This is a genomic window from Phocaeicola sartorii JCM 17136 = DSM 21941 (assembly GCF_054653615.1).
Genome location: NZ_BAAIFW010000006.1, coordinates 922,075 through 978,365 on the forward strand (window position 1 = coordinate 922,075; position 56,291 = coordinate 978,365).

General features: G+C 47.9%; 63 protein-coding genes and 2 pseudogenes (1 of these 65 running past the window's edge). 36 read left to right on the forward strand and 29 right to left on the reverse strand.

The genetic code is table 11. The features are described from left to right. Positions 1 to 61, forward strand: the 3' portion of a protein-coding gene (locus ACYQ0C_RS20835) for a hypothetical protein (RefSeq protein WP_016274756.1). It extends 305 nt beyond the left edge of the window; the window shows 61 of its 366 coding nt (coding positions 306-366); its start codon lies beyond the left edge, outside the window; its stop codon occupies positions 59 to 61. Positions 62 to 253: 192 nt separating this feature from the next. Further along, complete coding sequence (locus ACYQ0C_RS20840; RefSeq protein ID WP_016274757.1) at positions 254 to 553, forward strand: cupin domain-containing protein; 300 nt, start codon at positions 254 to 256, stop codon at positions 551 to 553. 58 nt (positions 554 to 611) lie between these two features. Here ACYQ0C_RS20840 and ACYQ0C_RS20845 read toward each other — a convergent pair whose 3' ends face one another. The 7 genes from ACYQ0C_RS20845 to ACYQ0C_RS20875 all read right to left on the reverse strand — a co-directional run bounded on the left by ACYQ0C_RS20845 (position 612) and on the right by ACYQ0C_RS20875 (position 6,275). Continuing rightward, positions 612 to 902 (reverse strand): nitrous oxide-stimulated promoter family protein, encoded by a 291-nt coding sequence (locus ACYQ0C_RS20845; protein ID WP_025076936.1) that lies wholly within the window; start codon positions 900 to 902, stop codon positions 612 to 614. Then, positions 903 to 1,385: a pyridoxamine 5'-phosphate oxidase family protein gene (locus tag ACYQ0C_RS20850; protein WP_016274758.1), complete on the reverse strand. Its 483-nt coding sequence runs from the start codon at positions 1,383 to 1,385 to the stop codon at positions 903 to 905. A 150-nt stretch (positions 1,386 to 1,535) separates the two neighbouring features. After that, on the reverse strand, positions 1,536 to 1,736 hold the full coding sequence (locus ACYQ0C_RS20855) for a hypothetical protein (RefSeq protein ID WP_301395890.1): 201 nt from the start codon (positions 1,734 to 1,736) through the stop codon (positions 1,536 to 1,538). A gap of 48 nt (positions 1,737 to 1,784) precedes the next feature. Next, positions 1,785 to 1,970, reverse strand: coding sequence for a hypothetical protein (locus ACYQ0C_RS20860; protein WP_128811927.1), 186 nt, complete (start codon positions 1,968 to 1,970; stop codon positions 1,785 to 1,787). A gap of 8 nt (positions 1,971 to 1,978) precedes the next feature. Then, positions 1,979 to 4,075: a type IA DNA topoisomerase gene (locus ACYQ0C_RS20865; protein ID WP_016274760.1), complete on the reverse strand. Its 2,097-nt coding sequence runs from the start codon at positions 4,073 to 4,075 to the stop codon at positions 1,979 to 1,981. A gap of 82 nt (positions 4,076 to 4,157) precedes the next feature. Then, complete coding sequence (locus tag ACYQ0C_RS20870; protein ID WP_025076935.1) at positions 4,158 to 4,418, reverse strand: DUF4099 domain-containing protein; 261 nt, start codon at positions 4,416 to 4,418, stop codon at positions 4,158 to 4,160. A 30-nt stretch (positions 4,419 to 4,448) separates the two neighbouring features. Beyond that, complete coding sequence (locus ACYQ0C_RS20875) at positions 4,449 to 6,275, reverse strand: DUF3945 domain-containing protein (RefSeq protein ID WP_016274762.1); 1,827 nt, start codon at positions 6,273 to 6,275, stop codon at positions 4,449 to 4,451. Between the two features lie 691 nt (positions 6,276 to 6,966). On the opposite strand from ACYQ0C_RS20875, the gene ACYQ0C_RS20880 reads away from it, so the two are divergent. Beyond that, positions 6,967 to 7,770, forward strand: a complete 804-nt coding sequence (locus ACYQ0C_RS20880; protein ID WP_016274764.1) for a type IV toxin-antitoxin system AbiEi family antitoxin domain-containing protein — start codon at positions 6,967 to 6,969, stop codon at positions 7,768 to 7,770. Beyond that, entirely contained in the window at positions 7,767 to 8,561 is a 795-nt protein-coding gene (locus tag ACYQ0C_RS20885; protein WP_016274765.1) for a nucleotidyl transferase AbiEii/AbiGii toxin family protein, read from the forward strand. The genes ACYQ0C_RS20880 and ACYQ0C_RS20885 overlap by 4 nt, the downstream gene beginning before the upstream one ends. Positions 8,562 to 8,975: 414 nt before the next feature. On the opposite strand, the gene ACYQ0C_RS20890 is transcribed toward ACYQ0C_RS20885, so the two are convergent. The 6 genes from ACYQ0C_RS20890 to mobA all read right to left on the reverse strand — a co-directional run bounded on the left by ACYQ0C_RS20890 (position 8,976) and on the right by mobA (position 14,205). Then, on the reverse strand, positions 8,976 to 9,296 hold the full coding sequence (locus ACYQ0C_RS20890; RefSeq protein ID WP_016274766.1) for a hypothetical protein: 321 nt from the start codon (positions 9,294 to 9,296) through the stop codon (positions 8,976 to 8,978). 6 nt (positions 9,297 to 9,302) lie between these two features. Beyond that, on the reverse strand, positions 9,303 to 9,752 hold the full coding sequence (locus ACYQ0C_RS20895) for a hypothetical protein (protein ID WP_016274767.1): 450 nt from the start codon (positions 9,750 to 9,752) through the stop codon (positions 9,303 to 9,305). 22 nt (positions 9,753 to 9,774) lie between these two features. After that, positions 9,775 to 10,215 (reverse strand): hypothetical protein, encoded by a 441-nt coding sequence (locus ACYQ0C_RS20900; RefSeq protein WP_016274768.1) that lies wholly within the window; start codon positions 10,213 to 10,215, stop codon positions 9,775 to 9,777. 221 nt (positions 10,216 to 10,436) lie between these two features. Beyond that, positions 10,437 to 12,467, reverse strand: a complete 2,031-nt coding sequence (gene mobC / locus ACYQ0C_RS20905; RefSeq protein ID WP_016274769.1) for a conjugal transfer protein MobC — start codon at positions 12,465 to 12,467, stop codon at positions 10,437 to 10,439. A gap of 36 nt (positions 12,468 to 12,503) precedes the next feature. Then, positions 12,504 to 13,763 (reverse strand): conjugal transfer protein MobB, encoded by a 1,260-nt coding sequence (gene mobB / locus ACYQ0C_RS20910; protein WP_016274770.1) that lies wholly within the window; start codon positions 13,761 to 13,763, stop codon positions 12,504 to 12,506. Between the two features lies 1 nt (position 13,764). Next, entirely contained in the window at positions 13,765 to 14,205 is a 441-nt protein-coding gene (gene mobA, locus ACYQ0C_RS20915; RefSeq protein ID WP_016274771.1) for a conjugal transfer protein MobA, read from the reverse strand. 630 nt (positions 14,206 to 14,835) lie between these two features. Here mobA and ACYQ0C_RS20920 point away from each other — a divergent pair. From ACYQ0C_RS20920 to ACYQ0C_RS20940, 5 genes are read left to right on the forward strand one after another with little or no spacing between them, the layout of a single operon-like run. After that, positions 14,836 to 15,609, forward strand: coding sequence for a ParA family protein (locus ACYQ0C_RS20920; protein ID WP_016274772.1), 774 nt, complete (start codon positions 14,836 to 14,838; stop codon positions 15,607 to 15,609). Next, positions 15,596 to 16,039, forward strand: coding sequence for a DUF3408 domain-containing protein (locus tag ACYQ0C_RS20925; RefSeq protein WP_016274773.1), 444 nt, complete (start codon positions 15,596 to 15,598; stop codon positions 16,037 to 16,039). The genes ACYQ0C_RS20920 and ACYQ0C_RS20925 overlap by 14 nt, the downstream gene beginning before the upstream one ends. Position 16,040: 1 nt before the next feature. Beyond that, complete coding sequence (locus tag ACYQ0C_RS20930; protein WP_016274774.1) at positions 16,041 to 16,325, forward strand: DUF3408 domain-containing protein; 285 nt, start codon at positions 16,041 to 16,043, stop codon at positions 16,323 to 16,325. 2 nt (positions 16,326 to 16,327) lie between these two features. Beyond that, complete coding sequence (locus ACYQ0C_RS20935) at positions 16,328 to 16,657, forward strand: DUF3408 domain-containing protein (RefSeq protein ID WP_016274775.1); 330 nt, start codon at positions 16,328 to 16,330, stop codon at positions 16,655 to 16,657. A 1-nt stretch (position 16,658) separates the two neighbouring features. Next, complete coding sequence (locus ACYQ0C_RS20940) at positions 16,659 to 17,396, forward strand: DUF4122 family protein (protein WP_016274776.1); 738 nt, start codon at positions 16,659 to 16,661, stop codon at positions 17,394 to 17,396. A 77-nt stretch (positions 17,397 to 17,473) separates the two neighbouring features. On the opposite strand, the gene ACYQ0C_RS20945 is transcribed toward ACYQ0C_RS20940, so the two are convergent. Together ACYQ0C_RS20945 and ACYQ0C_RS20950 are read right to left on the reverse strand one after the other, a co-directional pair. Then, entirely contained in the window at positions 17,474 to 18,349 is an 876-nt protein-coding gene (locus tag ACYQ0C_RS20945) for a hypothetical protein (RefSeq protein ID WP_016274777.1), read from the reverse strand. Between the two features lie 8 nt (positions 18,350 to 18,357). Further along, the gene (locus tag ACYQ0C_RS20950; protein WP_016274778.1) at positions 18,358 to 19,581 is read right to left on the reverse strand and encodes a hypothetical protein; all 1,224 of its coding nucleotides are present in this window, start codon (positions 19,579 to 19,581) and stop codon (positions 18,358 to 18,360) included. Between the two features lie 396 nt (positions 19,582 to 19,977). Here ACYQ0C_RS20950 and ACYQ0C_RS20955 point away from each other — a divergent pair, with 396 nt between their 5' ends. The 11 genes and pseudogenes from ACYQ0C_RS20955 to ACYQ0C_RS21005 all read left to right on the forward strand — a co-directional run bounded on the left by ACYQ0C_RS20955 (position 19,978) and on the right by ACYQ0C_RS21005 (position 28,675). Then, entirely contained in the window at positions 19,978 to 20,274 is a 297-nt protein-coding gene (locus tag ACYQ0C_RS20955; protein WP_016274779.1) for a DUF4134 domain-containing protein, read from the forward strand. 2 nt (positions 20,275 to 20,276) lie between these two features. Next, a complete protein-coding gene (locus ACYQ0C_RS20960; RefSeq protein WP_025076933.1) occupies positions 20,277 to 20,609 on the forward strand; it encodes a DUF4133 domain-containing protein in 333 nt (110 codons plus the stop codon). Then, a pseudogene (locus ACYQ0C_RS20965) lies at positions 20,606 to 21,925 on the forward strand (TraG family conjugative transposon ATPase); the annotation flags it as partial. The gene ACYQ0C_RS20960 and the pseudogene ACYQ0C_RS20965, both read left to right, overlap by 4 nt. A 176-nt stretch (positions 21,926 to 22,101) precedes the next feature. Continuing rightward, on the forward strand, positions 22,102 to 23,331 hold the full coding sequence (locus ACYQ0C_RS20970) for a site-specific integrase (RefSeq protein WP_007656426.1): 1,230 nt from the start codon (positions 22,102 to 22,104) through the stop codon (positions 23,329 to 23,331). Between the two features lie 3 nt (positions 23,332 to 23,334). Then, positions 23,335 to 23,739 carry a MerR family transcriptional regulator gene (locus tag ACYQ0C_RS20975; protein WP_007656427.1) on the forward strand — a complete coding sequence of 135 codons (405 nt, stop codon included), beginning with the start codon at positions 23,335 to 23,337 and terminating at the stop codon, positions 23,737 to 23,739. Positions 23,740 to 23,991: 252 nt separating this feature from the next. After that, positions 23,992 to 24,345: a helix-turn-helix domain-containing protein gene (locus tag ACYQ0C_RS20980; protein ID WP_025077263.1), complete on the forward strand. Its 354-nt coding sequence runs from the start codon at positions 23,992 to 23,994 to the stop codon at positions 24,343 to 24,345. Further along, positions 24,335 to 25,408 (forward strand): AAA family ATPase, encoded by a 1,074-nt coding sequence (locus ACYQ0C_RS20985; RefSeq protein ID WP_007656440.1) that lies wholly within the window; start codon positions 24,335 to 24,337, stop codon positions 25,406 to 25,408. The genes ACYQ0C_RS20980 and ACYQ0C_RS20985 overlap by 11 nt, the downstream gene beginning before the upstream one ends. 162 nt (positions 25,409 to 25,570) lie before the next feature. Then, entirely contained in the window at positions 25,571 to 26,536 is a 966-nt protein-coding gene (locus tag ACYQ0C_RS20990) for a toprim domain-containing protein (RefSeq protein WP_007656447.1), read from the forward strand. Between the two features lie 145 nt (positions 26,537 to 26,681). Continuing rightward, a complete protein-coding gene (locus ACYQ0C_RS20995; RefSeq protein ID WP_004315361.1) occupies positions 26,682 to 27,065 on the forward strand; it encodes a MobC family plasmid mobilization relaxosome protein in 384 nt (127 codons plus the stop codon). Beyond that, positions 27,031 to 27,951: a relaxase/mobilization nuclease domain-containing protein gene (locus ACYQ0C_RS21000; protein ID WP_025077264.1), complete on the forward strand. Its 921-nt coding sequence runs from the start codon at positions 27,031 to 27,033 to the stop codon at positions 27,949 to 27,951. Before ACYQ0C_RS20995 ends, ACYQ0C_RS21000 begins: the two co-directional genes overlap by 35 nt. A gap of 4 nt (positions 27,952 to 27,955) precedes the next feature. After that, complete coding sequence (locus ACYQ0C_RS21005; protein ID WP_025077265.1) at positions 27,956 to 28,675, forward strand: hypothetical protein; 720 nt, start codon at positions 27,956 to 27,958, stop codon at positions 28,673 to 28,675. Between the two features lie 782 nt (positions 28,676 to 29,457). On the opposite strand, the gene ACYQ0C_RS21010 is transcribed toward ACYQ0C_RS21005, so the two are convergent. Both ACYQ0C_RS21010 and ACYQ0C_RS21015 read right to left on the reverse strand, forming a co-directional pair. Then, a complete protein-coding gene (locus ACYQ0C_RS21010) occupies positions 29,458 to 29,868 on the reverse strand; it encodes a hypothetical protein (RefSeq protein ID WP_007656455.1) in 411 nt (136 codons plus the stop codon). Positions 29,869 to 30,022: 154 nt separating this feature from the next. Next, complete coding sequence (locus ACYQ0C_RS21015) at positions 30,023 to 30,604, reverse strand: Crp/Fnr family transcriptional regulator (RefSeq protein ID WP_008645841.1); 582 nt, start codon at positions 30,602 to 30,604, stop codon at positions 30,023 to 30,025. 459 nt (positions 30,605 to 31,063) lie between these two features. Between ACYQ0C_RS21015 and ACYQ0C_RS21020 the strand changes: the two are divergent. From ACYQ0C_RS21020 to ACYQ0C_RS21095, 16 genes and pseudogenes are all read left to right on the forward strand, one after another. Further along, positions 31,064 to 32,260 (forward strand): annotated as a pseudogene (locus ACYQ0C_RS21020) (TraG family conjugative transposon ATPase); the annotation flags it as partial. Positions 32,261 to 32,278: 18 nt separating this feature from the next. Continuing rightward, positions 32,279 to 33,319, forward strand: coding sequence for a hypothetical protein (locus ACYQ0C_RS21025; protein ID WP_016274782.1), 1,041 nt, complete (start codon positions 32,279 to 32,281; stop codon positions 33,317 to 33,319). 41 nt (positions 33,320 to 33,360) lie between these two features. Continuing rightward, on the forward strand, positions 33,361 to 33,990 hold the full coding sequence (locus ACYQ0C_RS21030) for a DUF4141 domain-containing protein (protein WP_016274783.1): 630 nt from the start codon (positions 33,361 to 33,363) through the stop codon (positions 33,988 to 33,990). An 18-nt stretch (positions 33,991 to 34,008) separates the two neighbouring features. After that, positions 34,009 to 35,013 (forward strand): conjugative transposon protein TraJ, encoded by a 1,005-nt coding sequence (gene traJ / locus ACYQ0C_RS21035; protein ID WP_016274784.1) that lies wholly within the window; start codon positions 34,009 to 34,011, stop codon positions 35,011 to 35,013. A gap of 22 nt (positions 35,014 to 35,035) precedes the next feature. Further along, positions 35,036 to 35,659: a conjugative transposon protein TraK gene (gene traK, locus ACYQ0C_RS21040; RefSeq protein WP_016274785.1), complete on the forward strand. Its 624-nt coding sequence runs from the start codon at positions 35,036 to 35,038 to the stop codon at positions 35,657 to 35,659. A 13-nt stretch (positions 35,660 to 35,672) separates the two neighbouring features. Continuing rightward, positions 35,673 to 35,981, forward strand: a complete 309-nt coding sequence (locus ACYQ0C_RS21045; RefSeq protein ID WP_016274786.1) for a TraL conjugative transposon family protein — start codon at positions 35,673 to 35,675, stop codon at positions 35,979 to 35,981. Further along, positions 35,974 to 37,272 (forward strand): conjugative transposon protein TraM, encoded by a 1,299-nt coding sequence (traM, locus tag ACYQ0C_RS21050; RefSeq protein WP_016274787.1) that lies wholly within the window; start codon positions 35,974 to 35,976, stop codon positions 37,270 to 37,272. The genes ACYQ0C_RS21045 and traM overlap by 8 nt, the downstream gene beginning before the upstream one ends. Before the next feature lie 36 nt (positions 37,273 to 37,308). Beyond that, positions 37,309 to 38,223: a conjugative transposon protein TraN gene (gene traN, locus ACYQ0C_RS21055; RefSeq protein ID WP_016274788.1), complete on the forward strand. Its 915-nt coding sequence runs from the start codon at positions 37,309 to 37,311 to the stop codon at positions 38,221 to 38,223. Positions 38,224 to 38,225: 2 nt separating this feature from the next. After that, positions 38,226 to 38,792: a conjugal transfer protein TraO gene (locus ACYQ0C_RS21060; protein WP_025077083.1), complete on the forward strand. Its 567-nt coding sequence runs from the start codon at positions 38,226 to 38,228 to the stop codon at positions 38,790 to 38,792. 14 nt (positions 38,793 to 38,806) lie between these two features. After that, positions 38,807 to 39,349 (forward strand): DUF3872 domain-containing protein, encoded by a 543-nt coding sequence (locus ACYQ0C_RS21065; RefSeq protein ID WP_016274790.1) that lies wholly within the window; start codon positions 38,807 to 38,809, stop codon positions 39,347 to 39,349. Between the two features lie 9 nt (positions 39,350 to 39,358). Then, positions 39,359 to 39,880, forward strand: a complete 522-nt coding sequence (locus tag ACYQ0C_RS21070; RefSeq protein WP_081642352.1) for a glycoside hydrolase family protein — start codon at positions 39,359 to 39,361, stop codon at positions 39,878 to 39,880. A gap of 241 nt (positions 39,881 to 40,121) precedes the next feature. Then, positions 40,122 to 41,246, forward strand: coding sequence for an anti-phage 6A-MBL system MBL-fold protein (gene mblB, locus ACYQ0C_RS21075; RefSeq protein ID WP_016274792.1), 1,125 nt, complete (start codon positions 40,122 to 40,124; stop codon positions 41,244 to 41,246). Positions 41,247 to 41,248: 2 nt separating this feature from the next. Beyond that, positions 41,249 to 43,384, forward strand: coding sequence for an anti-phage 6A-MBL system cap2_3 protein (cap2-3, locus tag ACYQ0C_RS21080; RefSeq protein WP_016274793.1), 2,136 nt, complete (start codon positions 41,249 to 41,251; stop codon positions 43,382 to 43,384). 1 nt (position 43,385) lies between these two features. Then, positions 43,386 to 43,994, forward strand: coding sequence for a hypothetical protein (locus tag ACYQ0C_RS21085; RefSeq protein ID WP_016274794.1), 609 nt, complete (start codon positions 43,386 to 43,388; stop codon positions 43,992 to 43,994). 400 nt (positions 43,995 to 44,394) lie between these two features. Further along, positions 44,395 to 44,958, forward strand: coding sequence for a DUF6088 family protein (locus ACYQ0C_RS21090; protein ID WP_050582518.1), 564 nt, complete (start codon positions 44,395 to 44,397; stop codon positions 44,956 to 44,958). A 1-nt stretch (position 44,959) separates the two neighbouring features. Next, entirely contained in the window at positions 44,960 to 45,958 is a 999-nt protein-coding gene (locus tag ACYQ0C_RS21095) for a nucleotidyl transferase AbiEii/AbiGii toxin family protein (protein WP_016274796.1), read from the forward strand. Positions 45,959 to 46,292: 334 nt separating this feature from the next. Here ACYQ0C_RS21095 and ACYQ0C_RS21100 read toward each other — a convergent pair whose 3' ends face one another. The 12 genes from ACYQ0C_RS21100 to ACYQ0C_RS21155 form a co-directional block, all read right to left on the reverse strand. Next, entirely contained in the window at positions 46,293 to 46,820 is a 528-nt protein-coding gene (locus ACYQ0C_RS21100) for a hypothetical protein (protein ID WP_016274798.1), read from the reverse strand. 56 nt (positions 46,821 to 46,876) lie between these two features. Next, the gene (locus tag ACYQ0C_RS21105) at positions 46,877 to 47,911 is read right to left on the reverse strand and encodes an LPD29 domain-containing protein (RefSeq protein WP_016274799.1); all 1,035 of its coding nucleotides are present in this window, start codon (positions 47,909 to 47,911) and stop codon (positions 46,877 to 46,879) included. Between the two features lie 18 nt (positions 47,912 to 47,929). Further along, complete coding sequence (locus tag ACYQ0C_RS21110; RefSeq protein WP_016274065.1) at positions 47,930 to 48,133, reverse strand: hypothetical protein; 204 nt, start codon at positions 48,131 to 48,133, stop codon at positions 47,930 to 47,932. A 7-nt stretch (positions 48,134 to 48,140) separates the two neighbouring features. Next, a complete protein-coding gene (locus ACYQ0C_RS21115; protein ID WP_016274800.1) occupies positions 48,141 to 48,365 on the reverse strand; it encodes a hypothetical protein in 225 nt (74 codons plus the stop codon). A gap of 5 nt (positions 48,366 to 48,370) precedes the next feature. Then, entirely contained in the window at positions 48,371 to 48,736 is a 366-nt protein-coding gene (locus ACYQ0C_RS21120) for a hypothetical protein (RefSeq protein WP_016274801.1), read from the reverse strand. A gap of 15 nt (positions 48,737 to 48,751) precedes the next feature. Then, positions 48,752 to 49,759 (reverse strand): hypothetical protein, encoded by a 1,008-nt coding sequence (locus ACYQ0C_RS21125; protein WP_016274802.1) that lies wholly within the window; start codon positions 49,757 to 49,759, stop codon positions 48,752 to 48,754. A 106-nt stretch (positions 49,760 to 49,865) separates the two neighbouring features. Continuing rightward, positions 49,866 to 50,234, reverse strand: a complete 369-nt coding sequence (locus tag ACYQ0C_RS21130; protein ID WP_016274803.1) for a hypothetical protein — start codon at positions 50,232 to 50,234, stop codon at positions 49,866 to 49,868. 11 nt (positions 50,235 to 50,245) lie between these two features. Continuing rightward, positions 50,246 to 50,560 carry a hypothetical protein gene (locus ACYQ0C_RS21135; RefSeq protein WP_016274804.1) on the reverse strand — a complete coding sequence of 105 codons (315 nt, stop codon included), beginning with the start codon at positions 50,558 to 50,560 and terminating at the stop codon, positions 50,246 to 50,248. A 12-nt stretch (positions 50,561 to 50,572) separates the two neighbouring features. After that, a complete protein-coding gene (locus ACYQ0C_RS21140; RefSeq protein WP_016274805.1) occupies positions 50,573 to 51,070 on the reverse strand; it encodes a hypothetical protein in 498 nt (165 codons plus the stop codon). Between the two features lie 236 nt (positions 51,071 to 51,306). Next, a complete protein-coding gene (locus ACYQ0C_RS21145; protein WP_016274806.1) occupies positions 51,307 to 54,306 on the reverse strand; it encodes an N-6 DNA methylase in 3,000 nt (999 codons plus the stop codon). A 90-nt stretch (positions 54,307 to 54,396) separates the two neighbouring features. Further along, positions 54,397 to 55,332 (reverse strand): hypothetical protein, encoded by a 936-nt coding sequence (locus ACYQ0C_RS21150; protein WP_016274807.1) that lies wholly within the window; start codon positions 55,330 to 55,332, stop codon positions 54,397 to 54,399. Positions 55,333 to 55,343: 11 nt separating this feature from the next. Beyond that, positions 55,344 to 56,165 (reverse strand): DUF4121 family protein, encoded by an 822-nt coding sequence (locus ACYQ0C_RS21155; RefSeq protein ID WP_016274808.1) that lies wholly within the window; start codon positions 56,163 to 56,165, stop codon positions 55,344 to 55,346. Positions 56,166 to 56,291 lie beyond the last annotated feature (126 nt).

Here is a 56,291-nt window from a genome sequence, read left to right on the forward strand (position 1 = left end):
GAAATACCCCGAATGGTGGATATTGCTCCTCATCATACTTAACGCCGGATGGCAGAAATAAAATATATGAACGGGCGAATACCCCCGCGTTTGCAGGGAACCTTCCAGTCTGTAAAGCTATGAAAATATCATCCGAACTGTTCCTCTGCCTCGGGCTTGTCTTTGCCGCTTTATATTTTCTGATATTCGGCATCGGCTTTGTCATCACTATGAAGATTCGCAAAAAAAGAAACCTCTAAAATAAATTTACGACATGTTCAGATTAAAAGACAGAATTCCATACGCTGACGGCTCCATAGCGAAGGAGATTGTCATGCAGAACCATAGCGGGCTTTCGCTCCTTATGGCAGTTGACAAGGGACTTGAGATTCCCACACATACGGCTAATGCCGACGTGCTCGTCCAGGTAATAGATGGGAGCATGGAGTTCAACATTGAGGATAAAGTACTTGAGTTGAAAGAGGGTGATGCGCTCACTATGACACCGGGTGTGAAACATTCCTTAAAGGCTACGGAACGGTTCAAGGTTCTTGTCACAAAGCTAAACGCATGAGCACGGCATCGTTCGGTCTTCAGGCATCCTGAGGGTATGGACTCCCCGAATGCCTTTATTATTTCCCGATTAGATGTCGGATAGCCATTATCGGGTGATAAATGAGCATCCTCGGGCCGGAAAAGCGCATGACCGTCTTTATTTTTTCTTTCATATCCGGACGGTAACAATGTATCCTGCATTTGCGGCAACTTCCTTTCGAATCGCTGAAAGGACAATGGCGCAGACGGCTTTCGGCATACCTCGCCAAATTCTCACACCCGGGACAAGTATCTCTATTTCCCTCTTTCAGGCGGCAATATAGACGGATCATCTCTTTTACGATCCTGATTTCGTATTCTATCTTCATTTATGGTTTGGATTTGCCGACCGGCGGTTCTGTGAGTGTTATTTTGACAACGGTTGTGCGGTCGAGGCTACGCTTGATCGCTTCATCAAAATTCCCCATGTAATTAGGTAAAAAGCGTTGGCAGAGCAGACGCAAAGCCATAATCTTTTCCGCGTTATCAGTCACAATCTCCGCCTCCCCTAAAGCGACGGCAGAGTCATAATACATAGTAAAATTCTTTTTCCCGGTCTCAAATTTCGGGGAGCATCGGCTGACGGCACTCAGACTGACAATGGGATTGGCCCTTATGCAATCCATCTTCTCCCCCTCGTCGGCGCAATGGAAATAAAACGTGTGCCCCTCCCCCCGTATCAACGACAGCGGGAGTCCGTATGGCGTTCCGTCCGGTCGTATCATCGACATCGTTACAAAGGGAGCACGGTCAAACACATTAAGCGCCCAGTCCTCATCTTTCTGCCTTGCTGCTTTTCTCATCTGCTTCATATCGCAAATTTAAGAAAAAATAAAGGAATAACAATCTGATTGTTCCTGAAGCATCAAGAAGCATCCAGTCATATCGGATAGAGAGACAGCATTATCTATCCGATAAAATATTGTGATTAATATTTATAGGACATATGGCATTGTGACATTTCAGAAAATCAGACCGCTGATTATGGCGAACAGCAGAGCCGCCGCCACTATGATGCAGGCAATCTTATAGAGGAATCGGAGGAATCCTCTGAAAAACACTATTGCCAACGCCGCCCATACAGGTGACACGCCCCTTGTATAGAGGTATCCGAACACGGCGGCCAAAGCGAGTATCAGGATTGCTTTCCACAGCCAACTCATGCCTGTGATTCTTGTGATAAGTGCAGATGCTTTCATAACTGTAAATATTTACCGGGGGTGACACGGTGTCATCCGGCTTTCGGAGGCTCCCCCGTGGCGCGCCTCCACAGGCAAGGCTACGGGTAAAAATACCGGAGCGCAGCGAGGATGATTTTTGCCCGTACCGCGAGGCCCGGCCTTGACGGAGGAAACAGGCGTGCCACGAACTTCGCCTCCGAATCCGAGTGACGGCATTCACTGTCCTATCTCTTTCTTGAAGATTTCCTGTCAGGGAAAGCGAGCGTGACATTGTAGCCGCTGTCGAAAACAAGCATGGCATCGAATGAATTTCCCTTCTTCCCCTTGAACCCCTTTATCAGCTTAGTCCTGCCGGATGACAGCAACTGCTCGATATGGCTGTCCGTTAGTTCCTTGTTCAAGAAACGTCTGAACACCAGCAGGCCGCAGGATGTATTGTCGCACCGGGCGGTCTTGGCCCGTATCACGACATTCCCTTTGCCGCATTTGGGACATGGGCGGGAATGCACCGGGGTGACAGGCACTGTGATTCCGAGTATCTCAGTGGTGGCCTTGCGCGTATAGCCGACGATGGCGTTTATGAATGTCGATGGTTCAAGGGTATGCCGTTCGATCTGCAACAGTGTGTTTTCCCAGCTGCCTGTCATGCCTACATCCGCCACGAGCATATCCTTCACGGCATCGTACAGTGCCAGTCCCTTGTCGGTCGGCACGATGCACTTACCGGCACGACGTATATAGTCACGTTTAACCAGAGTGGCGATAATGGCCGCACGGGTGGCGGGTGTGCCGATGCCTATGTCGCGGACAGCCTCGCGCGCCTTCTCATCGGCGATATCCTTGCCGCACGATTCCATTGCGGCAAGGAGGGTGGCCTCGGTGTACAAAGGGCGCGGCATGGTCTTCCTCTGCGCCAGCCCGTGTCCCGAAACCGGCGCGGTGTCACCAACTGAAAAGGCTGGGCAAGCCGCATTGTCATCGGATTCATCCTCGCCACGGTCCTCCTTGCGGTCGAACACGGCACGCCAGCCTGGTATTACGACGGACGAGGACTTGGAACGGAACGGCATCCCGCAGATTTCGGCTTCGGTCAGGTGTGTTTCGGTGACACACGGGGGCGAGAATGCTTCGAGCATACGCCCTGCAATCATCAGATAGACGGCACGTTCGTCACCGGAAATGCCCGAAGGTGCGACACCGGTGACAATCAGAGCGTGATGGTCGGTCACTTTGGAGTCGTTTACGCTTGGGTTGTTGAGCACCAATAGGTCAAAAGTGGCGCCGTAGGCGTGGAATTCCTGCATGGCGCACACCTTTTGCAGAAGTTCCTGCATGGTTCGCATGACATCCTGCGGTATGTAACGGCTCCCGGTTCGCGGATAGGATATCAGTTTCTTCTCGTAGAGCGACTGCGCCACGGCCAGAGTCTTCTCGGCGGTCATGTCGTGGTACACGTTGCAGTCCTTCTGGAGCGTCGTGAGGTCGTACAAAAGCGGCGGCTGGCGGTCGGAGCGCCTGCATTCCGCCTTGGTGATACGCCCTGTGGCACCGGGGACGATGCGGGAAAAGGCGGCGTCAGCCTGTGTCTTCTCCCTGAAATCCTCCTTGTGGAAGAAACGGCACAGCCTGCCGTCCTTGGAGAGAGTCACATGTAGCTGCCAGTAAGGGACGGACACGAAATCACGGTTCTCACGGAAACGGGCGCATACCATAGACAGCGTGGGTGTCTGCACACGCCCTATCGAGCTGTTGGAATCCCCCGACACGCAGGCGAGGGCGCGACTGGCGTTCATTCCCACAAGCCAGTCGGCTTTCGCGCGACAGTCTGCGGCGGCATGAAGGCTGTCGTACTCACGACCGTCGCGCAGGTTCGCCATGCCGATACGGATTGCCTCGTCTGTGAGCGACGATATCCACAGCCTGCGGAAAGGCTTGGTGTAGCCGAGGTATTCATAGATATATCGGAAAATGAGTTCCCCTTCGCGTCCGGCATCGGTCGCCACGATGATGTTGTCGCATTTCGAGAACACATCGTCGATGATCTTGAGCTGTTTTGCGGCGACGATGTCCGTCACCATGCCACGGTCGGTACGGATCTGGCGCACCACCAGCCGGAATGGGTCGGGAATCATGGGAAGACTTTCGGTAGATGTCCGGTCGTAACCGTATGCGCCCGGCATGGCGAGCGACACGAGGTGTCCGAGCGCCCATGTCACCATATAGCCGTTGCCGGCAGAGTAACCCTCTTTGCGTATGTTTGCGCCGACGACACGGGCTATGTCCTGCCCGACACTCGGCTTTTCAGTTATGATTGCTATCATATTGGTGAAAATTTAGCCGTTCCCCGCCATAGTCAGGGAGGCAGGGAACGGCGGTTTGACATTGGGTTATATAAGAACTCTGTTATGCGGGCTTGATGCCGATAATCTCAAGGAGAGGTTCACCGTTTTCCCTGTGTACAAGCTGCAAGGTGGCGTCAAGGACGACATCCACACCGAGGAGCACAAGACTGAGGGATATCACACCGGTTTTCCCTCCTTGCAGGAGCGTGTCGAGTTCGCCGGCCATCTCCAGCTCGTCACGGAGTATGCCGATGGATTCCAGTTCGCCCCAGTCCACATCTTCGGCATTGAAAGGAGTTATGTTTTCCTGATTCATTGTCATGGTCTTTTACGTTACACATTATTTATATCGTCAGCCGACACTCTGGCCTTTCGGCTTGCGGTTCTGCTGTCCTTGTCCCTGCGACTGACGTCGTTCCTGGGCCTGGGCAACGACATTACGCTGCGAGGCATCGCGCTTGCGGGTGGGATCCTCGTTGTAGTAATCCAGACGGCCGGTATTGAAGTTGGCCTTAACATATTGGGCGAATGGTTTCTTGTCAAAGCCTATCATCCCTTCGATGAGCACGGCCTTGCCGTCCTGAAGCTGGGCGCGCTCGGTAGCGGTCAGAGTCCTGCCCCACAGTTCTGCGGGAATTTTGAACTGCTCCCGCTGCTCGAAGCCGTCCATAGTTTTTGCATAACTGAGGCGCCCGGTCTCAAGATCTGCCCGGATATAGGATGAAAATTCCTCACCCCTGCGTGTAACCATGTCGTTCAGGAAGATAGTACGGCCTTCCCGTAACGCGTCACGTTCCTCACCGGTGAGCTTCACACCGTTGATTTCCTTGGGGATATATATTTCACGGTCTCCTTCGGGAGAATCCGGATTGTAGCGCGTGTATGCGGGACGTCCGCTTTGCGGGTCGAGCTTGACAAACGATGAGAAGTATTCACCGTCCTTGCGCTTCATATCCTCCACGAAGATAGCTTTGCCGAGGTTAAGGTCCTCTACCTGCTGCTTGGTGAGCTTCACGCCACCGAGTTCCTGACGGTTGAACACTCGGTCATTCTCAAAGATGTATTCTATTCCGCGACGCTCGGCACTGATCTGCACCTTGGCATCGAAATCGTTGCCGGCCTGCGACTTCATACCTTCGAGGAATACAGCCTTCCCTTCTATCAGGTCGTTCTTCTCCTGTTCGGTAAGCTTCACGCCCTTGATTTCATCGGGTATGAATACGTTCTCGGCCTTCATAGCCACGACCTCGTTGGTGAGCTTGTCGATACTGATGAAAGTGGGAATCATCTCGCCGCTTCGTGACTTGAGTTCCACCACACGTCCCATGTTTCCGGTCTCCAACAGGTTCTTCTTGTCCTCGTCAGAGAATATATGCCCGAAATACGGGCGATCGAGATCCGGTTTCTGACGCATACCGTGGATGGCGAGCACCACGGGGCCGTTAGGCGACTGCTGGAACGACAGGCGTGCGTCCGTGCGGAGCACGGCTGAGCCGAAGTTCATGGTTATAGGCACCATCTGGTTGGTCTTGTAGCCACGGAGCATCTGGTCGAGCAGTCCGCGCTCGGCGAGATAGTCGCGCGAGATGCCGAACAAATTGAGTTGTTCCCAGTCGATCATTGACTCGTTGTAACGCAGGGCGCGCTGTTCCGGCTGTTGTCCGGCGGCTGCGGTCTGCTGTGCATGTACCTCACGGGGTGACATCCGCACTTCTTCATTGTCTTTTTGTTTCTTTGCCATTTCTTCTACATTTTGATTATAGGTATTGTTTTGCTGCTTCCCCTTTGGGGTAATCTCGTATTTCTTGAGGAATTCCTCCACCGCGTCGGTTTTCTTCCCAGCTGCGATATCCTCTATCGCCTGCCTTACATCGGGGTCGTCAAGGTGCTTGTCCTTTACCGACAGGATGCCGAAGCGTGTGGGGTCTTTGAGCTGGCTCCAGAAATTCTTGAGGAAATTCTCGAACATGTCCGCATAGCGGTCGATTTTCAGGAACGAGTTTCGGTGTTTCGTATCTGCCGGGACAGCTTCATGTCGCCCGTTCTTGTCAAGTTTTGACACCGCCTGCAATATCAGCTCCATCTTGTCAAGGATGAACACGATGTCGCTCATCTGCTCGTTCTCGGTGATTTTGGGTGTCGGTAGATCTGGTTCCGCCCTTGCTGATTTTTTTGCCATACATTGAAGTATTTAGAGTGAATAAATAAGTGTTTCCACTGCAAATATAGGCTCTAAAATCATACAAAATACTGATTTGCAAATACTTGACAATTCATTGCATCGTATGTCATCACGTTGCACCGCAGGGTGTCACACAAAAGGCCGCAATGAGCCAATTACGAGGCGAAAAAGACAGGTACGGAGGGAAACGGAAAGGAGAACAGACTGGGCGAAGAAAACGACCGTAATATGCAGAATTGAGAGGCGGAGCTGCTTTTGTCCCCGCTTATATCCGTCAGTAAAAAACAGGCGGCACGATTATGTGTGTTCTCGTAATATGGCATCGTCTGTGGCACCGTCAATATTCCATAATGCCGGCACCACAGTTTTTCAGTTGACCGTTTTATGCGTCATCGGTCGGCATCGCTTGCTAAGTCCCGGCCGACACTACAACTCGGAGGGGCGAAACCGGAGCGTTTTTTCCAAGAAAAATTACCGCAGGGAATTTTTTGCAGGAAAACCCGGAGGGCCTGAACGTGAGGATTTCGGTCTCCGAGTTACCTTGATAAAGGGACTTAGCCGGCGATGCCGACTGAAGCTGAATTTATGATGGTAATTCATGGAATAATACATCATAAGCACCAAATATGCGCTAAAAAAGTGCGTTGATACTCAAATTTTGATTACCTTTGCACCAAAATCAGTCATCATGACAATTAGAGAATGGATCAGAGATAGAGAAATCAGCGGCTTCCCAACCTTTTCGGTTGATGATGTGAGGTCGGCCTTTACTAATTATTCGGAACAATCCATCAAGAATGATTTGTTCCGGTTATCATCACAAGGTATATTGTATCCTGTATACAGAGGATTTTATGTTATAATGCCCCCACATTACGCGGCAAAAAGAATGATACCGCCTATATATTATATAGATCAGCTGATGGCATATCTGAACAAACCATACTATATCAGCCTGCTGAGCGCGGCAGAAATTTTAGGGGCAGCCCATCAACGGCCGCAAAAATTTTCAGTAATGACTGTATTCCCAAAATCCACAGTGTCTTCGGCAAAAAACGACTCGCTTGTATGGGAATATCGAAAGGAGATTCCATCGGATTTTCTACTATCCCGCAATTCTGAAACAGGTACGATTCTTTACTCAAATTCCGAATTGACAGCCATTGATATTGTACAGTATGAACAATATATAGGAGGTCTTTCAAGAGCGGCTACCATTCTTGAAGAACTGACTGAGAACCTTGATTTTCATGGAGTGTCCGACAGTTTGTTGGACTATACATCAATAGCGACCATACAACGTCTTGGATATATGCTTGAAGATGTTTTGGGGCAGACGGAAATTGCAGACGTGCTATATACGGAATTGAGGTCATACGCAAAACGTTTCAGGTATGTTCCTCTCAATACGCGAAAAACCGTTGAGAATGCAGAAAAGAATTCCCGTTGGAAAGTCTATATAAACTCGATAATAGAAACAGACGAAATATGATAAACAGAACAGCCATTACCCAATGGAACAGAATTGTTCCCTGGAATGACAATGCACAGGTTGAACAGGACCTTATCATCTCCCGTGCGCTGGTTGCTATTTTCAGTGATGAATTCCTTGCCTCCCAGTTGGCATTCAGAGGTGGAACCGCCCTGCATAAGTTATATCTGTCGCCCCAGCCCAGATACAGCGAGGATATTGATCTGGTACAGATTGCGTCGGGACCAATAAAACCAATCATGTACAGATTGGGGGAAGTCCTTGATTTCCTACCTGACCGGGTTACGAAACAAAAGAGATACAACAACACGATGTTGTTTCGTATGGAATCGGAAATCCCGCCTACAATTCCCCTGCGATTGAAAATAGAGATAAACTGTTTTGAACACTTCAGTGAACTCGGACTTGTCAAGGTGCCATTTGAGATGGAAAACAGCTGGTTTTCCGGCAAATGCGAGATTACTACATATAGTCTGAACGAGTTATTAGGAACAAAGCTAAGAGCTTTATACCAAAGAAAAAAAGGACGGGACCTTTTCGATTTATATATTGCATTATCAGAGGCATCTGTTGATGTCGATGAAATCATGCGTTGTTACAACCGTTATATGACGTTTGCCGTGCAGCAACCACCTACATACAAACAGTTTATCAACAATATGGAGGAAAAGATGTCGGATCTGGATTTCTTAGGCGACACAAAAAGCCTTATCCGTCCTGACAGAGAATTTGATCCACTATCGGGTTACGAACTTGTCCGCTCGCAATTGATAAGTCGGTTACAAAAGTAGAGCATGAATTTTTACAATAGTTCGTTTAGATCTTTCCGAGTGGGTTATCCATTTTGTTCGTAATAGAAAGCCGGATGATGATCCTACCGCATTGGCTGATATTGCGCAAATGTAAGGATATGCAAGAAGTATAAGAAGTCGGTATTATTGCTCCCAAAATATGAAAATTAGACTTTTAAAACTCATTTTTTGCAGATATTCCGCAAGATTTTAGTTTTGATTGTCTTTTTGGAGTGCTTTGGAACAAATTATTGCAGACTATTCGTCCGGTGCTTTTAAAAATGGCGATATAGATGGCATAATAAAATTATGGATGGCGTGATAAATGACGTGATAAAATTTGAACCGACTACCACAGGACATAAAAGACAGCGGAACCTGCTATAATGTGGATTCCGCTGTTTTCTTGCGTTTTTATTGTGTAATCACATTTGGCATTTTTGGCAGCGTAGGAATTCTCATATCATCACAGGCGTCCTTCAATGCCGCCCAATAGCCGCCATACTCGGTATGGTCTTCGTGCATACTTTCCGCAATCCGGTCAAGGGCTTCATCACTGACAGCACCGGCAACATATCCTGCGGATATTATATCCTCACGCGACACGGTTAAGACAACAGCATATCCGTCATTGCGTGACAGTTCCAGCTGTATTTTATCAAGGAGCTTTTCTGACGGCCCATTATCCGGATGCGTGCGGATATACTCCGCACATTCTTTCAGCAACGTTATCATAAGCAATCATTTATTATTTGAAAGTTCTTCTTCTGTCCATCTGCCGAATCTGTAGCATCCGACCAGTATGAAATCCTCACAGCCATATTCTGCCAGAGATTTGAAATCGGAAAGGCAGTCGCAGTAATAGAATATGCTCTCTTCCATTGCTGCGGATTTGTCATCCGCCTTCAATGATATTTTTATATCATGCTCATTGCCGTCATCCTTGTACACTATCCGGCAGTCGGCATAGTCCGGTTCCGTGTCCGAATAAGACTTGAATTCCCGGTACAGTCTGTCGATGTCCAGTTTTACTTCATCGGGGTCTGTCAGTTCCGGACAGGTATCACAATTCTCGCACTGTCCGTATAGGAAAGACTCATCCGTATAACGCTTGAACACATTACCGTTGGGATTTACTATCGCCTCGCAAGCGACATTGGTGCTTCCGCACCTTGTACATATGACACTCATATTTTCTATTTTATGTTGGTTCTCAATCATAATCATGGAGGAATTTCGGTGTATTATCTCCAGCCCAATTGTCAAACTGGTAGCACTGTACCATTATGAAATCCTCACCGCCATATTCAGCCAGAGATTTCAAATCGGAAATGCTGTCGCAATGATAAAATATGCGTTCATCCGCCTTCAATGAGATTTTTACATTCAAGTCGTTCCCGTCATTCTTGTACACTATCCGGCAGTTGGCATAATCCGGCTCCGTGTCCGAATAAGACTTGAATTCCTGATACAATCTGTCAATATCCATTTTGACTTCATCGGGATCGGTCAGTTCCGGATATGTACCGCAATCCTCGCACTGTCCGTACAGGAAAGACTCATCCGTATAACGCTTGAACACATTGCTGTTGGGATTTACTATCGCTTCACAAGCGACATTGGTGCTTCCACACCTTGTACATATAACATTCATATATCTTCTATTTAATTTATTATAAATTCTTATCGGACACAGCAGCCTGTGTCCTATTCTTGCCGCCATGACAGCCACACGCCGGACAGTGCAAGGCTTTCGGGAAAAATACCGCAAGCCCCGCAGGGCGCGGAAGATTTTTCCACGAAACCCGCAGGGCCCGGCCTTGCATCCGTCCGAAAGGTGTGTGGCTACCTTTGCGGATAGAATAGACACCGGCTTTATTTCTCCCCGTCCTCTCCGTTATCCTCCGATGGGAGCAGATGCTGTAATTCCGGGTCGTTCTTGATGCGTTCCATCTCGTCGACGATTATCTGCTCTACATCATTCTTTATCTGAGAATAGTTCCTTTCAATCTGTTCCTGCATGATGTCGTTGCCATCCTCGTCCAGAAAATCATTGATTACAGGTATTTTCTTGTAGGCTTTTGTCTCTGCCGTCACTTTTGCGCTGTCAACGATGATGCGCGAGTGAAAGATCTTCTGGTCTATCTCCTCGCCGAAGTTGTCGGCAACGCTGCCGACGAACGTGCCCTGCGACAGATTTGCTATCTTGGATGCGGGAATGAGGAAATCGAGCTGGGTGTTTATCGAAGTGGAAGTGTCATGCCGATTGATGGATACCGACTGGCGCTGCTGGAGTATTTTTCCGAAGCGTTCCGACAGGTTCTTTGCCGTCTCGCCTACGACCTGTCCGCTGAATATGTTGCCGACAGTGTTCTGTATGACCTTCGCCTCCTTGTCGCCGTAGTCGCGCGCAAGCTGGGAGAAGTCCTGGAAGCCGAGACACACCGCCACCTTGTTGGAGCGCGCCGTGGCTATGAGGTTGTCGATGCCGCGAAAATATATGGTAGGGAGTTCGTCAATGATGATGGAACTTTTGAGTTGTCCTTTCTTGTTTATAAGTTTGACTATGCGGCTGTTGTAAAGTCCGAGTGCTGCCGAATATATGTTTTGCCTGTCCGGATTGTTGCCCACGCACAGTATTTTGGGAGCCTTCGGGTTGTTAAGGTCGAGCGTGAAATCATCTCCCGTCATGACCCAGTACAGCTGGGGTGAGATCATTCTCGAAAGAGGTATCTTAGCAGAAGCTATCTGGCCTTGGAGCTGGTCCTGGGCACCACCTTTCCATGCGTCCATGAAGGGTGACAGGTAGTTCTCAAGGGACGGATAGGAGGTTAGGATGGTGAATATGTCGGCATAAGGCTTGTTCAGGAACTCGATGGCATGGGGGAAGGTGCAGTAGCGCCCCTCCTTGTATATGCGGAGGTACCATATTATAGCGGCGAGCAGGATAATCGGCGACTCAACGAAGAAATCTCCCTGTTTCTGTATCCATGTCTTGTTCAAATTCAGGAGTATGGTGTATGCCGATTCGTATGCGTCGCTGATATCCGCCATGAACCGTGGGTTGATAGGATTGCATCTATGCGAGCGACGCGGGTCATCGAAATTTATCACATAGAACTCAGGCTTTACCTTGTACTTGTCGAGATTTTTCAGCAGCTCGTTATAGGCGATAATTGAGAGGTCATCGAACTTGTAATCATACAGGTACATCGCGAACCCTTTGGAGATCTGCTGCCTGATATAGTTGTTCACCACCGCGTAGCTCTTTCCGGAACCCGGCGTGCCCAGGACTATCGATGCACGGAACGGGTTAACCACGTTTATCCATCCGTCCCACTCCCGTCCCTGGTACACGAACCTGGTCGGCAGGTTCACCGAATACTCGTTCTCCATGAGACGGGTTTCCTGCATGAAGCTCTCGTTGGCCGTGTTGAAGACATCTTCCATAAGGTTGTGACGGAACATGCGGCTCGTCCAGATTCCGGCCATGAGCAGCAGTATATATCCGGCCGTGAGTGTGACGGTGTATAACGCCGCATTCACCATAGGCGACAGCGGCAAGGAAAGCATCCACCAGTTCATGAAGAAAAGCACGAGTCCCGATATGTAGGCTCCGTAAATTTTCTCCCATGTCATCTTCCGGTTCTTGACTCCCTTGGTGCCGAGGCATGACAGGGCGAGGAATATCAGTGCGAACATCTTGGTCAATAGTAGATTCTTGAAAAGTCCCGCAGTCCGCTGGAAGTTCAGCAGTATGCGGTCAACGACACCGATGTTCACGCCGAGGTCGGTTATAGCCTGATAGCAGTACCAGTAAACGTGTATCACTAAGAATATTATGGAGATGGCGCGCATGAATTCCATGACTTTCGCCAGTCCCCGGAGGTCATCTTCCTGTTGCATATGGGATAATTTTTAATGGGTTTATAATATTAGTTGTCATTGCAGGCCGCGATAACGGCGTTTCTTCTTTTTCTTTCGGAGCAGACGGTTCGCCAGAGTCTCCTCCTGCGGATCGGGGCCATTGGTGTCGAGAGACAGTATTCCGAAAGCCTGTTGTATCGCTTCGCCCATGTCGGTGACAGCATTGGAATGTGTGCCAATACGCAGGTCGTTGTTAAGTCCGTCAAGCCCCGGAATATCTGTATTGGAATTGAAAAGATTCTCGAAAACATTTGCCGAGAACTCCTTGCCGAGCCGGGAGCCGTTATACACCTCTTTATTGCGGTGGTCAATGAAAGTGGCGCCGTATATGCGCCCGTCATCGTTCTCACGGAACACCACGTCTATGCCGCGCAAGGCCAGTATAGACACGAAAGTGTCACGGTCGCCACGGCAACCGTGCTTGGCAAAGGTGACATCATTCGCAATCTTCGGCTGCCATTTCTTCGCCTTGTAGTCACGCGCGTTGTAGCCGATACGTTTCTGTATCCCCTCATACCCGAACCTCTTGCCAATAAGCGATGACTTGACAGGTGTGCTGACCGGACGACCCGAATCATCGGTAATCGCATAGACAATACCGTTGTAGGGAGCTCCGTCATGTTCGCCTTTCACCTGTTTCGCCTCGATGTTGAAGCATGACAGCAACGCGCTGTATTCTCCGAACGACTGGAATCGGTATGACGAGAACACGCTCTTGAGTATGTTGCCGATCTGACGCTTCACATCACCGTCACGGTAATCGGCCTTTTTCAGATATGGTTCCAGCAGCTCGCGGCGTTTGTCAGCCACCTGCTGCAAACCGAATTTCCGTTCCAGCTCGCGGCAGGCGCGCATGGAGCGGTTCCACTCGTATGAGTCGTCGATCTTCTCTCCGCGCTCGTTCACGCAGGTTGACACTATATGTATGTGGCGGCGCTCTATGTCTTCGTGAAGGAACACTATGTATGGCTGAGAACCATAGCCCATCTTGCGCATATACTCGTCGGCAAGCATTGCCAGCTGCTTTTCCGAGAGATTGTCATCAAGCGACGGATTGAGAGATATATGCAGTATAGGCTTGTCCGTGTTCTTGTTTGCCAAAAGGTATTTCCGGAAGCCGTAGATGGCATTCTGCATATTCATATCGGGGCAGTTGGCCGAATCAGTAATCATTCCATTCCCCGATATTATACGCGCGGTCCTGTCATCCACCTTCTGCCAGTTATAGGCGAGTGCCCCGTAGAGCGAAACGCCCCGGTTGATTTTCGCCACCATGTCAGTCCGGGAGATGGGTGTCAAGATACTTCTCCTTGTACTCGTTGATGAGAGCCACTATCTGGCGGCTCACTATCACAAGTTCGACGGTCTCCTTCTCCAATTTGCGGAGCAGCACGAAGGCCCTCTTGTCTCCGAAATTGGTCTTTACGGCTTTTACCACTTGGTTGTAGTTGTTGCCTATCGCCTGGAACTGGTGATAGAAATTGGTGAGCCGGATGTAGAAATCCGTCGTCGCAGGATCTATCTTGATTATTTTAATAGTCCGATTCAGCAACACGGATTTGATGAATTTGGAGTGATGCACCGCCTCTGATTTCTGAAACATCAGTTTGAACTGACGGTTCTCATCCTCGTCCATACGGACAACATAACGGTATCTTTCGGGTTTGGCCTTAGGTTTCCGCCCGCCTTTCCTTCGTTGCGGGTTCTCTTTTTTCATACGGTTAAATACATTTTTCAGTTACTGATAATCCGGCACGGATTTCCGACTTTGGAGGAAATCCCCTCCCGAGCCGTCAGGCGAGCGGCAAGTTGTTTCGAGGCACGAAATTTATTTCGTGTGCCGAGAAACACAACTTGCTATGTTCGCTTGAACATGAATTTTCCTTCGTCAAATTGTTTCCGGCCCTCTTGCCTGACATTAGTTGGGATTTCCACCGATTGCATCGGTCCGTTTCCTTGTCGGTGGCAAAGTTACAGGCATTTATCCGGCTGTAAAATAGGGTGTTATATGCAACGTGATGACATAAGGTGACACGTAATGTTAGGGGCTTGACAAGATGGTTGAAAGTCGAAAAAATCTCCTTTTATTTGCAGTGTGATTGAGATCCGCAAGTCAGTAGTGACCGATTGAAAGATTGAGAGACATCTTGACTGAGTGAGGTCAATCAGGCACGAGTGACAGAGTGACTGCACTTAAAGAATCAGTAAATCACGAATGAGTGAATGCCCGAACTCATGTATGTATAAATAACTGACAGAGGTCATTAATGAGCGTACATATTCAGTCATACGGACATGCACTCATGCAGGAATGAATTCAGTATCATATAACATAAAAAACGTAGACATGAAAAAAGAACCATTATTCGTTGCCATCAGCAACCAGAAAGGCGGGGTCGGCAAATCCGCCATCACAATCATGCTGGCCGGGTATTTCCACTACCTGAAAGGTCTTAATGTGGCCGTGGTGGACTGTGACTTTCCACAGTTCAGCCTTATCCGTATGAAAGAGCGCGATATGCGCACAGTTGAGAACAGCGAGTATTTCCGCCAGCTTTTGGTGAACCAGTGGAACCGTATCCATAAAAAAGCCTACGCCATCGTGGGGGCGCAGGCGGAAAATGCGAGGGAAGCGACAGACCAGCTAAGGAAAGACGGTGAATACGACCTCATTCTTGTCGATCTGCCCGGCACCGTGAATTCAGCAGGTGTCATCCGTACCATAATCAACATGGACTATGTGATAACCCCGATTATCGCAGACCGCATCGTTATGCACAGCAGCCTCTCATTCTCAACCACCGTGTTGGAATATGTGCGGGAACACCCGGACATTCCGTTAAAGGACATTCTTTTCTTCTGGAACAAAAAAGATGCCCGCGCATCCACGGAGGTGTTCGACGCATATAACAGCATCATGAAGGATCTCGGACTCACCCTGCTGGATGCGGTCATACCGGACACCAACCGTTATGACAAGGAACTGTCAACACAATCTAAAAACTACTTCCGATGCACACTTTTCCCGCCTCCGGCCAAACTGATGAAAGGCAGCGGATTGTCCGAACTTGCGGAAGAACTGATTGTCAAACTTAAATTGGACGGACATGGAGAGAAATAGAAATAAAGTGGAAGTCAATGAAGACATGATAAAAGATATCATGGCAGGCGATATCCTGGTATTCGGCAAGGGCAAGCAGACCAAATCAGTCGCAGACCGGACTACGAGTGACCCGGCTGAACCAGACACAAAGACAAAGGCAGAACCGGTACCCGGTGAAAAAACACCTTCACGTCCTAAAAAACGTAAGGATGAGAGTAACGACTACCGCGCACTGTATCTATCACCGGGGAATGTGACACATCGCCAACAGACTTATATCAGTCAGGCGAACTACCAGTTCCTTAAGCGTTTCCTTCCGATTGTTGCACCGGAGGTAAGCATATCCCGATACGTGGACAACATTTTGTCCCTTCATCTTGAACAATACAAGGAGGAGATTGACCGGATTTACAATAACGAGATTACCAACCCATTATACGACAACTGATATGAAAACAGAACCAAAGGCAACCAGGTCGAAAACAAAGAAGATAAAAAACTCATCCGACTACCGCGAAGTATTCCTGACCAACACGCAGGCTTCCAACCGCTCCCATGTCTACATCGACAGGGAGATTGTGGACTGCATCAAGCGCTATCTACCTATAATAGCCCCCGGTGTCAGCGTGTCCGGGTATCTCAGCAACATATTCAAGGATCATATCCAGTGTCACTGGAATAAAATCCATGAACTGTATATCAACGAATCAGTAAAACCCCTAAAACGAATGTAAGTATGGAAAAGCCAATCAAAAAAGCCAGTATTAATGAAACGCAGCCATGCGAAATATCCAATATGGATATGACTACGAGAAAAAATCACTATGATGGAGCAAGCTATAGACGCAAGTTCCTGAAGAATAATCCACAGGGACGACGTGTGCAGGTATATATTGACCGTAGCCTGCATGAGCAGATCAAGCATTTTCTTCCGGCGGTAGCACCCGATGTCAGCTTGTCGAGCTATATAACAAACATAGTGGAAGAGCATTTCGAGCGATATATCGACGAGATAAACAGAAGGTACGAGAAAAGTTTCTCGCCAATCAAACTAAATGCCAAATGATATGATGACCAAAATCTATCTGACCGTTAACATTATATGTGCAGTCTATATCCTATACCGGCTCTGGCTCTTCCTGTTCCGCCGTAAGGCAGAAGGTCTATGGGACCGGCTATACCGTTGGGCGCGCATGATCCGCATAATGATGTGGCGATGGCACAAAAGACGGATGGCCTCCAAAGCCGAACGAGAAAAACGCCTCACTGTCCGTAACCAAAAGAAGAAAAAGGAAGCAGCGGCTGTTGCCCCCTCTACACATTGTGAGGTGATTGGCAAGACCAAGAGTGTATATATCCCGGATCCCAAGAAAGCAAAAGAACCGGTCAGAAGCGAGCCGCTGCCAGAATCTGATTTCATCGGCGAGGACGATGATATTTCAGCCGATGATGTGGATGACATTCTGGAGCCTATGGATGATAAGGATTTGCAGGAACTTATGGAACCGGGCTTGTCCGAGGCCGACCCAGACTTCTCCCAGGCCATGACATACGACGACATTAACAATATGGTCGCGGTGGCTTCGGGTGCAAATAAGGATGAGACCGATACTATCCGTGCTGTCGAGACTCTGTATTCCATCCGTCAGTCTGACATCTACGAGTTTATTGTCAGTGAATCTGACAATAAGGATAGGATTGAGAGGCTTATGAACGAGCGTTTTGATGAAAAAGCTGCCCCGAATAAGCATTCTGAACGACTTGAAGCACAAACATCCGGCTTTGATTGGAGCCAATATGTATAAGCACTATACTCAAAAAAGGGAATGAGCTGCAATGTGCAGTCCATTCCCTTTTTGATTTATGGCATTTACCGGCGCTATCAGAATTCAAAGTCATCCATATCCTGTTTATCCTGCATATTCTGTTTATTCCTGTTCCTGCGGTTAAGGTATCTCCAGTCATCATCCAAAAGGCTGAACGATCTGAAGGGATAACGTGATTCATATATCGATTCGTCATACCGATGTTCGCTTACCAGCTTGTGGGTGCGGATTATATGGTACACGAAACGGTAGCATTTCATCAGATCACCAAGTATCGTGTTCTCGGTATCGGTATGCGGATTATAGTATCCGCATGAGAGGTTTATACAAGACACGGGCAGTCCCCGTGTCTTGAGCGTATATACATCGGTCAGCATCCCGGCACATTCCGCATACCCGTATTTCTCCGGTTCAACCGCACTAATGAAATCATCGGAGCAGAGCGGTGTACCGTTTATCCGTGTCACCATGTCGCTGTTCCCTCTGCGGTCGCACTGTATCACGAAACGGCAGTCATTGAAAAAATCCATGTCGGCACGGCCGCTTCCGACACAGCCCGTTTCCTCCCCGACGAAGAAAGCGCATTTCATATTCTTGAAACGCTCAAGCATTTTGAAGCATATCCAGATTCCGTTCTTGTCATCGGCACCGATGCCTGTCTGACATCGTTTGCGCCTGTCATATCCAATTACCATTTCATCGGCCACGACATATGCGCCATAGCTCCCGGTCTTGTTGCGGTGCACCTCGTCGATGTGTGCCACCACACAGGGGTAGGTGTCGGCATTGCCTTTGACGGCATAGATATTTCCGGTCCTGTCTTTCCGGCAGGCAACACCCATCTTTTTAAGTTCCGCCATTATGTATTTCGCCATACGCTTTTCCTTGCCCGACGGTGAAGCGATATTATACAGTTCTATCAGTCTTTCCATTCGCTCTATCAGTTATTGAACAGCCTTTCGATTTGCAGGTAGCGTTTCAGTTGAGGCATAGGTTTCCCCCTTTTGAACAGTGAGGATGGATATTGTTCCCCTTTATAGATAACCGGATGCCCGTTCAACACCTTCCCGAATATTGTCTCCGTATAGATTTCCGACATGCACTGTCCACAGAATTTGTTAAGGGAATCTTCATGCACCCGATTGCAACGCGGACACACATAAGCGGTACGCGTCGCATATCCGCTTGTTGACTGGCAATCGGCAATCTGGCTGCGGGTGTAGTAATTGCTGAGTTCAAGACATTCACCATTTATGGCAAGATTACTGAAAGTATCAAGATAGGGAACCCCTCTTTTGTGCCACTGACCTACCGGCACATCAAGCACAAGATCAGCGGAAGTCTCGTCACCTTCTTCCAACTCCGCTATGGGGTTCAGGACAACGACTTCCCGTTGATGAGAGAAATCATTGTATTTCTTTCGGAAGATTATCCCTGCTTTCCGCGCAGCATCCTTCATCATGTCGATGACGAATGTATGGGATGTGTATATACGGTCCATGAGTGACACATCCACATCGACCTCGTATTCCCGATGCCATCTGATTCCTTCCCATATGATTGCACGTCCGAGGATGTTTGAATCCTTGTCCTTGGCGACAAGGATTTTGGCTCCTGCGAAGTTACGGTAGAAGTCGGCTGCGTTACGTGCCTTCTCCTCGGTACGCATACATGAGTTGTGCAGTGTCGAATCCCCGCTGTCAGTAGTTATGGTGTAGTTGTCTTCGCAGTACGCCTCGAAGAAATCCTTCATGCCGGAACAGCTCTTTATCGTCACCCGGCTGTCGAGCGCGATGGCGCTGATGAAATACTTTATCTCCACGGAGTCATATTCGGGGAGATTCTTGAACAGCCCCACAAATGTCGAGGGGTCGATGTCCGTGCGGTTTTCTTTGAACCACGGCGCGCTCGGATTGCCTTTGTCCGGGAAGTTCTCGTGTTCAAGGTTCTTGGCGCAGGCCGTGAACATGATGCGTATCTTATGATAAGAGTCATGGTTCGCCTTGATGCGTTTGGTCGTGAAATAGTTGTATGTACCCCTGATTATTTCCGAAGCGTCGCGGTTCTTTCCCAGTTCGGACAGAATATCCTCCGCCACCACGCTTCCGTTGGCCGCCGCGTTTTGCAGGCGTGACTTCATTTCGGGACTGATGCTGATTTTCATATATACAGAATTTTTAATTAGACATGGACCGGCTCTCGGAGCCAGTGTTCCGGTTTTCTTACGGCCATCACAGCCGTGGACCGGATTGTGCAAGGCTTTTTGGAAAAATACCGGAGCGCAGCGAGGATGATTTTTCCAAAAACTGCAAGGCCCGGCCTTGCTCAATCCACAAGGGACACGGCTAATTTTGCCGTCAAGAAAATCGGAATCATGGCACATCCTTTTCTATCCTCCGTCCATGCTTCTTATGTGTATTTCTCGCCACGCGACATCATTGGCGATGCAACGTGATGACATACGGCGACACGCATCGTCTGACTTGTAAATCAAAGGATTAAGTGCTATATATTTGTGGTCGAAATCATTTTTTTGTCTCACTTTTAAATGTTTCGACACATGAAGAAAAGAATCATTCTTGCAGCGGTGGCACTCCTCGCCACGGCAGGGGCATACGCCCAGGGTAACGGTATCGGCGGCATCACGGAAGCCACCAACATGGTGACATCCTACTTCGATCCCGCGACCAAACTCATCTACGCCATCGGAGCCGTCGTCGGCCTTATCGGCGGAGTCAAGGTCTATTCAAAGTTCTCGTCCGGCGACCCGGACACCTCCAAGACCGCGGCCTCCTGGTTCGGTGCCTGCATCTTCCTGATAGTGGCGGCCACGATTCTCCGTTCATTCTTCCTCTGACCATGGCGGAATACCAGGTAAACAAGGGGATAGGACGCAGCCCGGAATTCAAGGGCCTCAAAAGCCGGTACCTGTTCATCTTCGCCGGCGGACTTCTCGCGCTGTTCGTGATTTTCGTGGTGATGTACATGGCCGGCATAGACCAGTGGGTGTGCATAGGGTTCGGAACTGTATCCGCCTCGGCGCTTGTCTGGGGCACGTTCCGGCTCAACGCCCGCTACGGCGAGTTCGGACTCATGAAATTGCAGGCGTCGCGTAACCGTCCCCGCCACATCATCAGCCGCAGGAGCTTCCACCGGCTGTTTTCAGCAACCTCCAAAAAAAGAAGCGTATGAGAAACGTAATGAAAGCCGCCACACTTGAGAGCAAGTTTCCCTTGCTCGCCGTGGAGGAGGGCTGCATCATCAGCAAGGACGCGGACATAACCGTGGCATACCGCGTGGAGCTGCCCGAGCTGTTCACGCTCACGCAGGCCGAGTACGAGGCGGTGCATTCCGCATGGGCCAAGGCGGTGAAGGTGCTTCCGGCATACAGCATAGTGCACAAGCAGGACTTCTTCATCGAGGAAAGCTACAAGCCGGACATCTGCCGTGACGACCTGAGTTTCCTCAGTCGTTCCTTCGAGCGGCATTTCAACGAGCGTCCATACCTGCGCCACGACTGCTACCTGTTCCTCACCAAGACCTCGAAGGAGCGGAGCCGCACGATGAGCAACTTCAACGCGCTCACGCGGGGATTCATCATCCCCAAGGAGATGCAGGACCGGGAGACGGCGGCACGTTTCCTCGAAGCATGCTCCCAGTTCGAGCGCATAATCAACGACAGCGGCTTTGTCAGGATAAGCCGCCTGTCCGATGCCGATATCACCGGCACGGAGAAAAGCGCGGGCATCATCGAGAAGTATTTCTCGCTCTCGCAGGAGGACACCACCTGCCTGCAAGACATCACCCTTGAACCGGGAGAGATGCGCATAGGCGACAAATTCCTGTGCCTGCACACGCTGTCGGACCCGGAGGATCTGCCGTCAAGTGTAGCGACGGATTCGCGTTACGAGCGTCTGTCCACCGACCGCAGTGACTGCCGCCTGTCGTTCGCAGCGCCCATAGGTGTGTTGCTGACCTGCAACCATATCGTGAACCAGTACCTGTTCATCGACGACTCCGCCGAGAACCTGCGCAGGTTCGAGCAGACCGCCCGCAACATGCACTCGCTGTCGCGTTACAGCCGCTCCAACCAGATAAATCGTGAATGGATAGAGGAATATCTGAACGAGGCCCACAGCAAGGGGCTGACCTCGATACGCGCGCACTGCAACGTGATGGCGTGGAGCGACGACCGCGAGAAGCTGAAACGTGTCAAGAACGACGTGGGGAGCCAGCTGGCGCTCATGGAGGCGAAGCCGCGCCACAACACCGTTGACCTCCCCACGCTGTTCTGGGCGGCAATCCCAGGCAACGCGGGCGATTTCCCGGCAGAGGAGAGTTTCTACACCTTTATCGAACAGGCGCTGTGCCTGTTCGTGCAGGAAACATCCGGCAGGGACTCGCTTTCCCCGTTCGGTATGCGCATGGTTGACCGCCTGACCGGGAAACCTGTCCATCTGGATATTTCCGACCTGCCGATGAAGACCGGCGTGATAACCAACCGTAATAATACCCTATATTTTTACCATTTTTATATTGTTTGAGTTTGTATATAAATAACTGATATTTAGAGATTATTAGGAAAATGATTTGGCTTTTGATTTGCTGTTTTTTCCGATAATCTCTATTTTTGTATGCAAATCGTATGTACAAAATAGACGTATAACAATAAACAAGGCAGCCTATGTTCAAGTATTCAAAAGATGGAATATCCGTACTATCGGTACTGGATGCACGTAGGGCGAAGAAAAGCGGTCTGTTCCCTGTCAAGATACAAGTGATACACAACCGCAAGCAGAAATATTATTCCACCGGAAAGGAATTGTCCAAAGAGGACTGGGAAATCCTTGCCGAAAGCAAGAGCCGCAGACTGATTGAGATACGGGCAAGCGTGGAAAACAGTTTCTCCATCATAAAAAGCCAAGTGGAAGCCCTTGCGGAACGTGGGGACTTCTGTTTCGATGCGCTCAGCATGAGGTTGGGCAGGTGTACGGGTACAACCCTTAACACAGCCATACAGGGGAAAATAGACGCATTCAAACTCAACGGGCAGGTAAATTCCTATTATAACTACCGCAGCACGTTGAAAAGCATAGAACGGTTCGCAGGCGGCAGCGTGCCGTTCTCTGCGGTTTCTGCGGACTGGCTGTCACGCCTTGACAAGTTCCTGCGGAACGAGGGCAAGACCGTCACCACCATAAATTTCTATATGAAAGCCCTTAAATGCGTGGTGAATGACGCAAGACGCAACGGGATTTTAAAAGAAGCCCAATACCCGTTCGGCAGGGGGAAGTACGAGATTCCGAGCGGCAACAGCCGAAAGTTAGCCTTGACGATGGAACAGATAAAAAAAGTCGTGACATACAAGGGCAGCAAGACCGTTGAGAAGTACCGGGATTTTTGGTTTTTCTCCTACCTGTGCAACGGTATCAATTTCAGGGATATGCTTTTCTTGCGGTATGGGAACATCGTGGACGGTGAAATCTGCTTTGTACGCTCCAAGACATCGCACACGTCCAACCATATACGGGAAATAAGGGCGGTACTCACTCCCGAAATGCGGGATATTATAAAACGGTGGGGAAACCCTGACGATGGGAAACCCGATACTTTCCTGTTCAAGTACGCCAGAGAAACGGAGGACGAATTTGTCATTTCCAATATTGTCAGACGGGTAACGCACCGTTGCAACATCGCTTTGGCTAAAATAGCCCAAGCTGTCGGTGTCCCCCGTTTCACGACCTATTCCGCCCGGCATTCCTATGCGACTGTCTTAAAACGCAGCGGAACGAACATCGCTTACATATCCGAGAGTTTGGGGCATTCAAGCCTTGCCATCACGGAGAACTACCTCGCCAGTTTCGAGCAGGAGGAGCGGATAAGGAATGCGCAGTTATTAACCAAATTCGATTGAGCCATGCCGAACAAGAAAACCAAGACGGTGAAGATTAGACACCTTGAATGTTTCAGTGCCATTTACGAGGAACTGGCGCAGAATCCCGAATACGCAGGCTACGAAATAGAAGAAGCCGTACTGCAAGTGAAATCATATATTCCCCCTACTGTTAAAGACGTGGACAAGGCGATAGAGAAAATAAGGTTCAGCCATGCCACCCGTAAATACAAGTACCCCGTATTCGAGGGCAGGGAACTGATAGACCAAAAGACATTGGCGAAAATGGCGGGCGTGAGCAGGCAGACCGTAGCCCGGTGGGAGGAACTCGGTTTCATATCCCGTTCGGACATAGGGCTGTCGGGAAACAAATATTTCGTAATAAAAGAAGTCGTTTCCCAACTTGAAAGGTTAAAGGATGTGAAATAGCGGCATTCGCATAATCACTTAACATACATAGGACAAACGGTGTGTTGGAAGGACAAAATCACCAATACATCGTTTGTCCCTTTTTTTATCCCGCTCCAATCTTGCCGGATGTCCTGCATTGTCCCAAGTTGTCCGGTCTGTGTCAAGTGATTAGTAATTGAATAATCGGTTTCTTTTATTCTTCCTTTGCGGCATCAACCGGTTGCAACGGCTATGACGGTAGCCAAGTAATAACTAAAAAAGGAAGAAAATATGACGAACATTATTCTGACAACGCCCGAAGAACTCCGGGCTATCGTGAGCGAAACCGTTTCCCAGTCATTGGCAGGATTCACCCAGCCGAGGAACGAACCCGACAACCTCACGCCCGATGTGGCGGTAGAGGTGCTGGAACGACACGGTTTTCTGATTTCAAAGGCACGGCTCTACAAGCTGACCGCAAAAAAGGAAGTGCCGTTCCGCAAATACGGGAACAAATTGCTTTTCTCACGGAAAGAGCTTCTCACGTGGGCGGAAAACCTTACAAAAAGGGTGAACGACAAGGACGAGGCGGCACTCGCCATCGCCAAGAGCGCAAACCGGAAAATCCGTAACTATGGAAAATAAGAGGAAAGAAGAAGCCGGGCAGGGTGTTACCATGCAGAAAGAGGATTTCGCAGCCCTTTGGAAAACCATTCATTTAAAGGTGACGGACACTTACGAAGTGCCGCCCGAAATACTCTGGGTGAACGGCTCTACCATTGGCACGCTGGGTAATTTCAGCGCATCCACAGGCAAAGCCAAGAGCAAAAAGACATTCAATATTTCCGCCATTGTTGCGGCAGCGTTGAAGAATGACGAGGTACTGAAGTATTCGGCATACCTGCCACCGAACAAACGGAAAATCCTCTATGTAGATACCGAGCAGAGCAAATACCATTGCCATAAGGTCATGGAGCGTATTTTGCGACTTGCCGGACTGCCTACCGACAAGGACAGGGACGATTTTGTTTTCATCGTGCTAAGAGAGCAGACCCCCGACAAGCGGAAACAGATTATCGGCTATATGCTTGAAAATATGCCCGATGTGGGGTTGCTCATCATTGACGGAATCCGTGACTTGATGTACGACATCAACAGCCCCAGCGAATCAACCGACCTAATCAACCTTTTGATGCGCTGGTCAAGTGGGTATAACCTGCATATCCACACCGTGCTGCATTTGAACAAGGGGGATGACAACACAAGGGGGCATATCGGTACGGAACTGAACAACAAGGCTGAAACCGTCCTGCAAATCACGAAAAGCCAGCAGGACGGCAACATAAGCGAGGTAAAGGCGATGCACATACGTGACCGGGAATTTGACCCGTTCGCATTCCGTATCAATGACAACGCTTTACCCGAAATCGTGGATGATTATGTATTCCAACAACCTAAGCAGGACAGGAACTTTTCGCTTACGGAACTGACTGAACAGCAACACCGGGAAGCGTTGGAGAACGGTTTCGGCAAGCAGGTGGTACAAGGCTATTCCAATGTCATAGCGGCATTGAAACAGGGTTATGCGAGTATCGGTTACGAGCGTGGACGCAATGTTCTTGTGTCGCTTAACAAGTTTCTTGTGAACAAGCGCATGATTGTGAAAGAGGGCAAGGGCTACCGCTATAATCCCGATTTCCATTATTAAAAGTCAGTTTGGTTTAGTCCGGGTGTATATACAAGAGGAACGGACTTACTATTTCCCAGTATCGGAACAGGCAGGTTTAGTATGGTACGGGTGTATATATAACGGACTAAACAGGACTGGTGCACTTTTCAACTATTTTTTTATCCCCAAAAAGAAAATGTTATGAACATCGAAGATGTGAAACAAATACCCATCGCAGACTATCTGCACAGTTTAGGTTACTCTCCTGTCAAACAGCAGGGTAACGGTTTATGGTACAAATCACCGTTAAGGGAGGAACACGAACCGTCTTTCAAGGTGAACACTGACCGCAACCTTTGGTATGACTTTGGCGCAGGCAAGGGCGGCAACCTCATCGCACTGGCAAAGGAACTCTATTGTTCAGACAGCTTGCCATACCTTTTAAACCGGATAGCGGAACAGACACCGCACATCCGTCCGGTCAGTTTTTCTTTTCCCCAGCGTAGGAAAGAACCGAGTTTCCAGCATTTGGAAGTCCGTGACCTTACCCATCCGGCATTGCTCCGTTACTTGCAGGGACGGGGTATCAATATCGAACTGGCAAAAAGAGAATGTAAGGAACTCCATTTTACCAATAACGGCAGACCGTTCTTCGCTATCGGTTTCCCGAACATGACAGGAGGTTATGAGGTGCGCAACTCTTTTTTCAAAGGCTGCATCGCCCCGAAAGACATCACCCATATACGGCAGCAGGGAGAGCCGAGAGAGAAATGTCTGGTGTTCGAGGGTTTCATGGACTACCTCTCTTTCCTTACGCTCCGTATGAGGAACTGTCCGACCATGCCCGACCTTGACAGGCAGGATTATGTCATTCTTAACTCTACCGCCAATGTGTCGAAAGCCCTTGACGTGATGTCCCTGTATGAACGCATCCACTGTATGCTTGACAATGACAAGGCTGGATATGAAGCGACACGGGATATCGAGTTGGAATACTCCTACCGTGTACGTGACTTCTCACACAATTACAGGGGATATTCGGACTTGAACGATTACCTGTGCGGCAGGAAGCAGGAACAGAAAAACGAAGCCAGCCAAGTGCAGGAAACGAAGCAGGAAACCGGACAACGTGCCGCCCCAAGACAAAAGAGAGGCAGGGGCATTTAATCCGGCAGGACTATCAACGGCTGGCGGTTTATTTGGAGAGCAAGGTTATGTTTCGGTAAACCGAAACTACCTTGCTTTGCTCACCGCAAAGAAAATTTCTCCCGTTGGTCGCAATTTTTAAGACACCATTCAAACGTAAAAAACCATGACGAGTATAAAGGACAAGCCGGGGGGACGTCCGGCAAAGAAACGGATAGAGAAGCAGCAACGGGTTGTCAGTACGAAACTGACCGAGTTGCAGTATTACGCCATCAGGAAGCGAGCCGGGGAAGCCGGGTTGCGTGTCAGTGAGTATGTAAGGCAGGCGGTTGTTTCGGCAGAGGTCATACCCCGGCTGAACAGGCAGGATGCGGACACCATCCGCAAGCTGGCAGGGGAAGCCAACAACATCAACCAGTTGGCGCACCGGGCGAATGCCGGAGGTTTCGCACTGGTGGCGGTGGAACTGGTGAAGCTCAAAAACAGGATTATTGGAATCATAAACCATTTGTCGGATGATTGGAAAAATAAAAAAGGGAAGCGGTTTTAAGGGCTGTGTGAACTATGTGCTCGGCAAGGAGCAGGCGGTTTTGCTTCATGCGGACGGGGTTCTGACTGAAAGCCGGGGTGATATAATCCGCAGCTTCTGTATGCAGACCGAGATGAATCCCGATTTGAAGAAGCCTGTCGGACATATTGCGTTAAGTTATTCGACAGTGGATACGCCCAAATTGACAGACGGGAAGATGGTACAGCTTGCGCAGGAGTATATGCGTGAAATGAAAATCACCGATACGCAGTATATCATCGTGCGTCATCAAGACCGGGAACATCCGCACGTGCATATCGTGTTCAACCGCATAGACAATAACGGCAAGACCATTTCGGACAGGAACGATATGTACCGTAACGAACAGGTATGCAAGAAGCTGAAAGCCAAACACGGGCTTTATTTCGCTGGTGGAAAAGAACAGGTAAAGCAGCACCGACTGAAAGAGCCGGACAAGTCGAAATACGAGATTTACACGGCTGTGAAGAACGAAATCGGGAAGTCCAAGAACTGGCGGCAGTTACAGGAGCGGTTAGCGGAAAAGGGTATTACTGTCCGGTTCAAGTACAAGGGGCAGACAAGCGAGATACAAGGTGTTTCCTTTTCCAAAGGCGAATACACGTTCAAGGGTTCGGAGATAGACCGTAATTTCAGTTTCTCCAAACTGGATAAGTGTTTCGGGGATGCAGGACTGAATACAATCGGAAATCAGCGGCAGGCAGCTTTTACATCCGTTCGGGAGCCATTGCCAACGCAGGGAAAGGCTGACAGTCCGTTGATAACTGGTTCGCCCGGTCTATTTTCCGCTTCTTCTCCCCCAGTGGATGAAGAACCTAATTTTAATTTGAGAAAGAAGAAGAAAAAGAAAAAACAACTTAAATTGTAAATACATGGAGGAAAATTTGATTTTAGAGGGGCTTCTCTCAATGGTTACGGAATTGAAAGAGAAGCAGGAAGCACAGGTAACGCCAGCCAGTCGGGAAGAAACTATCGAAAGGCTGAACGCAATCGAACAGGCATTGTCGGAACTGCACAATAATCCGGCTGTTCCCGAAAAGGAATTGCAGGCTATCCAAAGCCAACTTGCCGACATAAAGAATACGGAACAGGAGCAGCAGCAATCCATAGGAGAAGTGAGAAAATTTGTAACGGCTACCTACCGTTGTCTGAAAGAAATGCTGGATGTGTTGGATTCTTACCATAAGGAACACACAACAGAAAAAGCGGAAACCGAACCTGCATCGTTGTCCCGGAGGATAAGCGGTTTGTTACGCCCGAAACTTTTTGTTTTTTTGGCAGGGCTGGTTGTCTGTTTCGTTTCCTTGTTCCTGAATGTCCGTTTGGCTGGACGAATGCAGCAGTTGCAGGACAACGATATGAAATACCGCTACATTCTGATGAAAGGGGAAGCGGACGGGGGCTGCCTTGATTTGCTGGAAACGAATTTCAGTAGGGAACGGGATAACGCTTTCATCCAAAACTTGACTGATTCGGTGACGGATTTTGAATACCGCAGCAGGAAGCAGGCGGAAGCGTTGGAACGTGCAAGGCTGCTCAATGAACAAGCCGAGCGGTTGAAAAAGGAAGCCAACCGACTGGGCAAGCCATAAATCGGGAAAACAAAGGATACAAACTGTAAATGTTAAAGCCCACCCAATATATGGAGAAAAGTGCAGTGCATCTTCGTGGTGTATTGCACTTTTTCTATATTTGCGGATAGTCTAATTTGAAAAGCCCAAAATCCCCAATCCGCTGAATTGTTTGGATGATGATTAGGCAATGATTTAATTGTGAATAGGAACTGCACCTACGGGGGCGTTTGCTGAAGTAAATATACTTGACTGAAGACATTAGCAACAATCAAATCATTATCGTTATTATGGACATTTAAAGTAAAAAAGATATTCCTATAATGATTAAAGCAATAGATGCAAATATGTATCTATATCTTTTTGTAGAAAACATTGCTCCTATACAGGAGATAGATACAGCAAATTGCATACATTTCAAACTTAACTCTGTAGTCTTAAATATACACATAGACAAAAAAGATAATGCCAAAACAAATATTATAGCATTCAATATATATTTCAGTTTCATATTACTTTGATTTACATTGACCTTATTATCAGTAGCATATAAATTGCTCATCCTATCCCAATAACCAATCCTATACAAGAGAACAAGGTGAATCTCTTTTCCTTGTATTTCAGCACATAGACCAGCCCGATAATAGCACATAAAGGAATATTAGATGAATCTGCATTTTCCCTTTGTTTACAAGGTATTTATATGTTCTTTCATCCTTTCTTTGCTCAATTTGCGAATCTCACGGTTCTCTTTGTTTTGTTGTAGCATACATTTATGCAACTTAATGTTCCTATGATTCAGTTTAATCTATTTTCTCTAATTCAATCGTAGCTACTTTCTCTTTATCTGGACTAATTTCATTCTGTATAATGGTTATATGTTTTTGGGTATAGCTTTTGATAATCCAAGGGGCTCCACCCAAATATAAAGCATTGCTATTAAATGTGATATATTTCCCTTCTATTGTATAAGTAATATCAATTTCATCGTAACCTTCCCAATTTACTTTCCCTTTCTGAGTATCTACAAATTGCATACCGACCCCCATATTTTGTACTGTCCAAGCCTCACAATGCCCTGTTCCACGCCATGAAGTCTGATAAAGTGCTTCGGGGGTTAATTCATTTGTCTGTTCATTATCATCATCGCAGTTTATAAAACAGAATGTACAGAGGAATAGCATAAGTATTCCAAGAATTTCTTTTGTTTTCATATTCTCTTTTTTATTTTTTGTTTAACTCATTCAATCTTTATTTTGTTTCTTCGTTGAACCAACCAAAGATAAGACAAAGATAAAAAGAAGAATCCTTTGGCAGATTAAGATACTCTTGGAATATTGTTATGAATGTAAATTTCTAAACCTATGTTTATTTTTTGTTGTCAAGACTTTGCTTGCGTCTGATTCGGCTCATGTGTACGGGTGTAATTTTAAGGTAGGATGCTATTTCTTTTAGTGATACCATTTGAAGGATTGCAGGGCATTTTTTTAAAAGTTGGAGGTAACGCTCTTCCGGTGTGAATCTGAATAAATCCAAATAACGTGAATATGATTGGAAAAACATCTGTTCGGCTGCGATACGGGCTATCCGTTGGCTTTCTTTGTTCTCCTCGAATTTTTGCTGTAAGAATGCAGAAGAACAGATGTAAATCTCGCACGGGATTATTGCCTGTATATTCAATTCTGATTTCATGCCATATAAGCAAGTGGGGTAATCGCCTATAAATTCATTTGGAAAGGAAAAACCGACATTATACGGCTTGTTTTCTGTCCGGTTGGTACAACTGTATTTGACTACACCTGACAAGATAAACCCGAAGAAAGAACATACATCATCTTCATGGAGAATAAACTCATTCTTTTTATAATGTCGTAACTCTCCATGTTTTAGACACAATTCTTTAAAAAAATCTATGTCTATATTGCTCATATATGAATTAAATTCAGTCATCATTTACTTGTCATTGGTGCAAATGTATAAAAAATGCCTGAAATATGCTTGATAGTACTTAACTACATTGTTTAAATATTCAAAAAAGTATGTAACATAACATGTTTGTTATATTTTTAAGTTCAAAGGTTTAGTACGTTTCTTTGTCTGTATATCCAAAACGAACTAAACTTATTTAGACAGCAAATTATATATGCTGGCGAAAAAAGAAAAACAGAGTTTCTTTCTCTTTTTGCCAGTATCATGTCTATTTTTCACTGAAAAACGAGAGAAAACAGATATAAAAACATCTCCTACCACATTTACCCCTTAACAACAAATATCCTTTTCTGTTTTCTTATAATCACTCTATTTGTATGCAAATTGTATGCTTTAAAAATATTAATATTGATGTGTTTTATACCATAATTAACTGATATTCAGTATTAAATAAATAAATGTTGGTACGGATTAATCACCACCAACCGCAACAAGTTCATACTCGGACCGTCTGGTTCTGGCAAATCGTTCTTCACCAACCACATGGTCCGGCAGTATTACGAGCAGGGCACCCATGTGCTTCTCGTGGATACCGGCAATTCCTACCAGGGGCTTTGCAACCTTGTCAACGCGAGGACGCACGGTGAAGACGGAATCTATTTCACATACGAGGAGGACAACCCCATAGCGTTCAACCCCTTCTTCGTGGAGGACGGGGTGTTTGACATCGAGAAGAAAGAGTCGGTCAAGACGCTTATCCTCACACTGTGGAAACGTGATGACGAGCCGCCGACCCGTGCCGAGGAGGTGGCTCTCTCCAACGCCGTCAATCTCTTTCTGGAGAAAATACGCGCCGACACGTCTTTGGCGCCATCGTTCAACAGCTTCTATGAGTTCATCCGTGACGAGTATCAGGAGATACTGAGGCAGAAGCGCACCCGCGAGAAGGATTTCGACGTGTTCAATTTCCTGAACGTGCTTGAGCCGTATTACCGTGGCGGCGAATATGACTTCCTGCTCAACTCCGACAGACAGCTGGATCTGCTCAATAAACGCTTCATTGTCTTCGAGCTGGACAACATCAAGGATAACAAGGTATTGTTTCCAATTGTCACCATAATCATCATGGAAACCTTCATAAACAAGATGAGGAAGCTCAAAGGCATCCGGAAGATGATACTTCTGGAGGAGGCTTGGAAGGCCATCAGTAAGGAAGGCATGGCGGAATATCTCAAGTATCTCTTCAAGACCGTCAGAAAATTCTTCGGTGAGGCTGTGGTGGTGACTCAGGAGGTGGAGGACATCATATCGTCCCCGATTGTCAAGGGAACCATCATCAACAATTCCGATTGCAAAATACTCCTGGACCAGCGCAAGTATGTCAACAAGTTCGACGAGATACAGGCCCTGCTCGGACTTACAGACAAGGAGCGCGCCCAGATTTTATCCATAAACATGGCGAACCACCCCTCACGGAAATACAAGGAGGTGTGGATAGGTCTCGGCGGCTCGCAGTCGGCGGTCTATGCCACGGAGGTATCGCTTGAGGAATATGTGTGCTACACCACAGAAGAGACCGAGAAACTTGAACTTATGCGGCTTACGGAGAAACTCGGCGGCAACATAGAGCTTGCTATCAGACAGCTCGCCGAAAGCAAACGCAATCCAGATTCATAAACACAAATCCGAAACGACATGAAAATAACAGATTGGATCAAAGAATTGCTTCGTGACGATCAGCCCAGACTGAGCTACCGTGAATTGCAGGAGCTGTCGGAAAAAGCGGAACGTGCCGCCGGCGTGTACAACCATAAGGAACTCACAGGGCTGATACGCCGATACCGTAAATCGGATGAGGCCGTTGGGCGTATCGCTCTGGCTATCGCGAAATCAGAACCGTTCTATTGCCCGGAATCAACAATTAACCGGGACTCCATTGAAATGATGGAAGCGTTGGCTGATACACCCTTCATGGAAAGGCACGGCCGTCGACTTTCGGACATCGGTCCGGAAGATGCCACTGCAATACACGGACTGCTTGCCATATACACCTTCATGCAGGATGAGGAATTGAGAAAATTTCCGAAAACCGGAATGGAACGCCCTGCGCATGACGAAGTCATATCGGCAATCAGAATTCTGGACGGCCAAAGACGCAACCGGGATATAACCGAGCTGTGTGAATTGTCGGCATATTCCATGCTCCCTTCAAGATATGTGATGATGCGGTACGGTCTTGAGCGGGATTGCGACGCATACCGATGTATGGAAGACAATATCACGGCATCCGATAATCCACGTGCATTGTTGCAGGCGCAAGCGGATATGTGCGTGGCCGCTGAAAAAGCGGTGGAAAACATCCCCGGAGTCCGGCTTCCGGATTTCTATCTTGAGAACCTTGACCGTGAGCTTGACAGGCTCGGTCGTATCGTCGTGTCTCCCGATGCCGTCAACGACCTTGTCCATACCGGATCCGATTTCCTGACCAAGTATGGCCTCGACAGGGACGCATTACCGGAAGAACAGTCCCGTCAGGCATGGAAAGCCTACCGCGAGCTGGACGGCCGCTTTGTAAGGATGACAGGCCGCAGGCCGTATACGGAAGGTCTGTCAGTCCCGCTACGGCAAAAGTCCGGTAACACCGAGACGGAAAAGGCACGGACACAAGCGGCACGGAGCAACCATATCCGCAATCCGCCTCCGACAAAAGGGAAAAGCCGCAAGCCCTCTTTCTGACCTCAAAACAGATTTATTCACCAACAAAAAATTTTATAATCATGAAAATGAAATCACTTATCGTATGCGCAGTCCTGTCATTGGCCGGGCTGACCGCGAACGCGCAGTGGGTGGTCTCCGACCCCGGCAACCTCGCGCAAGGCATCATCAATGCCACAAAGAACATCGTCCATACATCTTCTACCGCGAGCACCATGCTCAACAACTTTCAGGAGACAGTGAAAATCTACGAGCAGGGGAAAGCCTATTATGACGCTCTAAGAAAGGTCAAGAACCTGCTCCGTGACGCACGCAAGGTGCAGCAGACCATCCTCATGGTCGGCGAGATTACCGACATCTATGTGAACAACTTCCAGCGTATGCTCTCCGACCCGTATTTCTCGCCGGAGGAACTCAGTGCAATAGCCGTCGGCTACACCAGGCTGCTTGAGGAGAGCGCGTCGGTGCTCACCGACCTCAAGACCGTGTTGAACGAGAACGGCCTGTCGATGGGCGACAAGGACCGCATGGATGTAATCGACAGATGCTACACCCGTATGCACGAGTACCGCGGACTGGTGAGATACTACACCAACAAGAACGTCGGCGTGTCCTACCTGCGTGCGAAAAAGAAGAACGACCAGGACCGCGTGCTGTCGCTCTACGGCACTCCCAGCGAACGCTATTGGTAATCATAAATCCTTCGGACTATGCTACTGATGGCTATTGACTTCGACAACCTCCACCAGATTCTCAGGAATCTTTACGAGGAGATGATGCCGCTATGCTCCCAGATGACGGGAGTAGCGAAAGGCATCGCCGGACTCGGCGCACTGTTCTATGTGGCCTACCGTGTGTGGCAGTCGCTCTCGCGTGCCGAGCCTGTGGATGTGTATCCGCTGCTCCGTCCTTTCGTGATCGGGTTCTGCATCATGTTTTTCCCCACCGTGGTGCTGGGGACCATCAACAGCGTGCTTTCACCCGTGGTCACCGGGACCAACGGCATATTGCAGACACAGACGCTTGACATGACCCGGTACCGCGAGCAGAAGGACCGGCTTGAGCTTGAGGCGATGAAACGCAATCCCGAAACATCCTACCTTGTGGACAAGGAGGAGTTTGACAAAAAACTCGATGACCTCGGCATAACGGATGCGCCGGAAATTTGCGGAATGTACATAGACCGCGCCATGTACAACACCAAGAAATGGTTCCAGGAACTGTTCCGCAATCTGCTGGAGCTGATGTTCCAGGCCGCCGCGCTGGTGATAGACACGCTCAGGACATTCTTCCTCGTGGTGCTTTCGATACTGGGTCCCATCTCTTTCGCCATATCGGTATGGGATGGATTCCAGGCCACGCTCACGCAGTGGTTCGTGAGATACATAAGCATCTATCTGTGGCTTCCGGTCAGCGATCTGTTCAGCAGCGTGCTTGCGAGGATACAGTTGCTCATGCTCCAGAAGGACATAGAGCAGCTCACGGATCCTAACTTTATTCCAGACGGCTCCAACGCCGTGTACATCACTTTCCTCATCATCGGCATAATCGGGTATTTCACGATACCCACCGTGGCGGGATGGATAGTGCAGGCGGGAGGTGGTGCCGGAAACTACGGCAAGAACGTGAACCAGACCGCTTCAAAGACAGGCTCCATAGCCGGAGGTGCAGCAGGTGCGGCTGTCGGCAACGTGGCCGGACGCCTTATCAAGTGACAATCATTAAAACAGTGTTCTTATGCAGTTCAAATCATTAAAAAACATCGAGAGCAGCTTCCGTCAGCTCCGTCTGTTCGGCATAGTCTATCTGTGCGCCTGCACGCTCCTCGTGGGATATTCGGTATGGAAGGCATACCGTTTCGCCGAGGCGCAGCGCCAGAAGATATATGTTCTTGACGAGGGGAAGTCGCTGATGCTGGCTCTGGCGCAGGATCTCTCGCAGAACCGTCCGGTGGAGGCACGGGAGCATGTGAAGCGTTTCCACGAGCTTTTCTTCTCGCTGGCTCCCGACAAGAGCGCCATCGAGGGGAACATACAGCGTGCCCTGTTCCTTGCCGACCGCTCGGCTTACGGCCATTACCGGGACCTTGCCGAGCAGGGGTACTACAACCGCGTCATATCGGGCAACATCACCCAGCGCATTGAGATAGACAGCGTGAAATGCGATTTCCATTCCTATCCCTATGACATGGTGGCTTACTCGCGTCTCTCCATCATCCGCGAGAAAAGCGTCACCGAGCGCTCCCTCGTGACACGGGGACGGCTTATAAACTCCACAAGAAGTGACAATAACCCGCACGGTTTCATCCTTGAGTCTTTCCGGGTTGTGGAGAACCGCGACCTGAGGGTGTCTGACCGCTAAAACAAGAAACGATATGAAAATAAAGGAAACATTTATCAGAATAAGGGACGCGGCCGACGACCGCCTGCGCTCCTTCTGCGGTGCACTGACACCGGAAAAGAGGCTTGCCGCCATCCTGATAACGGGTGCGCTGTTCGCCATAGTGAATTTCTATATGATATTCCGTGCCATTTACGACATCGGGCGTGATGATGCTCCACGTGAGGTCATCGAGATCGCCCCGATCGAGGTTCCCGATTTCACCGGCCCCGGCTCGCAGGAGGAGATGGTGCGCGGCATGGAAGAGTTCTTTAACCAGTTTGATTCAGAGGAAGATGAGTAGCGATGCCGAAAAACTGAAACGCCGTCAGGCCGTGAAGAAGTATCTGGTCTTCGCACTGATGTTCATCGTGTTCGCCGCCTGCATGTGGTTCATCTTCGCCCCGTCGGATTCCGACCGCGCGGGGAAAGAGAGGCAGGAGGGGTTCAATACAGAGCTGCCGGATCCGAGGAACGCCGGTATTGTCGATGACAAGATGACGGCCTACGAGCAGGAGGCCATGCGCAAGAAACGCGAGGAGAAGATGCGGACTCTTGAGGAAATGACATCTTCCGGGTCCACTCCGAACCCGGTTTCCGTATCCGACAATCCTCCAACGGCGGATATACCGTCGGATGTTGTGATAGTGGACGATGAGAGCGGCAAGCCCGTGGCTTCCGCATCCCGTGGCGGTTCCTTCTCTTCGTCGCATAATGCCTACCGGCAGATAAACGAGACGCTCGGCAGTTTCTATGAGCAGCCTGCGGAAGACCCCGAAAAGGAGGCCATGCGTGAGGAGATCGAGCAACTGAGACAGTCGGCGGCCCGACAGCAGCAGACTCCCGGGACATCTTATGCCGAGCAGGTGGCTCTGTTGGAGAAGTCCTATGAGCTTGCAGCCAGGTATATGCCTAACCCGGACAACAGCAATATTAAACACGAGGATGAAGAAAAGCCGGACAACGGCCGCAAGGCAAAGGCGGAGCCTGTCGGCAGGGTCTCTGTCCCGGTGGTGTCGTCCCTCGCGCAGCCGGTGAGCGATTCCGTGATGCTGGCACGGCTGTCGGAACCCCGCAATTTCGGATTCAACACCGCTGTCGGCGGCACGTCCTCACATGGCAGGAACACCATAAGCGTGTGCGTGCATGGCGACCAGACCGTCATAAGCGGCCAGAGTGTGCGGCTTAGGCTGCTTGAGCCTATGCGTGTCGGAAGACACGAGCTGCCGCGGAACTCGCTCATTACGGGTGACTGCCGGATACAGGGGGAGCGTATGGATATCACGATTTCGCAGGTGGAATATTCTGGCAATATCATTCCTGTTGAACTCGCGGTGTATGACAACGACGGCCAGCCGGGCATATTCATCCCCGGCTCGATGGAGGCGAACGCCGCGAGGGAGATGGCGGCCAACATGGGGCAGAACCTCGGCACCACCATATCTATCACCAGCCAGTCCGCCGGGGACCAGCTCCTGTCGGAACTCGGCAAGGGAGCGATTCAGGGAGTATCCCAGTATATCTCCAAAAAGATGCGTCAGGAGAAGGTGCGGCTGAAATCCGGCCATGCGCTGATGCTATATCAGAAACAGTAACCAACACCAGTATAAACCAACTAAATTTCAAACGACATGAAAAAGTTATTTTTGATTCTCGCCCTTGTTATGGGCGCGGTAAGTGCTTTCGCACAGGAAACAGAGGGAGACCTCTACCACGGTCTTACCAGGAAACTGACATTCGACCGCATGATTCCCCCATACGGTCTGGAAGTGACCTATGACAAGACGGTCCACATCATCTTCCCGGCGGCGGTGAAGTATGTCGATCTCGGCTCTCCAAACCTTATCGCGGGGAAGGCCGACGGAGCGGAGAACGTTATCCGTGTGAAATCTACCGTCAAGGGGTTCCGTGACGAGACAAACATATCGGTAATAACCGAGAGCGGCTGTTTCTACACCTTCAATGTCAAGTATGCCGACGAGCCTCTGATCCTGAACGTGGAGATGAAGGACTTCATACACGACGGCAGCGACGTTAACCGTCCTAACAACGCCCTTGAAATCTATCTGAAGGAACTCGGCAGCGAGTCGCCGAAGCTGGTGCATCTCATCAATTCTTCCATCCATAAGGAGAACAAGCGCCATGTGAAGCATATCGGCAGCAAGGCTTTCGGAATACAGTATCTTCTGAAGGGCGTCTACACCCACAACGGGCTTCTGTATTTCCACACGCAGATACGCAACACGTCAAACGTGCCTTTCAATGTGGATTTCGTGACATTCAAGATCGTTGACAAGAAGGTGATGAAGCGTACCGCCGTGCAGGAACAGGTGATTTTCCCGTTGCGTGCCTACAACTATGTCACTGAAGTTGCCGGAAAGAAGGACGGTCGCACCGTGTTCACTTTCGACAAGTTCACTATTCCGGAGGACAAGATGCTCGTGGTGGAGCTTAACGAGAAGAGCGGCGGGCGCCACCAGTCCTTCACCGTGGAGTGTGAGGATATCGTCCGTGCCCGTGTGATCAATGAACTCAAAGTTAGATAGCCATGAGAAGATTTGTCATAGCAATAATCGCGGCAGTGTCGCTTGCCCTCTCCGGAGGGCAGGCATACGCCCAGCGCTGCCTTCCCGGTATGAAGGGGCTGGAACTTCGCGGCGGTCTTGTGGGAGGCTCTTCGGGTGATTTCTATCTCGGCTCCGCCATGTCCGTTTACAGCGGCCGTGCCAACCGGTGGGTGTTCGGCGCCGAATACCTGCAAAAGAACTACCGATACAAGGATATATCTATCCCGCGTGCGCAGTTCACGGCTGAAGGGGGATATTACCTGAACTTCCTTTCGGATGCTTCCAAGACATTCTTCCTGTCGATAGGCGGCTCGGCTCTTGCCGGATACGAGTCTGTTAACCGGGGCAAGAGGCTCCTGTCTGACGGCTCCCGGCTTATGGCAAATGACGCTTTCATATACGGCGGTGCCGTGACGCTGGAGGCGGAATGCTACCTGACTGACCGTATAGTCCTGCTTGCCGGCATCCGTGAGCGTGTCCTTTGGGGTAGCTCTGTCAGCAAGTTCGCCACCCAGCTCGGGGCGGGCGTGAAATTCATCATAAATTAAAAATCAAAACAAGAATGAACATGAAGAAGATACATTTCCTTATCGCGTTATGCGGCTGTATATTCGCCGCTCTGTCGCTTTCCTCATGCGAGGATGACATAGATGTGGACGGCACTTATCCGTTCATGGTGGAGACAATGCCCGTGCCGACACGTCTGGCACAGGGCGAGACTGCCGAAATCCGTTGCCAACTCAAACGCGAGGGGCGTTTCTCGGATGCCCGGTACACCGTGCGCTATTTCCAGCCAGACGGCAGGGGCACACTGCGCATGGATGACGGCATGGTGCTGAGACCCAACGACCGTTACCCGCTCGACCGCGAGGTGTTCCGTCTTTATTACACTTCTGAGTGTGCCGACCAGCAGAGGATAGACCTTTATTTTGAGGATAACGATGACCAGATGTTCATGCTGACCTTCTCGTTCAACAACGAGAATAAGGATGATGACGACGGTGACAGCGGTGACGATGGCGGAGGTTTCATTCCCGGAATACGCTTTCCAGTGGATTCTATAATCGTCCGTCCGGTGGTTCCGGGAGTGGAACCTAAAAAGTAAGGAGTGCCTATGGTAGTACGAATTATTCTGATTATCCTATCCGTCAGTCTCGGTTATTCCGGGCTGGCGGCACAGGGTGGCTGGGAGCCGCCACCTGACAGACTGACGATACCTGCTTCGCTCTTTGACAGGGCTGTGGCCTGCATAAAGAGCTTTGAGGGTTGGCACTATGCCCGGCACCACCCGTATATAGGTTACGGCCATAAACTCCTTCCCGGCGAGAAACTCACCTGTAATCTGACTAAATCGCAGGCTGACTCGCTGCTGAGGGCTGACCTTATAAAGCGCTGCTCGACATTCCGCCGCTTCGGGAAAGACGCGCTGCTGCTTGCGGTACTCTCGTACAATGTGGGTGAATACAGGTTGCTGGGTTCCGGCAGGATACCGAAAAGTACCCTTATCCGTAAATTGGAGTCCGGCAACCGCAATATCTATCAGGAGTATATCAGCTATTGCCGATACAAGGGCAGTCGCCACGCCGGGCTGCTGAAACGCCGCAAGACCGAGTTCGCGCTGTTCTTCATTCCATAACTCATACTTGAATCTCTCTTTCTGTATTGCTCGGTTTAAATTCAGAAAGAGAGATTTTTCCATATTCCATATGTTTATATATATAACTGTTTAATGATTGGAATCTCTACTGACTCAATAATTGTCAGTAATGGCAGATAGCTGACAACATAATATGCAATAATGTCATATTTAAGGCCTTAATAATATAATCTCAAGGTTGGCTTGGTTTTTGCTGTATAAGAAATATAAATACTTTTTTATGGAACATACAATAAAATACTACCCTGTTGATAACGGAGATTGCACCCTTATAAAGTTAGGAAACGGAAAGACTGTAATCATTGACTGCCAGATAACCGACGCTTATGATAAAGATGGCAAACAAATTTCGTATGATGTTAAAAAGGATCTCTTGGCTGAACTAAATAGAGACAGCCAAGGACATCCCTACGTAGATTTGTTTGTCAGCACACATCCTCATGATGATCATTGTATCGGGTTTAAGGATAATTTCTATCATGGTAATCCAAATGAATATGACAACACCTCAGATAAAGGTAAAATTATTATAGGAGAATTATGGATAACCCCTCGAGGCATGGGTAATAATGTCGCTACCTCTGCAGAAAGTATCCGTTGTGAGGCAAAACGTAGACGGCTTTTATACGATGAAAACCAAAGCTATTGTGGAACATATGGGAACTATCTTCGTATTATTGGCTACGATAATCAGAAGAATTTTGACAGCCGCTATGCATATGTTCCAGGCACAAACGTAAAATTTGTTAATGGCTCATTCTTGTCATTACTTGAAATATTTATACATGCCCCATTTAAGGAAGATGTCACAGATTGTCGTGAAACGGATGATAAAAATACCACATCCATCGTCACGCAATTTAAATTTAAGACCGAAGATGATAGAGTAGTTTGTCGGGTACTAATGGGCGGAGATGCCGAGCATGACATCTGGCAACATATTCTTGACAACAATGTTGATGACGCTAACTTACAGTGGAATATATTTCTTGCTCCACATCATTGTTCCTGGACATTTTTCAATGATTCCGACAACAAGCAGGAGATTTTAAAATCTGCTAAAGATATATTATGCAACGGACTCAATAATGGCTGCATTATAGCCTCTTCAAAAGCTATTCATTCCTATGATTCCAATCCCCCTTGTGCTGAGGCGAAGAAAATGTATATAAGATTCCTCGATGATAAAGATAATTTTTATAATACGGCTACTGATAAAATTATTAATGGGATTGCGCAACCAATCGTTTTTAAGATTAATGATCGAGGTAAACGAAAAATAACAGGAACAGCTATCGCCGGGGAATCATCCATTTCTCGACCTGCTCCTCGTGCTGGAATGTAAAGATGGCTTTAAAAGGATACGATATTATAAAAGGTAAGGAAATTCGGGGGAGCCGTTTACGACTCCCTCGAGCTATTGCTATACACAGAACAGCTCAATTTGATTCCGATATAAAAATAAAAGAATGTCGCATAAATAGCAAAGGCGATGAAATTATTATAATGTCTTTCCGTGCACTGAGTATCCCGGATGAACCGGTTTTCCCTATTTTAAAGGAAGAAGATGTGGCGATAAAGTGTACCAAAGAAGATTTAATACTTCCATCTGTATTTGCTTTGAGAAAAGACTTTCCTGTTGGTCTCCCACATTCCAACGCAATGCCTTATGCTCATCCGGTTTCTTTGTGTGTCAGTGATGTCCCATTTTCTGATTATCGGCTTCAATTTAGTGCTTATGATTTTTTACAAAGTATAAGACGATGGTTCGATCTTAATAGTATAGGAGAATTACATGAGCCAGATAGACCTTTAGAAGTATTCTATGGCTCACATATAGTAGCCACAATTAAGAATTTTCAAAACTGTGGCTGTTTTGGTCGTTTTCATGCAATTTCAAAAAATACTGCCATATTGGAATATACTGAGCGCAAAAGTGCTACACATTATATTTTTCCATTCAAAGCTGATGAGATATTGTCTAATGGGATGGCCGAAATCCCCGAAATAATTGGTGATTTAAATAGGATTACAGTTTGTAAAGGTAATCCATTATTAAACGTAATAGAGTCTTTATTTTATAATCATCAAGCACTAAAAATTGATTTGCCATTATTTCTTCCTGTTTTAATTTCACAAAAGAGGGCAATTGGTTTAGACGCAGAATCATCAGAGTTGTTTTTCATCGTTTTCAAGAAAAAGATTTGTGATATAGCTTTACAAGCAAAAAAACAATCTCACGATTCATTTCAGAAATGGTTATATTCGCAACAAATAGATATTGTTATGACACTTCCTCCTGTTTCACGAGAATTGAATGCGTCATCAAATGGACTCGGCAATTTGTTTAAGAAAGTATCGTTTATCGGAGCGGGTACTCTTGGTGGGAATATTATAGATCACTTTATTCGACAAGGTGTAAGTGAAAAAATTGTCATCATTGATGATGATTCCCTATTACCACATAATATAGCACGACATGTCCTTTCTCCTGAATATGTAATGCAGTCAAAAGCCAAAGCATTAAAAGATGTTTATCGCAGTATTGAATACCAAAAAGTAGATAGTATTGATAAAGATGTTCTTTTGTTCAATAACAACGATAAACAGAGAGCCTTTGAAAATGCCGATTTAATTATTGATGCCAGTACATCAATAGCTGTAGAACGAAATTTAGCATTGGACAATAGCTATGGCGATGCAAGAAGAAGTAGTGTCTTCCTTAATCCTAAAGGGACGGAGCTGGCATTACTATATGAAGATACAGAGCGTAAATATCGACTTGATCTTTTGGAAATGACTTATTATCGGATGCTTATTGTTGATGAGCGATTAAATGATCATTTGTCAGTTTCAGAAAAACAAAGAACAAACAGCTTCAGTTGTCGGGCAGAATCTTCAATAATAGACTATGACAATGTCGGGCTGTTGGCAAGTATTGCATCGCAACAACTAAAAAAATTGTATGCCTCCAATGATGCAAAAATTGCAATATGGCGTATAAGTGCAGGTAATAGTGTTGTAGACTATATTAATATTCCGCTATCGGACTGGCAGTTGTTCGATATTAACGGTGTTAAGGTGTATATAATAAATGATGTAATATCAATCATGAAAGAACAACGATTGTCATCTGGCACACTTGAAACAGGTGGTGTCTTTTTTGGATGTTATGATAAAGATAGACAAATAATCTATGTGCTACATTCTCATCCAGCACCAATTGACAGTAAACATGGGCCGACATCATTTGTGCGTGGCTGCAATGGCCTTAAAGAAGTTCAGGACTCAATCAACCTTAAAACATACTATCAGGTTAGATATCTTGGAGAATGGCACTCTCATCCATCTGGTTCTAATACTCCCAGCACCTTGGATAAAAAACAGTTTGATGAAATGAGTACGGATCATCTCTTGCAAAACATACCATTTGTACAAGCTATTATAGGTGATAACGGTGTTTATGTAAATGCTTTAATATAATATGGAATTCAACTATTACGATCTACTTTCAAGAATTATCATAGGTTACTTTACTCTTATGGCCTCATTATACGCATTTGACATAAGTTACAATGAGGATTACAGTATCGCTTACATAGCAGCTGCATTTGTAGTTGGTTACTTTATTAATGCTGTCAGTAGTCTTTTGGAAAGTTTTTGGTTTTGGACAATTGGAGGTAAACCATCAGACAAATTATTAACCATAAACAAAAAGAAGAAATATACGGGTATAAGTAAAGTTCGGTTATATAATGCAACTGCGATAATCGAACGGCTGAAAAAAGATGCTCATAGTAAATCGCCAACAACAGGGGAATTATTCTCTATTGCAAAGCGAGCATGTAATGGTAATAAGGATTGCCGCATACCAGTTTTTAGCGCACAATATGCTTTTTCGAGAGTTCTGCTGACAGCATTTACGATTGTGACACTATTTTTATTATGGTCTCATTTTGATGATTGGAGATATTATTTCTTAATAATTCCTTGGCTTGTTTTTTGGAATCGCTTTAAGGAACGTGGCTATTATTACGCAAGAGAAGTTCTAACTGAGTATATGAAAAATAGCGAACAAACAGTTGCTAAGTAATTTAAACAAGCCCTAAAATATAACAGCCTTTACGAATAGTTCCATTTTGGAACATGTGCTGGAATTTATAAAATCACGAATTGGGGATTTTGTAGAAAATTACGCATTAGGCTATTTATGGAACTACTTAACGTCTTTCAACATAGTGTGCTAAATTCAGTTGTTAAGGGATACTTGACAACTGGTTCTTTTCAGAAAGAATTTCATTACTCCCCAACATATTCATGCTCATTCACAAACGAGTTGGGAAACTAAAAATTTTGAAGATTACCAGCCTGTCGCTACTTTCGCTAACTAAAATTCGACAACTTTTGGTCGTGTCACAAAAATACCGTAATTTTGTGACATGATTAAACGGCAAGACATATCAAACTGCGAAAACATTGTACGCGAAAGAATTATGTCTTTCGAGAAAGGTTATGTATTCTTTCCTTCCGATTTTGAGGAGATTGCCTCTCCGGAAGCAGTACGCCAGATGCTCAGCCGTATGGTCAAGCACGGAGATATTATGCGCATCAGTCGTGGTATATATTGTGTACCACGGTCAAACAAAGTTCTTGGACTTGACTGCATACCTCCTTCGGCAGAAGATATTGCCCAACGGATTGCAGAACGAGACCGGGTAAAGATAATACCTACCGGAGACCAGGCGTTGAACCAACTTGGATTATCTACACAGATTCCTGTCAATGCAGTCTATATCACCAATGGGGCAAGAAAGAAAATCGGGCTCGCCAATGGGCGCAGCATCATATTCAGGGAAAGCAATGAATTCCGTCTGTTTGAATTTCTCTCCAAGATTATGATGCTTGCTGTATCTGCAATACGGAGTATAGGAGAAGATAACATAACCGACGATATGGTGAACAGAATAAAGGAGATCGTGAGGAGCGTCCCCAACGACATTTACAAACACGACATCCGGCTTGCACCGGTATGGGTAAGAAAAAAACTTGAAGACTAATATGATTTTCACAGATCTGACGGTTGATGACCGTCGAGATATAATCGACTATGTAAGCGACAGGACTGGTTTGTCGCGAATTGTCGTAGAAAAGGACTGGTGGGTGACGTCCGTGTTACGGGCGATATTCTCACTGCCTTATTCCGATAATATCTCTTTCAAAGGTGGTACAAATCTCAGTAAATGCTGGGATCTGATTCATCGTATGTCGGAAGACATTGACATTGCTGTAAGCCGTGAATATCTCGGATTTCCCGGTGAATTGTCCAAAAATCAGATCAGCGACAAACTGCGCAGGGCATCATGCTCATTCGTAAGGAATACAATGATTAATGATGTGGAGAACGCACTTATAGGTCAAGGCATAACACCGGACCTAATAACCGTCTCAGTGCATGAGACAAAAGTCAGCACTGTTGATCCGGAAACCATATACGTTGCCTACAAGCCGATATTTGAAGGCAATGGATATGTCCTTCCACAAGTCAAAATCGAAGTCAGCGGACGTTCTATGTCGGAGCCGGTGAAAACAGTTGCAATACGTTCCTATATTTCCGACAATCTACCTAAACTCACATTTGAGGACAATCCGGTGGATGTCAATGCCGTCCTGCCACAACGCACATTTTTGGAGAAATTGTTTCTGCTTCATGAGGAATTTGCAAAGCCATCAGCAGATATCCGGATAGAAAGAATGTCAAGACATATTTATGACGTTTCAAGAATAATGAGGACAGGTGTGGCGGATGAAGCATTGGCGGATGACTGCCTTTATGAGTCTGTGATAGAGCATAGACGGAAATTCATTGGTCTTAAAGGATTTGATTACGACACATTGAGACGCTCTTCGTTGAAAATTATTCCCACAGGAGAAATCCGCGACCGCTGGGAAACTGACTATAAGAGTACGGTAATGAATATGGTTATGGGAGAGGCTCCTACCTTTGATGAAATCATAGCAGAACTTGAAGTCCTGAATGAGAAGATTAATAGGATGTAATATTCTCAATATAGGACACCATAGCCAACAATTCTTTTATGCAATACTGCCCCAAACGTCCCATAAAAAATTAGAAGTAAAGAATCCAGTTTGTTCCATTTTGGAACAAACTGCCCAATACGGAATTTGATAAATATCTTGAATTTACAAGTGCGCAATTTTATTTCAATGAGAATGGTGCGCAAAAAACCAAAATGAAACGCCACAAAAAACAAAAATGCCGTAGCTGATCTTACCTCTATTGTAAAGCAAGGTGTATTTTTGCACATTGCTTTTTAGGATAGTTTTAGAAACTGTCAGTTTGGGAAACAGAACATTACAAATAGAGATTTCCCTAAAAACGATTTAAGTAATATTGTAGCCTCACATTTTGAACCGATAGAATAACCTCTCTTTCAAGTTCGGCATATTTTTTAATCTTGGATTGTAGCTTCCGGCGGAATTTTGCAAGTGTTTCATCTTCTGCCTCATTAAAGAACATATTGTTCTGCCGCTGGTATTCAAGATATTCCTGTTCCTTGCGTCGGGCTATTGTGATTTGGGCCTTAGCCGCAGATAGTCTGGAAAGAGCAGAGCCGAAATCCATGCTTAGTCCGGTGCGCCTGTCATAATATGAGAAATATGTCTGAACGTTCTCTTTGGGATATTGGCACAGGAGTCGGGCATGGCGCCATCTGACAACCCATTGGCGCCGCTCATATATATCACGCGGGAGGTCATAGCGGAACAAAACAACCCGTTGCCGTTCCTTCGTCCGGTATTCGATGGTGATACAGACCCATTTTTCGATTTTCATCTCCCGTTGGGCTTTCGCATATTCGCGGGCATATTCCATCCAGTCGCCCATGTTCTCCTGTGCCATAAGAATTTTTAGGTTTTTGAGGATTCCCATAAAAAGCAGAAATCCTCATTGTTTCGTTATGCCGAAGCCGGACATAGGGGGCCATTCTCCAATTCCCATTTCTCGCGGGCTTCGTTGTATTCCTGCTCTTCCTGTCGGAGCATACGTTCTGTTTCGGGAGTATAGCCGATGAAGCGGATACAGCCGCCGTTATAGCCGGTCAGTTTGCAGATTATACCTGCCTTTTCAAGTTTGTCAATGCGCTTCTGTGCAGACTTGGCGCTTGAATACTGCTTAGGCCAAAAGTAATGTTCGCCCTTTGAACCGTAGTGATCTGCTCCGTAGACCTTATATCCGGTATGCCGCTGGCTCTCTATAAAGTCGAAACGGCCTTTTTCAAGAGCCTGCCGGATAGCCTTGTGCGCCGAACCTTCGGGATGCCTGAATGTCTTTGGTTTCGGGCCTTTCATGCCGAGTTTCGGAAGCACGACTTTGTAGGGATTGCTCCATTTGCCGATGCCGAGAGTAAGATAGAAGTTGGTGCAGAAGTAGTCGGTCATAGGGTCGCTGTCGTCATAGTTGTACGACATGACAAAATCCTTTACGTTGGTCATCACCTCCCGGGCGCGGTCTGTCAATCCTTGTTCTCTTTCAACCCGATAATGATTGATAGAACAGTGGATATACCCGGATTCCTTCGTGAACGCCTCGAAGTCGGCACTCATCAGGGTGACATGTATCGAGCTGTAGCCGTCGCGTCTTACCGAGAACCTGTATCTCGGATAGGTCTCCTTGAGCCAGTCACGGATTATCCGCACGATTTCGCGTGAGGACTGTCCTTGATAGTTACAGCCTCTCCACCGGTATTCGTTGTAGACATAGCGAGTGTATTCCCCGGCGGATGCTTCGCCATAGTCGTTCTCGTATCCGTTAAGATCCGATGTCGGCGACACAGGGACGTCCTTCCATACGGCAAACAGCTTCTCAAACTCGAAGTTGATGCGCTGCATTGTTTCCGTGCTGCCACCTTTGTCGGGATGGTTGTCGATTGCAAGCCGACGGTACTTCTTTTTCAGGTCCGCCAGACTGTTGATGTTCTGAAAGTAGGTCATATCGTTAAATTTTGTGCGTCAGGCCATAGCCACGCGGTTGATGAAATACTCCACATAGTCGTCTTCTATGCCAAGATTGCTACAAGCCATATACAGGTCATCTTCACGGAGGTCGCTAAGTTCCTGCAATTCCTGAAGATGACGTACCTCGGCTTCGAGATATTCCTGTGCGGTCTGCTTGTCGCAGGAGCAGGTTGTCGAAATCAGATTCACTATATCCATATCCGTGTCATTTGAGGTTGTACATTTTTGCGAAATGGTTATTCACCGCCGGAATACGTTTCTTATAGAATGGCTGGTTTTCCCTGCACCAGTCGGCAAGCTCCGCTTTTGAGGTGAAAGGTCTGCGCCAACTCTGTCCGGTCATTATCATCTCCACGATGGGGGCGAGTTCGGAAATGAACATTCCGACAGTCCATCCCTCCCATATATGCCTGTTCATGTCTGTTGCCATACTTTTTATGTTTTTAATGGTTCATTTTCGGGTTCAAGCAGTTCCTGCGTCGCAAGCAGGATTTCGTTAAGCCATATAGGGCTGCGCGATGAAAGGTCGAACACACTCTCGGTCTGGAATATGCAACCCTCATGGTTATCTATTGCAGTCATGCTTAAAGACTCCCCGGTTACTGTAACCTTTGTCACCACGCCTTCATAGGGATATCCGTCATCGTCAAAAAATATGACATATACGGAATCCGGTGCGTTGGGAACTGAGCCGGACTCCGGAAATTCCAGTTCCGTCAGTCCGTGTCGGCGAAGCAATCCTATTATTGCTCCGGTAATCTCCTTGCGGAGATCTTCAATCTGTCTGCTGAAATCTTTCATATGAGAATTATTCGGTTATACGGTTTCATAATTGGCGGGTGTAAGTTTCACTGTCCCAACGAAGAAGGAGTCGTCCACCCCGTACACACGCCCTATGGAGTAGTCATGCCCGCTGCCGGATGCGTCAAGCACCAGTCGGTAGCCACGGTATCCCCCGGTTTCCAGTTCAAGGGTGACATCCCTTCTCAGCCTCATGCCTATGGCACTTCCGCCGCCATACATGGAGCTGAATATCCCGCAGTAGTTGTCTTTCGGAATTGTAACCTTAGCCACCGAGAAACCTGATTCATAAAGCTCCCTGAGATTGACCTTGCCGGTATAGGTAAGCAGGTTCGTCCCGCAACATGAGTTTACAAGCTCCCGGTGGAAATCCTCGTATGACACCAATTCCCTGCCGTCACGCGACCTCCTGTAATGACACCTGCCGTATACGGTGATCCCTTTTTCCGCCAGGAACCTCTTTACCTTTGCTGGATTAAGGTTGAGCGCGTCCACCATGTCGCCGAAATACGAGTCCGGGTATACATACCCTCCCTGCGATTCCAGCCAGTGGGAGTTGATGCAGTCATAGCCGGACAGCAACTCGACCCTTACAGGCACGTCCCGCGTGTGTCTTACCAGTTCGCTCACCGCATCTGAGTCGTCACGTTCATATATCGCATCCATGATGTCGTCACGGTGCGCTTCCATGAACTCTTCAACCGCGTCTTCGTCAAAGCCTTCGCCTGAGATTCCGGCCTTTATCTGTCCCCATATCTCCCGTATGATGAGGAACCGTTGTTCGTCGTACCAGCCTTCGGCCTTTTCATAGAGCGGCCTCGCACTTTTTTCTTTGATGCATTCCCCGACAATGTCGAGGCTGTCGTAAAGGTTGTCGCGGTAGTCCACCCATACAAGGCTATACGATGCGAGCATCAGTGATTTTACCAGATCCATCGTCAGTGCCTTGCTTCCTCCCTCCCTGCCGTACACAGGTGGACGGCAGGATCCGCTTTTCCCGTACATATTATTCCTATTCACCATAAATACTTTTACTATGCTGCGGCATCCGTTTTGTTTTCCTTGCACAGCCTGTCGAAGGCCATAGTCGCTATCTCGCGGTTGGATATTGTCACACTTTTCATGGCTTCTATTTTATTTTCACAAGTTGTTTGAACCGGGCGACTATCTCTCCGCGTTTACTTTCGGCAAGCTCTTCATATTTGCGTCTTATGGCGCAATATTCCTCCCAGGTTTTGCCCCTTAGCTCATTTTCATACGATTCCCTGCGCAATGCCGGATATTCTTTGAACAGTATCTCAAACTGTCTTCGCCATTTGCGCCCCTGCCATGAACGTTCGGCAATAAATTTTATGAACTGGAACATCTTTTCATCGGTTCCGACATCCATGGCATAGAAATGGTCGGTTCTGGGCCACACATTGTTGGAGTGCTGCCAAGTCTCGATATGGCGCGTCGAGGCATTGTATGCCATTTTTGTGATTATCTGATAACTCATAATATTTTATTTTAATTCAGTGATACATTGTCGATCTCTTTGTCTTTTGCGGCGATGGTTCCGAAATGCACGGCTATCAACCTTTGCGGGAAACAGGTGAGGTGGTTGTATCCGGTCCTTTGCCACAGTGTGAAGCAGTCGTTCCTGAAAGACCAGTGGAAATGCCCCGACAGCGAACCGTACTCGTGCCCGACATTCCTCTCGATGAGCATCCTGCTGACATCCATGATATGCCGTGAGAGCAGGACGATATTGAGTATCTCCGAATAGGCACGGTGCACGCGCGGGTCGGTCGGATACAGCGGTGACAGATGGTTGATTCTCATGATTCCTCGTCTTTAATCGTAATTGTCACCGAATATCTCCTGCCTCAGCAGGTTTTGGTCGAACCAGCCTTCGTGGTAACAGATACAAGAACTGCTTTCGTTATCCGTATCAGGCAGATAACACTCGGCATTGTAGCTTACATTGTCGCCGTACATGTTCCTGTAATGCGCTACAAGCAGGTGCGGATTGTCGGTTCTCAGGTCATAGCCGTATCTGGCGCACCATCTCTCGAAATCCTCCATATCCTCGTCATCAAGCTGGTCAAACGCATCCCTTATATCGAAGAAGTTGGGACACAGCCATTCACGGTTTATCAATATGGACGGTATGTTGTCCCATGCCACATATCTGTATTGCGGCTGCCGCTCCTGCGGGAACAGTTCTGAGCAACAGCACAGGAATTCCTGCATGTCGCCGTAATCGCTCAGCGTCATGTTGTAGTCAGTCCTTTGGGATATGTCTATCATGTACTGCGTCGTTACCGTCAGTTCAGCCTCGTTGAGATTCATTCTTTCCATTTTTATAATTGTGTTTCGTGGAACCCGTGGATTCCATTCCACAGGCATCAAAAGGTGCGTGTCCCGGCCGTGCAGGGTTTTACGGGAAAATACCGGAGCCTCCGGCGAGGATGATTTTCCCGTAAACCGCCTGCGGCCCGACCTTGCACTGCCGAAGGGGACACGGCCTACCTTTGCCTGTGGGAATGGATGCCACGGATTGCATGTTTTCATTATTACTTTGATTATCACGTTACCAGCTGGCGTCCCCAGCTTATCCTCACTTTGCCTTCGGCATCTGTCTCACGCCTTAGCAGGCTGTCAATTACCGACATGGATATGTCGAACTCGTTGAATATCTCCGCCTGCTCCTTGACCTCACCGCACTTGATGAACTCGTTAAGGCGCTCCTTGGTAAGCACTAACGCCATCAGGTTCTGCTCCACGGAATCCTCGTATGTCACGAAATGCACCTTCTTTTTGTCTTTCGAGTCGAGGCGTATGAAGCGGAAATAGAACTGTTCCATTTTAGGGATATTCCATTGCAAGGATTCCAGTATTATCCGGTTGCAAGACGGGATGTTGACCGAGCTGCTCAAAGACTGCTGCGTACATACGAGGACACCGTTGATTGTGGAGTCGAACTCGCTGACGATGGTCTGCCGTTTCTTGAAGGGTATGGCTCCTGTCACTGTGAATACCGGTCTGTTCGGAAAATGCTCCTTTATATACCCGGCATACATCTCATAGGCGGAAATAGATGTGCAGCCCACAGCGACTTTCCCTTTTGTCCGGCGTATCATCCGGCCTATATGGTGGACCTTACTCGGATATTCATCACCGTAATATCCCTCGATAATATGCGGGACCGAACAGGCTTTTATCAGCAGCTTGATCTGGCGCATAAGCCGAAGCCCCGCATCCTTCTTCGCATCGCCCGTACTGTTGTAGTAAAGCTCGCATATACGGCAGAATTCCTCTATTATTACACGGTAGACTTCTCGCTCTCCCGGAGAGGGGGTGACGGTCTGCGTACTGACATCATATTTCTCGCCGGCGAAATCCCTGAACTTGCGCGTGATGATGGTCTTGCCTATAAGCTCGAAAAGCGTGTCCTTGTTATAAATGTCCTGATTCTGCTTCTCAATCCCGAACACTGTCGCTTTTCCCGGACAATGGCACGACTTGAAGAGCACATGCCCCCTGAAAGCAGGGAACGGTTCTCCATACCAGTCGTTGCTGTCGCTCTCGATCTCCTTGTCGCGGTTCTGTTTATATACCCTTGGACTCCAACAGGTCATATTGACCGAATTGTTATACAGCAGTTCGAACTGGCTGTAAAGTTCCGTTATGTTGTTCCGAGTGGTTGTGCCGGTGTCAAGGATCTTGTATTTTACCCTGCGGAATATGGCGAGTATGTATCTCGTCCTCTGTGATACGGGATTGGTAATCTCATCCGATTCATCAAATACGAGGCACAGTCTCCGTGCCGACAGTTTGATGAACTTCATTAGATATCGTTTCAGCTTGCAGAGCATGGAGGTCGATACTATCAGGAATGTATCGGCTGGAATATTCTCAAAATCGGTATAGCTCCGCAGCAATCTGTATGGTTCGCGGTTGTTTCTCAGAAACGGCTCCCATGTCATGTTCGTGGCGATTGCCGGGGCGAGGACAATGACATTCCGGACCTTGTTGAATTTCAGAAGATACTTCGCCCTCTGATAAACTGCCGCCGTCTTGCCGGATCCCTGCTGCCAGTTGAGCAGGGCGTACCGCTTCTGCAACACGAGGTTCAGGTCGTGCTTTTGCAGGTTTGTGAACTCGCACACATCCATGTCCTTGTTCACGAAAGTTGCCCGGTCAAGATATTCGGCCAGTTCAGGCAGCGGCTCCATATTGTCGAATGTCCGGCTCTGAAGACTATATCTGTGCCGCTTTTTGCGTATAAGCCGCATTGCGGCCTTATATTGGCGTAAGTTCGCCTCTGTCGGGATCTCCGGCATAGGCAGCTCTGTACGTTCAAGTATAAGGTCGTTGATGCCAGCAACAGCACGCTTCTCTTTTTCAAGCATCCTTGAAGCGTATGCCTTGAGTTTGAATCCGTAGGATGTCTTTACGAGCGCTATTTCCTTTCGGCGTATGGTGTCCTGGTTACGTATATACCGTCGTATTATTGACAGCACCTTGTTCGGGGTTAGTTTCTTGCGCTCCCATTCGTCCCGTTGGGCCTGGGTACAGTTCTCCGGCGGTTTCTGGTTGCGGAATTTTGCGACGAGTTCCAATGCCTTGTCTATGTGTCGGTTCAATCGCTTGTGGGCTTTCAGCTCGTACATGTATTTGGCAAGCAGATACTCGAACCTTTCAAGTTCCTCACGGCATACGGCATTGGTCTCCTGCATGAGCGGCAGCTTGAGTCTGGCTTTCATCGCCCGTGCGTCAGTTATGCGCTGTTTCAGTTCTTCCGCGCTCACAAAATCGTCAGCGTTGTAAGGCTGCATGTCAATGTGTCGGGAGTGACGCAGAAACACCATTATCTTTGTGCCGAAATTGCGGATACCGAGCGATGCGAAGGCGTCAGAGTCAAGCAGGGTCTGTCCTATGAACGAGAACTGCGCGTTTACGGCCCTGACTTTCGATTTCTCCCAGAACTCGCTTTGGAGGAAAGATGCGGGGACAATCAGCATAACTATCCCGGCCGGATTCAACGCATCGTATGCCTTGTCTATATAGTAGACCTGCGATACTTTGATACCGAATTTGAGGTTGAAAGGGGGATTGCCGATTATCACGTCATACCGGCTCTCCGATGTGAACTGCTGTATGTCGCATTGCTTTATGTCCGCATCCGGGTAAAGGTGTCTTGCCACCGCAACCGCCTTGGGGTCTATGTCAAACCCGTGCGCGTTGCGCTGGTTAGGCAGGTGGTTGAAGAAGTTTCCCATGCCGCAACACATATCAAGGATCATTTCCGACGGCTGGGGTGAAAGCATATCCACCATGTCGCGGCATATCTCATGGGGCGTGAAGAACTGGCCCATCTCGAACTCCCGCTTTGCCTCGGCATACTCGTTGTAGCTGCTGTAATCGGCACGTCTTAGATTATGCAACCCTCCGATGCCGGTATAGCAGTTGTAGATGCTTTCCGCCGGTATGGTGTCCTTGCCGGAATCTATGCAGAAGAGTATCTTCTCGTTTATTTCCTCCCGCTTGTTCGGGGGAATCTGTTGGGGTATGATGGCGTACATGATCGTCTTGGGATATGGTTATAAATGGGGAAGCACGGACACCGTTGCCGATATCCGTGCTTCCTGCTGTCTGTTCTCTGTTATGATTGTCTATTCCTCCTCCAACCGCAGTTCGTCAAGGCGGAGACGGTTGAAACACAGGCTTGCCGCTTCTCTATTTTGGAATCTGACATCCACGCGCCCGTTACGGAAGAATTTAATCCCGGTGGCGTTAGTTGTTGTGAGGTCATACCATATTGAGGTATCCACTTCGTTCCTATTCAAACGCATAACCATTTCACGGTCTCCACACAACACGTCGTCGGCACCGAAGGCTATCCCTTCACAGAAATCCGACATTTTCTGATGGCTGCTATAATCCATAGAGTTTTTGTTGTAAAAATCATGATAGAATGAGTCGAATATCACGATATTGGGAAAAGATATTTTGTCTCCCTTCAATTCGGGTTTAACTTTGCTCCAACGGTTTGGCTTCACAAGCAGGAGGAAACGTTTGATGAGTTCATCTTCGGCTGTCTTGCGGAAACTGCGCCCTCCGAGATGTTCTATGACCGTATCCACATGAGTCATGTATTGGGGACGGAACCCCATTTTAAGAGTGTCGCCGTCTATTTCGGGAACCGGTACCGACACATTGTATGTGCGGTTGAAATATCCGATTATCCTGCTTGCAAAGTTTTGATTCGCACTGTGATTTGCGGATGCGAGCATATTGATGGATTTGAACGGTCTGAATTCGTGATGTGAATAGTTGCTGTCATCCGGATATAGTTTTTCAGTGTAGGATATTTCTCCGTTTTCCTTGTATCTTATCTTGTGGCTTTCACGGTATTTCTCAGCCTCTTTTGTGAAGATTCCGTACCATTGGTCTATCTTTTCGAGCGCATCGTACAGCATTTCCTGCTGCTTTTCGCAAAAGAGCCTGTCCTGAGCCGTTATCTTCTCCTCGTTCCGGATTTCCACTCCGAGAATACCGGAAAGCAGGTCGGCATTGCCGCCTGCATGTGTTGCTGTTGTTGTCTGCATATCGTATGGTTTTAGTAAGTTATCGGTGGTAGTTCTATGCGGTAGAATGTGGTGACATGGCGCTCCATGTCTTTTTTTATCTTGACTTTCACGAGTTGTCCGTTGTACATCCGCTCCTGCACGGGCAAATCCAGTCTGTTCCATTCATCTTCCTGTAGGAACTCGGTCTTATCCCGGAAGCACCATACAACCAGCATGGAATCTGAATGATTGAATACTGTCGCTTCATAGTTCTTCTTGAACCTGTCGAAGTCGGAATCGTCACGGAAGGCTGTTCCGTCGGCGACATACCGGTAGCGAGATTCAGGATTATCATTGATGCGGACATAGAGTTTGCGCCATGTCTCGGTGGTGAAATCCCCATAGAGCGGTTCCGGATCAGAGTATTCCCATTTGGCGACCTTAGCCATGAATCTCACGCTTCCGTTGGCGCACGGTCCGCAATGTCCCCATGCGCTGAATACCCCGTCCTCCCAGCCGATGAACTTCATTTCGGCGGGATCGATGCTTGTGAACGGCCCTCCGCTGACGCTGAGCCATATATCAGGATCACCGATACCTACAAACGGCACGTATGGTGCAAGGCATACCGATATTCCGTCAGCCCTGAGATTTTCGAGCAGCGCGTATCCGTAGAAATCTCCGTCTCGGTCAACATGACGCATCCTGTCTCCGACCTTAGGCGTGAGGTTTGAGCGTGAGCCTTCAATGATTTCAACGAGCCTGTTCACCATATCCACATCCTGCTGTCTGAGGATATGATCCCTGTCGTATGAAACATTCAACGGCAGGAGGGTTTCAAGGGTGTACTTGTCCTTTGTTACTTCTGACATACCATCTTAATTTTTTGTTATCCCGGCTTATGGGGCCGGAGTTCCCATAACTACAGGCTTAAAAGGTCGTGTTCCAGCCGTGCAAGGTTTTCGGGAAAAATACCGCAAGCCCTTCGGGGCGCGGAA

Coding starts and splice junctions, on each gene's coding strand:
- ACYQ0C_RS20840 (WP_016274757.1), top strand. CDS start 254: ATGTTCAGATTAAAAGACAGAATTCCATACGCTGACGGCTCCATAGCG.
- ACYQ0C_RS20845 (WP_025076936.1), bottom strand. CDS start 902: ATGAAGATAGAATACGAAATCAGGATCGTAAAAGAGATGATCCGTCTA.
- ACYQ0C_RS20850 (WP_016274758.1), bottom strand. CDS start 1,385: ATGAAGCAGATGAGAAAAGCAGCAAGGCAGAAAGATGAGGACTGGGCG.
- ACYQ0C_RS20855 (WP_301395890.1), bottom strand. CDS start 1,736: ATGAGTTGGCTGTGGAAAGCAATCCTGATACTCGCTTTGGCCGCCGTG.
- ACYQ0C_RS20860 (WP_128811927.1), bottom strand. CDS start 1,970: ATGCCGTCACTCGGATTCGGAGGCGAAGTTCGTGGCACGCCTGTTTCC.
- ACYQ0C_RS20865 (WP_016274760.1), bottom strand. CDS start 4,075: ATGATAGCAATCATAACTGAAAAGCCGAGTGTCGGGCAGGACATAGCC.
- ACYQ0C_RS20870 (WP_025076935.1), bottom strand. CDS start 4,418: ATGACAATGAATCAGGAAAACATAACTCCTTTCAATGCCGAAGATGTG.
- ACYQ0C_RS20875 (WP_016274762.1), bottom strand. CDS start 6,275: ATGGCAAAAAAATCAGCAAGGGCGGAACCAGATCTACCGACACCCAAA.
- ACYQ0C_RS20880 (WP_016274764.1), top strand. CDS start 6,967: ATGACAATTAGAGAATGGATCAGAGATAGAGAAATCAGCGGCTTCCCA.
- ACYQ0C_RS20885 (WP_016274765.1), top strand. CDS start 7,767: ATGATAAACAGAACAGCCATTACCCAATGGAACAGAATTGTTCCCTGG.
- ACYQ0C_RS20890 (WP_016274766.1), bottom strand. CDS start 9,296: ATGATAACGTTGCTGAAAGAATGTGCGGAGTATATCCGCACGCATCCG.
- ACYQ0C_RS20895 (WP_016274767.1), bottom strand. CDS start 9,752: ATGAGTGTCATATGTACAAGGTGCGGAAGCACCAATGTCGCTTGCGAG.
- ACYQ0C_RS20900 (WP_016274768.1), bottom strand. CDS start 10,215: ATGAATGTTATATGTACAAGGTGTGGAAGCACCAATGTCGCTTGTGAA.
- mobC (WP_016274769.1), bottom strand. CDS start 12,467: ATGCAACAGGAAGATGACCTCCGGGGACTGGCGAAAGTCATGGAATTC.
- mobB (WP_016274770.1), bottom strand. CDS start 13,763: ATGGTGGCGAAAATCAACCGGGGCGTTTCGCTCTACGGGGCACTCGCC.
- mobA (WP_016274771.1), bottom strand. CDS start 14,205: ATGAAAAAAGAGAACCCGCAACGAAGGAAAGGCGGGCGGAAACCTAAG.
- ACYQ0C_RS20920 (WP_016274772.1), top strand. CDS start 14,836: ATGAAAAAAGAACCATTATTCGTTGCCATCAGCAACCAGAAAGGCGGG.
- ACYQ0C_RS20925 (WP_016274773.1), top strand. CDS start 15,596: ATGGAGAGAAATAGAAATAAAGTGGAAGTCAATGAAGACATGATAAAA.
- ACYQ0C_RS20930 (WP_016274774.1), top strand. CDS start 16,041: ATGAAAACAGAACCAAAGGCAACCAGGTCGAAAACAAAGAAGATAAAA.
- ACYQ0C_RS20935 (WP_016274775.1), top strand. CDS start 16,328: ATGGAAAAGCCAATCAAAAAAGCCAGTATTAATGAAACGCAGCCATGC.
- ACYQ0C_RS20940 (WP_016274776.1), top strand. CDS start 16,659: ATGATGACCAAAATCTATCTGACCGTTAACATTATATGTGCAGTCTAT.
- ACYQ0C_RS20945 (WP_016274777.1), bottom strand. CDS start 18,349: ATGGAAAGACTGATAGAACTGTATAATATCGCTTCACCGTCGGGCAAG.
- ACYQ0C_RS20950 (WP_016274778.1), bottom strand. CDS start 19,581: ATGAAAATCAGCATCAGTCCCGAAATGAAGTCACGCCTGCAAAACGCG.
- ACYQ0C_RS20955 (WP_016274779.1), top strand. CDS start 19,978: ATGAAGAAAAGAATCATTCTTGCAGCGGTGGCACTCCTCGCCACGGCA.
- ACYQ0C_RS20960 (WP_025076933.1), top strand. CDS start 20,277: ATGGCGGAATACCAGGTAAACAAGGGGATAGGACGCAGCCCGGAATTC.
- ACYQ0C_RS20970 (WP_007656426.1), top strand. CDS start 22,102: ATGTTCAAGTATTCAAAAGATGGAATATCCGTACTATCGGTACTGGAT.
- ACYQ0C_RS20975 (WP_007656427.1), top strand. CDS start 23,335: ATGCCGAACAAGAAAACCAAGACGGTGAAGATTAGACACCTTGAATGT.
- ACYQ0C_RS20980 (WP_025077263.1), top strand. CDS start 23,992: ATGACGAACATTATTCTGACAACGCCCGAAGAACTCCGGGCTATCGTG.
- ACYQ0C_RS20985 (WP_007656440.1), top strand. CDS start 24,335: ATGGAAAATAAGAGGAAAGAAGAAGCCGGGCAGGGTGTTACCATGCAG.
- ACYQ0C_RS20990 (WP_007656447.1), top strand. CDS start 25,571: ATGAACATCGAAGATGTGAAACAAATACCCATCGCAGACTATCTGCAC.
- ACYQ0C_RS20995 (WP_004315361.1), top strand. CDS start 26,682: ATGACGAGTATAAAGGACAAGCCGGGGGGACGTCCGGCAAAGAAACGG.
- ACYQ0C_RS21000 (WP_025077264.1), top strand. CDS start 27,031: ATGATTGGAAAAATAAAAAAGGGAAGCGGTTTTAAGGGCTGTGTGAAC.
- ACYQ0C_RS21005 (WP_025077265.1), top strand. CDS start 27,956: ATGGAGGAAAATTTGATTTTAGAGGGGCTTCTCTCAATGGTTACGGAA.
- ACYQ0C_RS21010 (WP_007656455.1), bottom strand. CDS start 29,868: ATGAAAACAAAAGAAATTCTTGGAATACTTATGCTATTCCTCTGTACA.
- ACYQ0C_RS21015 (WP_008645841.1), bottom strand. CDS start 30,604: ATGACTGAATTTAATTCATATATGAGCAATATAGACATAGATTTTTTT.
- ACYQ0C_RS21025 (WP_016274782.1), top strand. CDS start 32,279: ATGAAAATAACAGATTGGATCAAAGAATTGCTTCGTGACGATCAGCCC.
- ACYQ0C_RS21030 (WP_016274783.1), top strand. CDS start 33,361: ATGAAAATGAAATCACTTATCGTATGCGCAGTCCTGTCATTGGCCGGG.
- traJ (WP_016274784.1), top strand. CDS start 34,009: ATGCTACTGATGGCTATTGACTTCGACAACCTCCACCAGATTCTCAGG.
- traK (WP_016274785.1), top strand. CDS start 35,036: ATGCAGTTCAAATCATTAAAAAACATCGAGAGCAGCTTCCGTCAGCTC.
- ACYQ0C_RS21045 (WP_016274786.1), top strand. CDS start 35,673: ATGAAAATAAAGGAAACATTTATCAGAATAAGGGACGCGGCCGACGAC.
- traM (WP_016274787.1), top strand. CDS start 35,974: ATGAGTAGCGATGCCGAAAAACTGAAACGCCGTCAGGCCGTGAAGAAG.
- traN (WP_016274788.1), top strand. CDS start 37,309: ATGAAAAAGTTATTTTTGATTCTCGCCCTTGTTATGGGCGCGGTAAGT.
- ACYQ0C_RS21060 (WP_025077083.1), top strand. CDS start 38,226: ATGAGAAGATTTGTCATAGCAATAATCGCGGCAGTGTCGCTTGCCCTC.
- ACYQ0C_RS21065 (WP_016274790.1), top strand. CDS start 38,807: ATGAACATGAAGAAGATACATTTCCTTATCGCGTTATGCGGCTGTATA.
- ACYQ0C_RS21070 (WP_081642352.1), top strand. CDS start 39,359: ATGGTAGTACGAATTATTCTGATTATCCTATCCGTCAGTCTCGGTTAT.
- mblB (WP_016274792.1), top strand. CDS start 40,122: ATGGAACATACAATAAAATACTACCCTGTTGATAACGGAGATTGCACC.
- cap2-3 (WP_016274793.1), top strand. CDS start 41,249: ATGGCTTTAAAAGGATACGATATTATAAAAGGTAAGGAAATTCGGGGG.
- ACYQ0C_RS21085 (WP_016274794.1), top strand. CDS start 43,386: ATGGAATTCAACTATTACGATCTACTTTCAAGAATTATCATAGGTTAC.
- ACYQ0C_RS21090 (WP_050582518.1), top strand. CDS start 44,395: ATGTCTTTCGAGAAAGGTTATGTATTCTTTCCTTCCGATTTTGAGGAG.
- ACYQ0C_RS21095 (WP_016274796.1), top strand. CDS start 44,960: ATGATTTTCACAGATCTGACGGTTGATGACCGTCGAGATATAATCGAC.
- ACYQ0C_RS21100 (WP_016274798.1), bottom strand. CDS start 46,820: ATGGCACAGGAGAACATGGGCGACTGGATGGAATATGCCCGCGAATAT.
- ACYQ0C_RS21105 (WP_016274799.1), bottom strand. CDS start 47,911: ATGACCTACTTTCAGAACATCAACAGTCTGGCGGACCTGAAAAAGAAG.
- ACYQ0C_RS21110 (WP_016274065.1), bottom strand. CDS start 48,133: ATGGATATAGTGAATCTGATTTCGACAACCTGCTCCTGCGACAAGCAG.
- ACYQ0C_RS21115 (WP_016274800.1), bottom strand. CDS start 48,365: ATGGCAACAGACATGAACAGGCATATATGGGAGGGATGGACTGTCGGA.
- ACYQ0C_RS21120 (WP_016274801.1), bottom strand. CDS start 48,736: ATGAAAGATTTCAGCAGACAGATTGAAGATCTCCGCAAGGAGATTACC.
- ACYQ0C_RS21125 (WP_016274802.1), bottom strand. CDS start 49,759: ATGGTGAATAGGAATAATATGTACGGGAAAAGCGGATCCTGCCGTCCA.
- ACYQ0C_RS21130 (WP_016274803.1), bottom strand. CDS start 50,234: ATGAGTTATCAGATAATCACAAAAATGGCATACAATGCCTCGACGCGC.
- ACYQ0C_RS21135 (WP_016274804.1), bottom strand. CDS start 50,560: ATGAGAATCAACCATCTGTCACCGCTGTATCCGACCGACCCGCGCGTG.
- ACYQ0C_RS21140 (WP_016274805.1), bottom strand. CDS start 51,070: ATGAATCTCAACGAGGCTGAACTGACGGTAACGACGCAGTACATGATA.
- ACYQ0C_RS21145 (WP_016274806.1), bottom strand. CDS start 54,306: ATGTACGCCATCATACCCCAACAGATTCCCCCGAACAAGCGGGAGGAA.
- ACYQ0C_RS21150 (WP_016274807.1), bottom strand. CDS start 55,332: ATGCAGACAACAACAGCAACACATGCAGGCGGCAATGCCGACCTGCTT.
- ACYQ0C_RS21155 (WP_016274808.1), bottom strand. CDS start 56,165: ATGTCAGAAGTAACAAAGGACAAGTACACCCTTGAAACCCTCCTGCCG.